This window comes from Actinoplanes sp. NPDC051861 (assembly GCF_040681145.1).
GTDB lineage: Bacteria > Actinomycetota > Actinomycetes > Mycobacteriales > Micromonosporaceae > Actinoplanes.
This window is the reverse complement of record NZ_JBFAYE010000007.1, coordinates 170,857-226,981: the sequence shown is the minus strand read 5'-3', so window position 1 is coordinate 226,981 and position 56,125 is coordinate 170,857. Positions and strand designations below refer to the sequence as shown.

Annotated in this window: 54 protein-coding genes and 1 riboswitch (2 of these 55 running past the window's edge); of the genes, 32 read left to right on the top strand and 22 right to left on the bottom strand. The window is 72.2% G+C overall.

Annotated features, from left to right (window positions below):
* The 4 genes in view from AB0M02_RS21575 to AB0M02_RS21560 are tightly spaced (at most 44 nt apart) and all read left to right on the top strand, a layout consistent with a single transcriptional unit that may run on beyond the window.
* Window positions 1–1,355 carry the 3' portion of a xylan 1,4-beta-xylosidase gene (locus tag AB0M02_RS21575; RefSeq protein WP_364229296.1) on the top strand. Its footprint begins 361 nt before the window's first position, so the window shows 1,355 of its 1,716 coding nt (coding positions 362–1,716); the start codon falls outside the window, past its left edge; its stop codon occupies window positions 1,353–1,355.
* A gap of 36 nt (window positions 1,356–1,391) precedes the next feature.
* On the top strand, window positions 1,392–3,806 hold the full coding sequence (locus AB0M02_RS21570) for a hypothetical protein (protein WP_364229294.1): 2,415 nt from the start codon (window positions 1,392–1,394) through the stop codon (window positions 3,804–3,806).
* Window positions 3,807–3,842: 36 nt separating this feature from the next.
* Window positions 3,843–6,443: a hypothetical protein gene (locus AB0M02_RS21565; RefSeq protein ID WP_364229292.1), complete on the top strand. Its 2,601-nt coding sequence runs from the start codon at window positions 3,843–3,845 to the stop codon at window positions 6,441–6,443.
* Window positions 6,444–6,487: 44 nt separating this feature from the next.
* Window positions 6,488–6,934 (top strand): suppressor of fused domain protein, encoded by a 447-nt coding sequence (locus AB0M02_RS21560; RefSeq protein WP_364229290.1) that lies wholly within the window; start codon window positions 6,488–6,490, stop codon window positions 6,932–6,934.
* Here the strand turns inward: AB0M02_RS21560 and AB0M02_RS21555 are convergent.
* Window positions 6,917–7,096 carry an amino acid permease C-terminal domain-containing protein gene (locus AB0M02_RS21555; protein ID WP_364229545.1) on the bottom strand — a complete coding sequence of 60 codons (180 nt, stop codon included), beginning with the start codon at window positions 7,094–7,096 and terminating at the stop codon, window positions 6,917–6,919. The genes AB0M02_RS21560 and AB0M02_RS21555 overlap by 18 nt on opposite strands.
* 138 nt (window positions 7,097–7,234) lie before the next feature.
* A riboswitch (cobalamin riboswitch) is annotated at window positions 7,235–7,299 on the top strand.
* A gap of 59 nt (window positions 7,300–7,358) precedes the next feature.
* Between AB0M02_RS21555 and AB0M02_RS21550 the strand changes: the two genes are divergently transcribed.
* The 3 genes from AB0M02_RS21550 to AB0M02_RS21540 are packed head-to-tail and all read left to right on the top strand — an operon-like array spanning window position 7,359 to window position 8,904.
* Entirely contained in the window at window positions 7,359–7,556 is a 198-nt protein-coding gene (locus tag AB0M02_RS21550) for a CbtB-domain containing protein (RefSeq protein ID WP_364229288.1), read from the top strand.
* Window positions 7,547–8,272 (top strand): CbtA family protein, encoded by a 726-nt coding sequence (locus AB0M02_RS21545; RefSeq protein ID WP_364229287.1) that lies wholly within the window; start codon window positions 7,547–7,549, stop codon window positions 8,270–8,272. The genes AB0M02_RS21550 and AB0M02_RS21545 overlap by 10 nt, the downstream gene beginning before the upstream one ends.
* Entirely contained in the window at window positions 8,269–8,904 is a 636-nt protein-coding gene (locus AB0M02_RS21540) for a histidine phosphatase family protein (RefSeq protein ID WP_364229285.1), read from the top strand. Before AB0M02_RS21545 ends, AB0M02_RS21540 begins: the two co-directional genes overlap by 4 nt.
* 73 nt (window positions 8,905–8,977) lie before the next feature.
* On the opposite strand, the gene AB0M02_RS21535 is transcribed toward AB0M02_RS21540, so the two are convergent.
* On the bottom strand, window positions 8,978–9,811 hold the full coding sequence (locus AB0M02_RS21535; RefSeq protein WP_364229283.1) for a nitroreductase/quinone reductase family protein: 834 nt from the start codon (window positions 9,809–9,811) through the stop codon (window positions 8,978–8,980).
* A 372-nt stretch (window positions 9,812–10,183) separates the two neighbouring features.
* Between AB0M02_RS21535 and AB0M02_RS21530 the strand changes: the two genes are divergently transcribed.
* The 3 genes from AB0M02_RS21530 (at window position 10,184) to AB0M02_RS21520 (ending at window position 14,663) form a co-directional block, all read left to right on the top strand.
* Entirely contained in the window at window positions 10,184–12,088 is a 1,905-nt protein-coding gene (locus tag AB0M02_RS21530) for a translation factor GTPase family protein (protein ID WP_364229281.1), read from the top strand.
* A 74-nt stretch (window positions 12,089–12,162) separates the two neighbouring features.
* Entirely contained in the window at window positions 12,163–13,056 is an 894-nt protein-coding gene (locus AB0M02_RS21525; RefSeq protein WP_364229279.1) for an ABC transporter ATP-binding protein, read from the top strand.
* The gene (locus AB0M02_RS21520) at window positions 13,053–14,663 is read left to right on the top strand and encodes a hypothetical protein (RefSeq protein ID WP_364229277.1); all 1,611 of its coding nucleotides are present in this window, start codon (window positions 13,053–13,055) and stop codon (window positions 14,661–14,663) included. The genes AB0M02_RS21525 and AB0M02_RS21520 overlap by 4 nt, the downstream gene beginning before the upstream one ends.
* On the opposite strand, the gene AB0M02_RS21515 is transcribed toward AB0M02_RS21520, so the two are convergent.
* The gene (locus tag AB0M02_RS21515) at window positions 14,636–15,559 is read right to left on the bottom strand and encodes a phosphatidylinositol mannoside acyltransferase (protein WP_364229275.1); all 924 of its coding nucleotides are present in this window, start codon (window positions 15,557–15,559) and stop codon (window positions 14,636–14,638) included. The genes AB0M02_RS21520 and AB0M02_RS21515 overlap by 28 nt on opposite strands.
* A gap of 447 nt (window positions 15,560–16,006) precedes the next feature.
* Here AB0M02_RS21515 and AB0M02_RS21510 point away from each other — a divergent pair, with 447 nt between their 5' ends.
* The 4 genes from AB0M02_RS21510 (at window position 16,007) to AB0M02_RS21495 (ending at window position 19,702) form a co-directional block, all read left to right on the top strand.
* On the top strand, window positions 16,007–16,369 hold the full coding sequence (locus tag AB0M02_RS21510) for a cadmium resistance transporter (RefSeq protein WP_364229273.1): 363 nt from the start codon (window positions 16,007–16,009) through the stop codon (window positions 16,367–16,369).
* Between the two features lie 310 nt (window positions 16,370–16,679).
* Window positions 16,680–17,747: a DUF4037 domain-containing protein gene (locus tag AB0M02_RS21505; RefSeq protein ID WP_364229271.1), complete on the top strand. Its 1,068-nt coding sequence runs from the start codon at window positions 16,680–16,682 to the stop codon at window positions 17,745–17,747.
* A 396-nt stretch (window positions 17,748–18,143) separates the two neighbouring features.
* Window positions 18,144–18,884 carry a methyltransferase domain-containing protein gene (locus AB0M02_RS21500; protein ID WP_364229269.1) on the top strand — a complete coding sequence of 247 codons (741 nt, stop codon included), beginning with the start codon at window positions 18,144–18,146 and terminating at the stop codon, window positions 18,882–18,884.
* A gap of 71 nt (window positions 18,885–18,955) precedes the next feature.
* Window positions 18,956–19,702, top strand: coding sequence for a class I SAM-dependent methyltransferase (locus AB0M02_RS21495; protein ID WP_364229268.1), 747 nt, complete (start codon window positions 18,956–18,958; stop codon window positions 19,700–19,702).
* Here the strand turns inward: AB0M02_RS21495 and AB0M02_RS21490 are convergent.
* Window positions 19,675–20,574 (bottom strand): EamA family transporter, encoded by a 900-nt coding sequence (locus AB0M02_RS21490; protein WP_364229266.1) that lies wholly within the window; start codon window positions 20,572–20,574, stop codon window positions 19,675–19,677. The two genes, AB0M02_RS21495 and AB0M02_RS21490, sit on opposite strands and share 28 nt — an antisense overlap.
* A 69-nt stretch (window positions 20,575–20,643) precedes the next feature.
* Between AB0M02_RS21490 and AB0M02_RS21485 the strand changes: the two genes are divergently transcribed.
* The 3 genes from AB0M02_RS21485 (at window position 20,644) to AB0M02_RS21475 (ending at window position 22,681) form a co-directional block, all read left to right on the top strand.
* Window positions 20,644–21,492, top strand: coding sequence for a LysR family transcriptional regulator (locus AB0M02_RS21485; RefSeq protein WP_364229265.1), 849 nt, complete (start codon window positions 20,644–20,646; stop codon window positions 21,490–21,492).
* Window positions 21,492–21,893 (top strand): MmcQ/YjbR family DNA-binding protein, encoded by a 402-nt coding sequence (locus AB0M02_RS21480; protein WP_364229263.1) that lies wholly within the window; start codon window positions 21,492–21,494, stop codon window positions 21,891–21,893. The genes AB0M02_RS21485 and AB0M02_RS21480 overlap by 1 nt, the downstream gene beginning before the upstream one ends.
* Before the next feature lie 242 nt (window positions 21,894–22,135).
* On the top strand, window positions 22,136–22,681 hold the full coding sequence (locus AB0M02_RS21475) for a DUF1062 domain-containing protein (protein WP_364229261.1): 546 nt from the start codon (window positions 22,136–22,138) through the stop codon (window positions 22,679–22,681).
* Window positions 22,682–22,688: 7 nt separating this feature from the next.
* On the opposite strand, the gene AB0M02_RS21470 is transcribed toward AB0M02_RS21475, so the two are convergent.
* From AB0M02_RS21470 to AB0M02_RS21455, 4 genes are read right to left on the bottom strand one after another with little or no spacing between them, the layout of a single operon-like run.
* The gene (locus AB0M02_RS21470) at window positions 22,689–23,348 is read right to left on the bottom strand and encodes a MarC family protein (RefSeq protein WP_364229259.1); all 660 of its coding nucleotides are present in this window, start codon (window positions 23,346–23,348) and stop codon (window positions 22,689–22,691) included.
* 1 nt (window position 23,349) lies between these two features.
* On the bottom strand, window positions 23,350–24,591 hold the full coding sequence (arcA, locus tag AB0M02_RS21465) for an arginine deiminase (protein ID WP_364229258.1): 1,242 nt from the start codon (window positions 24,589–24,591) through the stop codon (window positions 23,350–23,352).
* 11 nt (window positions 24,592–24,602) lie between these two features.
* On the bottom strand, window positions 24,603–26,003 hold the full coding sequence (locus tag AB0M02_RS21460) for a basic amino acid/polyamine antiporter (RefSeq protein ID WP_364229256.1): 1,401 nt from the start codon (window positions 26,001–26,003) through the stop codon (window positions 24,603–24,605).
* Window positions 26,000–27,076, bottom strand: a complete 1,077-nt coding sequence (locus tag AB0M02_RS21455) for a trypsin-like peptidase domain-containing protein (protein ID WP_364229254.1) — start codon at window positions 27,074–27,076, stop codon at window positions 26,000–26,002. The genes AB0M02_RS21460 and AB0M02_RS21455 overlap by 4 nt, the downstream gene beginning before the upstream one ends.
* Before the next feature lie 173 nt (window positions 27,077–27,249).
* Between AB0M02_RS21455 and AB0M02_RS21450 the strand changes: the two genes are divergently transcribed.
* On the top strand, window positions 27,250–30,261 hold the full coding sequence (locus AB0M02_RS21450) for a BTAD domain-containing putative transcriptional regulator (protein WP_364229252.1): 3,012 nt from the start codon (window positions 27,250–27,252) through the stop codon (window positions 30,259–30,261).
* Window positions 30,262–30,311: 50 nt separating this feature from the next.
* Window positions 30,312–30,830 (top strand): dipeptidase, encoded by a 519-nt coding sequence (locus tag AB0M02_RS21445; RefSeq protein ID WP_364229250.1) that lies wholly within the window; start codon window positions 30,312–30,314, stop codon window positions 30,828–30,830.
* Between the two features lie 28 nt (window positions 30,831–30,858).
* Here AB0M02_RS21445 and AB0M02_RS21440 read toward each other — a convergent pair whose 3' ends face one another.
* Together AB0M02_RS21440 and AB0M02_RS21435 are read right to left on the bottom strand one after the other, a co-directional pair.
* Entirely contained in the window at window positions 30,859–31,614 is a 756-nt protein-coding gene (locus AB0M02_RS21440) for a class I SAM-dependent methyltransferase (protein ID WP_364229248.1), read from the bottom strand.
* A 32-nt stretch (window positions 31,615–31,646) separates the two neighbouring features.
* Window positions 31,647–32,402: a DUF899 domain-containing protein gene (locus tag AB0M02_RS21435; protein ID WP_364229246.1), complete on the bottom strand. Its 756-nt coding sequence runs from the start codon at window positions 32,400–32,402 to the stop codon at window positions 31,647–31,649.
* A gap of 104 nt (window positions 32,403–32,506) precedes the next feature.
* Between AB0M02_RS21435 and AB0M02_RS21430 the strand changes: the two genes are divergently transcribed.
* Together AB0M02_RS21430 and AB0M02_RS21425 are read left to right on the top strand one after the other, a co-directional pair.
* Complete coding sequence (locus AB0M02_RS21430) at window positions 32,507–32,986, top strand: MarR family transcriptional regulator (RefSeq protein ID WP_364229245.1); 480 nt, start codon at window positions 32,507–32,509, stop codon at window positions 32,984–32,986.
* 40 nt (window positions 32,987–33,026) lie between these two features.
* Window positions 33,027–33,395, top strand: a complete 369-nt coding sequence (locus AB0M02_RS21425) for a hypothetical protein (protein ID WP_364229243.1) — start codon at window positions 33,027–33,029, stop codon at window positions 33,393–33,395.
* Window positions 33,396–33,466: 71 nt separating this feature from the next.
* Here AB0M02_RS21425 and AB0M02_RS21420 read toward each other — a convergent pair whose 3' ends face one another.
* Window positions 33,467–33,994, bottom strand: coding sequence for a TetR/AcrR family transcriptional regulator (locus tag AB0M02_RS21420; RefSeq protein WP_364229241.1), 528 nt, complete (start codon window positions 33,992–33,994; stop codon window positions 33,467–33,469).
* Between the two features lie 10 nt (window positions 33,995–34,004).
* On the opposite strand from AB0M02_RS21420, the gene AB0M02_RS21415 reads away from it, so the two are divergent.
* Window positions 34,005–35,333 (top strand): MFS transporter, encoded by a 1,329-nt coding sequence (locus AB0M02_RS21415; protein WP_364229239.1) that lies wholly within the window; start codon window positions 34,005–34,007, stop codon window positions 35,331–35,333.
* Window positions 35,334–35,413: 80 nt separating this feature from the next.
* On the opposite strand, the gene AB0M02_RS21410 is transcribed toward AB0M02_RS21415, so the two are convergent.
* From AB0M02_RS21410 to AB0M02_RS21380, 7 genes are all read right to left on the bottom strand, one after another.
* On the bottom strand, window positions 35,414–35,773 hold the full coding sequence (locus AB0M02_RS21410; protein ID WP_364229237.1) for a hypothetical protein: 360 nt from the start codon (window positions 35,771–35,773) through the stop codon (window positions 35,414–35,416).
* A gap of 82 nt (window positions 35,774–35,855) precedes the next feature.
* On the bottom strand, window positions 35,856–36,506 hold the full coding sequence (locus AB0M02_RS21405) for a response regulator transcription factor (protein WP_364229235.1): 651 nt from the start codon (window positions 36,504–36,506) through the stop codon (window positions 35,856–35,858).
* Window positions 36,503–37,573 carry a sensor histidine kinase gene (locus tag AB0M02_RS21400; RefSeq protein WP_364229233.1) on the bottom strand — a complete coding sequence of 357 codons (1,071 nt, stop codon included), beginning with the start codon at window positions 37,571–37,573 and terminating at the stop codon, window positions 36,503–36,505. The genes AB0M02_RS21405 and AB0M02_RS21400 overlap by 4 nt, the downstream gene beginning before the upstream one ends.
* 110 nt (window positions 37,574–37,683) lie before the next feature.
* Window positions 37,684–38,826 (bottom strand): HEAT repeat domain-containing protein, encoded by a 1,143-nt coding sequence (locus AB0M02_RS21395; RefSeq protein ID WP_364229231.1) that lies wholly within the window; start codon window positions 38,824–38,826, stop codon window positions 37,684–37,686.
* 78 nt (window positions 38,827–38,904) lie between these two features.
* Window positions 38,905–39,879: a pentapeptide repeat-containing protein gene (locus tag AB0M02_RS21390; RefSeq protein WP_364229229.1), complete on the bottom strand. Its 975-nt coding sequence runs from the start codon at window positions 39,877–39,879 to the stop codon at window positions 38,905–38,907.
* Window positions 39,880–39,918: 39 nt separating this feature from the next.
* Window positions 39,919–40,893, bottom strand: a complete 975-nt coding sequence (locus AB0M02_RS21385; protein ID WP_364229227.1) for a hypothetical protein — start codon at window positions 40,891–40,893, stop codon at window positions 39,919–39,921.
* Window positions 40,894–41,371: 478 nt separating this feature from the next.
* The gene (locus AB0M02_RS21380; RefSeq protein WP_364229225.1) at window positions 41,372–41,794 is read right to left on the bottom strand and encodes a hypothetical protein; all 423 of its coding nucleotides are present in this window, start codon (window positions 41,792–41,794) and stop codon (window positions 41,372–41,374) included.
* 291 nt (window positions 41,795–42,085) lie between these two features.
* On the opposite strand from AB0M02_RS21380, the gene AB0M02_RS21375 reads away from it, so the two are divergent.
* The 4 genes from AB0M02_RS21375 to AB0M02_RS21360 are packed head-to-tail and all read left to right on the top strand — an operon-like array spanning window position 42,086 to window position 43,023.
* Window positions 42,086–42,217, top strand: a complete 132-nt coding sequence (locus AB0M02_RS21375) for a hypothetical protein (RefSeq protein WP_364229223.1) — start codon at window positions 42,086–42,088, stop codon at window positions 42,215–42,217.
* Window positions 42,217–42,399 (top strand): hypothetical protein, encoded by a 183-nt coding sequence (locus tag AB0M02_RS21370; protein ID WP_364229221.1) that lies wholly within the window; start codon window positions 42,217–42,219, stop codon window positions 42,397–42,399. Before AB0M02_RS21375 ends, AB0M02_RS21370 begins: the two co-directional genes overlap by 1 nt.
* A 20-nt stretch (window positions 42,400–42,419) precedes the next feature.
* A complete protein-coding gene (locus AB0M02_RS21365; protein ID WP_364229219.1) occupies window positions 42,420–42,602 on the top strand; it encodes a hypothetical protein in 183 nt (60 codons plus the stop codon).
* Window positions 42,603–42,621: 19 nt separating this feature from the next.
* A complete protein-coding gene (locus AB0M02_RS21360) occupies window positions 42,622–43,023 on the top strand; it encodes a hypothetical protein (protein ID WP_364229218.1) in 402 nt (133 codons plus the stop codon).
* 3 nt (window positions 43,024–43,026) lie between these two features.
* Here the strand turns inward: AB0M02_RS21360 and AB0M02_RS21355 are convergent, their stop codons facing one another.
* Entirely contained in the window at window positions 43,027–43,854 is an 828-nt protein-coding gene (locus AB0M02_RS21355) for a L,D-transpeptidase (protein WP_364229216.1), read from the bottom strand.
* Window positions 43,855–43,916: 62 nt separating this feature from the next.
* On the bottom strand, window positions 43,917–44,213 hold the full coding sequence (locus AB0M02_RS21350) for a TM2 domain-containing protein (RefSeq protein WP_364229214.1): 297 nt from the start codon (window positions 44,211–44,213) through the stop codon (window positions 43,917–43,919).
* Between the two features lie 139 nt (window positions 44,214–44,352).
* Between AB0M02_RS21350 and AB0M02_RS21345 the strand changes: the two genes are divergently transcribed.
* Window positions 44,353–45,573, top strand: coding sequence for a phosphatase PAP2 family protein (locus AB0M02_RS21345; RefSeq protein WP_364229213.1), 1,221 nt, complete (start codon window positions 44,353–44,355; stop codon window positions 45,571–45,573).
* 41 nt (window positions 45,574–45,614) lie between these two features.
* On the opposite strand, the gene AB0M02_RS21340 is transcribed toward AB0M02_RS21345, so the two are convergent.
* On the bottom strand, window positions 45,615–47,972 hold the full coding sequence (locus AB0M02_RS21340; protein ID WP_364229211.1) for an RICIN domain-containing protein: 2,358 nt from the start codon (window positions 47,970–47,972) through the stop codon (window positions 45,615–45,617).
* A gap of 155 nt (window positions 47,973–48,127) precedes the next feature.
* Here AB0M02_RS21340 and AB0M02_RS21335 point away from each other — a divergent pair, with 155 nt between their 5' ends.
* The 5 genes from AB0M02_RS21335 to AB0M02_RS21315 all read left to right on the top strand — a co-directional run bounded on the left by AB0M02_RS21335 (window position 48,128) and on the right by AB0M02_RS21315 (window position 55,235).
* Window positions 48,128–49,711: a serine/threonine-protein kinase gene (locus AB0M02_RS21335; protein ID WP_364229210.1), complete on the top strand. Its 1,584-nt coding sequence runs from the start codon at window positions 48,128–48,130 to the stop codon at window positions 49,709–49,711.
* Between the two features lie 108 nt (window positions 49,712–49,819).
* A complete protein-coding gene (locus tag AB0M02_RS21330; RefSeq protein WP_364229208.1) occupies window positions 49,820–50,164 on the top strand; it encodes a hypothetical protein in 345 nt (114 codons plus the stop codon).
* Between the two features lie 92 nt (window positions 50,165–50,256).
* A complete protein-coding gene (locus AB0M02_RS21325; protein WP_364229206.1) occupies window positions 50,257–53,049 on the top strand; it encodes a BTAD domain-containing putative transcriptional regulator in 2,793 nt (930 codons plus the stop codon).
* A gap of 49 nt (window positions 53,050–53,098) precedes the next feature.
* The gene (locus AB0M02_RS21320; protein WP_364229204.1) at window positions 53,099–53,404 is read left to right on the top strand and encodes a hypothetical protein; all 306 of its coding nucleotides are present in this window, start codon (window positions 53,099–53,101) and stop codon (window positions 53,402–53,404) included.
* A gap of 1 nt (window position 53,405) precedes the next feature.
* Entirely contained in the window at window positions 53,406–55,235 is a 1,830-nt protein-coding gene (locus tag AB0M02_RS21315) for a RiPP maturation radical SAM C-methyltransferase (RefSeq protein WP_364229202.1), read from the top strand.
* Between the two features lie 4 nt (window positions 55,236–55,239).
* Here the strand turns inward: AB0M02_RS21315 and AB0M02_RS21310 are convergent, their stop codons facing one another.
* On the bottom strand, window positions 55,240–56,125 hold the 3' portion of the coding sequence (locus AB0M02_RS21310; RefSeq protein WP_364229200.1) for an LCP family protein. It continues 242 nt past the right edge of the window; the window shows 886 of its 1,128 coding nt (coding positions 243–1,128); the start codon falls outside the window, past its right edge; it ends in the stop codon at window positions 55,240–55,242.

Sequence of the window (56,125 nt, the reverse complement as noted above, 5' to 3'; positions counted from 1 at the left end):
GGACCCCGGACGCGGCCGTCACCGCCACCGTCGGCGGCGACGAACAGCCCCTGCACCGGGTGTGGCAGGCCATGGTCGGCTCCGAGCACCTGAGCCACCTGCTGTCCACCGACACCACCGGCGGCCGCCCGATCGGCGCCGAACTGTACGCCGCGCTGCGCCGCGCCCACGACGAACTCGGCGTGCGGCAGGTCCGCGCCCACCACATCCTCGGCAGCGACCTCGACGACATCGGCCGTATCTACGACCTGATCCTGCACCTGGGCATGCGCCCGGTCGTCGAACTCGGCTTCATGCCACCGGCGCTGGCCGCCGACCCGTCGCGCACCGTCTTCGCCTACGAGGCCTGCATCTCCCCGCCCAAGGACCTCGACGCCTGGTCCGCCATGATCCAGGACCTGGTCCGCGAGCTGATCCGCCGCTACGGCGCCGCCGAGGTCCGCACCTGGGCGTTCGAGGTGTGGAACGAACCCAACCTGTCGGTGTTCTTCTCCGGCACCCCCGCCGACTACTGGCGCCTCTACGAGGCCACCGCCACCGCGATCAAATCCGTCGACCCGGCCCTGCGCGTCGGCGGCCCCTCCACCGCCGCCGTCGGCTGGATCGACGACCAGCTCAAGGTGGACGCACCGGTCGACTTCCTGTCCACCCACGTCTACGGCACCCTGCCCCTGGACCTGCGCCCCCTGGCCGGCGGCCGCCCCCTGTGGTGGACCGAGTGGGGCGTCACCGCCACCCACGGCAGCCCGGTCAACGACACCGTGTTCGCCGCCGCGTTCCTGCTCAAGGGCATGCACTCGGCCGCCGGCCGCCTCGACGCCCTCGCCCCGTGGGTCGTCTCCGACCACTTCGAGGAACTCGGCCGCCCGGACCGGCTGTGGCACGGCGGGTTCGGCCTGCTCACCGTCGGCAACCTGGCCAAACCCAAGTTCTGGGCGCTGCACCTGGCCAACCGGCTCGGCGACGTACAGGTACCGGTCACCCTCACCGGCGACGGCGCGGGCAGCCTCGTCGAGGCGTGGGCGTCGCGGACCCCGTCCGGCTGGGCGATCCTGCTGTGGAACGCCACCCTCGACCACGGCAAGGCCGCGGGTGACCCGGCCCTGGCGCGCCGGGTCCGGCTGCGCGTCCCCCTGAAAACCCCCGGCACCGTACGCGTGTGGCGCGTCGACGACGACCACGGCAACCCGGCCCGCGACGCCCCCGCCGGCGACTGGCCCACCCCGGCCGAGTGGGAGGTCCTGCAGGCCCTCGACCACCTCGACGAGTCCCAGCCGCCGCACACCCTGGAACCGGGCGAGGAGCTGATCCTGGATCTGCCCAATCCGGGGATCGCGTTCGTGACCATCGGCTGATGGCCTCCTGAGTGGATCGTTCGGCAGACTGCCAGCATGCCGAGAACATGGCAGCGAGTCTGCTGGTCCCTGCTGGCCGCGGTCCCGCTGCTCGCCGCCGTGCTGTGGCCGGTCCCCGGCCACCACCCGCTCGAAGTGGCCGGCTGGGCCGCCGGGGTGGCCGCCCTGCTCGTCGCCGCCGCGGCCCTGGTGTTCGGCCCGCGCCCACCGGCCCGTCCCGCCGACCTGGAATCGTTCGCCGCCGAGGTGGACCGGCAGTGGCGCGCCGAGGTACACGCCCGCCGCCTGCCCCTGGGCGTCACCGACGAGCTGCACCTGAGCTGGACCGACGGCACCGTCAGCGGCGGCATCGACCACCTGGTCGCGCTGTGCGCCGCGATGCCCGTTCCGCGTCTGGCCGTCCTCGGCGCCGCCGGTTCCGGCAAGAGCTCCACCCTGGTCCTGCTCACCGTCGGGCTGCTGGCCCGCCGCGCCCCCGGCGATCCCGTCCCGGTCCTGTTCGCGGTCGCCGACTGGAATCCCGCCCGGGAGGACATGGACGCCTGGCTGGAGCGCCGCCTGCGCCAGTACACCACCCTCACCGGCGGCGACGCCGCCCGGCACCTGGTGCGCGATCGGAAGATCGTGCCGGTCGTCGACGGCCTCGACGAGGCACCACCCGATCTGCGCCGCCGGATCCTGCGCGAACTGGCCGAGGCTCCCGGGGACATGCCGTTCGTCGTGGCCTGCCGCACCGCCGAGTTCCACGCCGCCGGCGGCGGACCACGGCCGGACCGTCTCGTCGAAGCCGAGTTGCGGCCCCTGACGCCGGACGACGCGATCCGCTATCTGGGCGCCCGCTGCCAGTGGGACACCCCCACCGTGCGAGCGGACAGCCCCCTGGCCGCCGCCCTCACCTCACCCCTGCTGGTCCATCTGATCAGTACCCTCTGCCGGGCCGGCCGGCTCACCGTCACCGACCTGACCGCCTTCGCCACGTCCGCCGACCTGGAACAGCACCTTCTCGAGGCCTACCTCCCCACCGTGTTCACCGCTCACGCCGACCGGCTGCGCAAGGCCGGCGGCCGCACCGAACGGGCCGGGCCGCTGCCCCGCGCCTGGCCACCGAGGGCGGCCCACCGGTGGCTCACCGAACTCGCCGTCGACATGACCCGCACCGGCCGCACCGAGTACCGCTGGTGGGTGGGACGGCGGCGCTACCTGTACCCCACCATGTCCGACCGCGTCCTGCCGTCGGCCTCCCCGTTCCCCCGCAGGCCGGGACGGGTCCTGACCGGTGCGGTCCTCGCCGCCCCGCTGCTGTACCTCGCCTTCGTGCTCTGGGTCGCGCCCTCATGGTGGACGGACGCCGTCCCAGCCTTGCTCACCGACCTGACCGCCGCGGTGTCGGCGGGGTTGTTCGCCGTCCTGGCCGCCATGGTCCTCGCCGCGCGCGGCGGCATGACACCCCCGGCCGATCCGGACACGGCATCGACTCCCGTCGACCTCTACCGCCGCGACCGTGCGGTCGCACTCCGCCGCAGCACACTGATCGGATCCGCCTTCACGGCGTTCGTCCTCTACAGCGCAGGGGTCAAAGCGACGACGTACACCGGGCCCGGGCAGATGTCGCCGCTGCCATGGCTGGTGCTGGGTCTTGTCCTGTTCACCGCATCCACGCTGGCTCTGCTGCTCGCCTCGGACTGGGGCGTGCACATCGTGGCCGGCTGGTACGCCACGGCCAGAGGCCGCCGCCCGATCCGGCAGATGACCTTCCTCGCCGACGCTGCCGCCCTCGGTGTCCTGCGCGGAACCGGCACCGGTTACCAGTTCCGCCACGTCCGGCTGCAGCACTCACTGGCCGAGTCCCGGGCCGTCGCCGAAGGAACCAGTCCTCCCCAGCAGCTGGCCGCGATCCTCACCGCCGCCGGGGACGCCCCCGCGGCGGCCGCCGTGCTCACCGAGGGCAACACCGCGGCCGTGCGCACCCGCCTCGCCGGCGAACTGATCAGCAGCGGGCACGGCCGGCGGGCGGTCCGCGTGCTGCAGGAGGCCGCCGCCAACGGCGATCCGCTGGCGCTGACCCGCCTCGGCGTCGCTGTGCGCGCAACGATGTCGCCACCGGAGCGGTTTCTGTCGGCAATCGGTATCCTCCGCAACCGTGCCGTCGACGCGTTCCGTTCGGCGCTGCGCGGCGGGGAACCGCAAGCCTGGCCCGAATTCGTCGACACCGTCCGCACCATGCACTCGTCGACCATCGATCGGATACACCTGCTCACCGGTGCCTACACCGACGCCCGCGACGCGGGCCTCCCGCACCACCGCCGCGCACTCGCCGATGCCCTGGACAGCGTCGCGGCGACCGCACACCCGCTCATGCGCCGCCTTGTGCGCGACATCGTGGCCGACGCCCACCGCGCCGCCGAGGAATCCGAACCGTGCCACCAGGTGGGACCACCGTCCGAACGATGATGGCCTCCTGAGTGGATCGCCCGGCACACTACGGGGGTGCGCAGAACATGGCGGCGGGCCGGCCTGTCCCTGCTGGCAGCGGTGACCGTCGTCCCCCTGCTCACCGCTCTGCTGTGGCCGATCCCCGGCCACCACCGTCTCGAAGTGGCCGGCTGGGCGGCCGGTGTGGCCGCGCTGCTGGTCGCCGCCGCCACCCTGCTGGTCACCCTGCGCCCGCCGGCGCGCCCGTCCGATGCGGCCCGTGACCTGGAGTCCTTCGCCGCCGAGGTGGACCGGCAGTGGCGCGCTGAGGCCCACGCCCGCCGGCTGCCGCTGGGCGTCACCGACGAGCTGCACCTGACCTGGTCCGACGGCACCGTCTCCGGCACCGTCGAGCACCTCGTCGCCCTGGCGGCCGCGATGCCCGTGACGCGCCTGGCCGTCCTCGGCGCCGCCGGCTCGGGCAAGAGCTCCACCCTCGTCCTGCTCACCCTGGGCCTGCTCGCCCGCCGCAGACCCGGCGACCCGGTGCCGGTGCTGGTGCCGGTCGCCGACTGGGACCCTGGCCGCGGCAGTTTCGACGGCTGGCTGGTGCACCGCCTGAGCCAGTACGCCACCTTCACCACCGGCGACACCGCCTGGCACCTGGTCCGCGACCGGAAGATCGTGCCGGTCGTCGACGGCCTCGACGAGGCGCCCCCGCAACTGCGCCACCGCATGCTGCGCGACCTGGCCGAGGCCCCCGGCGACCTGCCGTTCGTCCTGGCCTGCCGCACAGGCGAGTTCCACGCCGCAGCGGGCGGCGGCCCGCGCCCCGACCGGGTCCTCGAAGTCGAGTTGCGGCCGCTGTCGGCGCCTGACGCGATCCGTTATCTGAGGGCCCGCTGCCGGTGGGACGCCACCACCGTGCGAGCGGACAGCCCGCTGGCCGCCGCGCTCACCTCGCCCCTGCTGGTCCACCTGATCGCCACCCTTTACCGGGCCGGCCACCTCACCGTCGCCGACCTGAACGCCCACACCACCGCGGCCGGCCTGGAACAGCACCTCCTGCAGGCCTACGTCCCCGCGGTGTTCACCGCCCACACCGAACGGGTCCGCGCCGCGGACGGCACCCCCGAGCAGGCCGAACCACTGGTCCGGGCCTGGTCGCCGCAAGCCGCACACCGGTGGCTCACCGAGCTCGCCACCGATATGACCCGCCGCGGCGAGACGGAATACCTGTGGTGGGATCGCCCCGAGTTGACGGTGCTCCCCCAGCGCCGCGTCCTCACCTGGCGTGTTCCGGAGCCTCGCTGGCTGCTGACCGTCGTGCTCGCCGTCGCGGTCCTGGCGATAGGTTTCCCCCTGCTCCTTCTGCGCGCCGCGCCGTGGATCGCCACCGAGGTCACCGGCTGGCCGGTCCTCGGGCTCGCCGCCCGCCGTTTCACCCGGATCTTCGTGGCACCGACCGACCCCGTGCTGATCCACATCCACGATCGAGTGTCCGGTTTCCTAAACGCTCTCGGCGGCCCCTACCTGGCCGTCGTACTGGCCGGTTCGCTCGTCGTCGCGAGCGCCGGGGTCGCCTGCTGCGTCGACTGGAAAGCATCGGCCGACCCGGGCGCGGCACTGCATCCGGACCTGCTCTACCGCGCCGATCGCGCGGTCACCGTACGGCGGGCGGCGCTGCTCGCGCTGGCGCTCGCCACGATCCTCCTTCCCCCGACGTGGGCCGCGGGGATCCTGCTCGAAGACCTGATCGCTTCCGGGCTCGTGCCGCCCATGCCACCACCGACGGTGGGACGGCCAGCCTCGACCATGCTGGTGATCTTCGTCTATGTGACGGCGCCGGTCGCGCTGGCACTGCTGGTCAGTGCGTGGGGCGTGCACGTGCTGACCGGAATCCCGGCAACGCTGCGGCGCCGCCGCCCGGCCCGGCTCATGTCGTTCCTCGCCGACGCCGCAGCCCTGGGCATCCTGCGGACCACCGGCGCCGGATACCAGTTCCGCCACGTCCGCCTGCAGCACTCGCTCGCCGAGAGCCGGGCCGTCGCCGAACAGCGCGCCCCGCACCAGCGGCTGGCCGCCCTGTTCGACGCGGACGGGCGGGCGACGGAGGCCGCTGCCGCCCTGGCCGAGGGCAACACCGACGCGATACGCACCCGGCTGGCCGACGAACTCGTCCGGCGCGGCAACGCCACCGAGGCGTACGAGGTGCTGCGCGAGTCGGCCACCTACGCCGACGCCGGCTCGCTGATGCGCAAGGGCATCGCCGCCCGCCGGGAACTGGCCACGGCCGAGACGGAACATGCCCGCAACTTCGCCCGCTGGCGGTCCACCATGGCGTTCCGCCAGGCGTTACGCGCCGGTGAGGCCGCGGCGTGGCCGGAGCTCGTCGAGGCGCTGCAGGACCGGGATCTCGAACCGCCCTTGCTGATCAGCGAGCTCCACGAACTGGCCCTCGACGCCCGGACCGGCGGCCTGCCCCGGCACCGGGCGCTGCTGGCCGCGACGCTGGACAGCCTCGCCGAATCCGGTACCGGATCGGATCGCGGCCGGGCGAAGATCCGGGCCGCCGCGCGACGGGCGTGGCGCGAGGCCGCCCGCCACGGCGAGACACCGCACGGCCAGGCACCGCACGGCCAGGCACCGCACGGCCAGGATCGTGTCACCAGGTGAGACCGGCACCCGACCAATGATCAACAAAGCTGCATAATGCCGCCGTGACCAGCACCGCACCAGGCCGCGACGCGATCGACGCCGCGCTCGCACGCCGCTACCCCGGCGTGCGGCCCCACCACCAGCCCATGGCCCCGGCCACCGCCGGCGGCCTGCACGGCTGCTCCGCGTACCGCACCACCACCCACTGGCACTTCGTCACCTACGGACTGTCCGAACTCGGCGGCAAATCCCCCGACGACGACCCGGACTTCTCCGGCTGGGGTTTCGAGCTGACCCTGCGGATCCCCGCCGAGGAACCGATGCCCACCTGGCCGATCGACGTGCTGCGCCGCGCCGCCCAGCACGTCAACAGCCGCGGCGTACTGCTCGAACCCGGCCACCGGGTCGACCTCGGCGACACCGGGACGCTCACCGTCGCCGCCGACCCGGACCTCGGGGTGATCGACACCCCGAACGGGCAGGTGCAGTTCCTACTGATTGAGCAGTGAGTGCCTGCGGCCGTAGAACCAGTACACGGCCCCGCCGATAAGGAACCACACCGCGAAGCGCAGCCACGTCACCGGCGCCAGGAACGTGATCAGCCACAGCGTGAACACGATCCCGACGACCGGCACGCCCGGGACCCTGAACGTGCGCGGCAGGTCCTGCATGCCGGTCACCGCCGCACCCCCGGAATATCACGTCCCGCCCGTGATCGCATCCACAACCGTCGATGCCAGTCGCGCCCCGGTTGTGCCAGGCCCACCCCGGCCACTAGGTTGAAGGCACGAAATCTGCGGCGTCGCGAGGGAAACCGGTGAGAATCCGGTGCGGTCGCGCCACTGTGAACCGGGCAACCGGTGAGTCAGAACGCTCACGCGTCGCAGGCCCCATCGATCGGGACGCGTCATCCCGTAGGAGGTTGATCCCACCGTGCCCAAGACCACGTCAGTCGTCTCGGTTCCGGCCGTCTCCCCCAAGCTCGCCGCGACCGCCGCCGCCGTCACAGGCGTCCTGCTGCTGCTCGCCTACCTCGTCGCCTTCGACCAGGGCGCCGTCTCCCAGAGCGGCACCCTCCTGCACGAGCTCATGCACGACGGCCGCCACCTGCTCGGTGTCCCGTGCCACTGAAACACCTGCTGCTGCGCGGCCTGCTGGCCGGGCTGATCGCGGGACTGCTCGCCGGCGGCTTCGCCCACCTCTTCGGCGAACCGCACATCGACGCCGCCATCGCCATCGAAGAGGCCGCCGGCCCGCACACCCACGGCGGCGAAGAACTCGTCAGCCGCGGCACCCAGTCCGGCATCGGCCTGTTCCTCGCCACCGGCCTCTACGGGCTCGCACTCGGCGGCATCTTCGCCGTCGCATACACCCTGCTGCGCCGCCGCCTGCACACCACCAGCGACGCCCGCGCCGCACTCACCCTCGCCGCCGGCACCCTGATCGGCCTGGTCATCGTGCCGTTCGTCAAATACCCGCCCAACCCACCCGCGGTCGGCGACCCCGCCACCATCGACCAGCGGACCATCGCCTACCTCGCCGCGGTCGCCCTCGGCCTGGTCGCCGTCTGGTCCGCCGCACTCGCCGCCCGCACCCAGAACACCGACTGGCGCCGCGCCACCGCCGCAACCCTCGGCTTCCTGGCCGTCGTCACCGTCGCCCACCTGCTGCTGCCCACCTTCGACGAGGTACCCGCCACGTTCCCGGCCACCCTGCTCTGGAACTTCCGGATCTCCTCACTGGGCACCCAGGTCGTGCTCTGGACCACCCTCGGCCTCACCTACGCCGCGCTCCTGACCCCCCGCCGCCGCCCGGCGGACGCCCCGGAGGTCAAGGTCACCGCGTGACCGGCCTGCGGCTGATCGCCGCCGGACACACCCCCGCCCTGCGCCGGGCCGTGTTCGGCGGCGACGACCCCCTCGACGAAGGCGGCACCCAGGCCGCCCGCGCCCTGAACCTGACCACCCGCGGGCCCGGTCCCACCGCCGCCGCCCGTGGCACCGCACTCAGCAGCGGCCCCGGTCCCGCACACGGCACCGCACTCAGCAGCGGCCCCGCTGTCGCCCGCGGGACCTGGCTCACCGCGCCCTCCCGAGCCGCCCGCGAGACCGCCGCCGCCCTCGGCGCCACCCCGGCCGTCGAACCGGCCCTCGCCGACCCCTCCTACGGCACGTGGACCGGCCGCGCCCTGGCCGACATCGACCCCGCCGACCTGCACCTGTGGCTCACCGACCCGCACGCCACCCCCCACGGCGGCGAATCCCTGGCCGGCGTCACCTCCCGGGTGTCCACCTGGCTGGCCCGGCACACAACTCACGACCTGACCGCCGTAGCCCACCCCACAGTGATCCGCGCCGCCGTAGCCGCAGCCCTCACCCTCCCCCCGGCCGCGATCTGGCAACTCGACGTAGCCCCACTGGCCGTCATCCGCCTGACCCACCGAGCCGGCCGCTGGCACGTGCACTTCCGGGCACCCTGAACCCAGCACGCTCCCGAGAGGTGTCTCGGCGGCAGCTCGCGTCCGGGAGCTGCCGCCCAGCGCTCCGACCCCGTCAGGCCCCGTCGAGAACCGGGATCAGCGCCGCCTCCTCGTGATCCAGATGCGACTCCACCTCAGCGGTCAACCGCGACACCTCAGCCGACAGCACATCCCGTGCCATCCCCGGATCAGCCAGAACCTCCCGCAGCCGCCCCACCAGGCCGGCGATCACCTCATGCTCGGCACGCAACTCGTCGATCACCGGCCCCAGCGACGGACGGTACTGCTCGAGGCCGGGAAACATGCCCTCGTCCTCGCGTACGTGATGACCGTGCAGACCCGCGCACAGACTCAGGCAGTTGACCCGCAACTGGGCGCCCAGCACCGGACCCGACCGGGCCACCTCCGCCCGGATCAGCGACAACTCCCGCCGGAACGCGTCGTGCACCAGCTTGAGCATCCCGCCCGGCGTCGCCGCATCGGTGCGCGGCGGCCCGGGGATCGCGGTCAGGGCCACCACCGGCAACGTACGCCCGGACTGCTTCTCGTAATCCGCCCACCCACTGTCGACCTCGACCGCCCGCGCGAACGCCTCATCGCGCTCGGCACCGGCGAGCACCGACGCCCTCGCGTCGTAGGTGAACGTGCCGTCCTCGACCGTGACGACCGGCTCGGCCAGCAGATTGTGGAACCAGGCCGGGTGCCGCGGCGAACCACCCGCGGAAGCGATCACCAGGATCCGCTCACCGCCGTCCGGCAGATAACCGAGCGGCACCGTGTGCTTCTGCCCGGACCGGGCGCCGGTCGTGGTCACCAGGACCAGGCGCCCACCCTCGAACATGCCTCCCACGACACCGTGGTTGGCACGGAACTCATCGATAACAGGACCATTGAAATCGTTCGGCATTCTCAACTTTCTGATAACGAGCCAACAAGAGACACGGCGATCAGAAAGGAGGACGGCGGTGCACGCGCGGCAGGCGACCGGGGCGGCCGCCGGGCGATCACGCGCCGGCCGGGTGCCCCACTCGGTAATGGCCAAAGGCCGACCCGGCAGTCACGCCCGAAACCATACCCCACGTTCGCGTGGTGGTCGGCGAAGCCGTCCTTTCGCTGTTGGTGCGGCTTGCCGCACTGGCCCTAAGCCATCCTAGGACGGAAAATTCGGTTGCCGGCGCCCGGAACCGGCTGATGAGCTGGGCCCTCGCACACAGAGAGGAAACCGAGATGCGAGCTGCGTACATGTCCCCGCCGGAAACCACTTCTAAGGACATGACGCTTGTCAATTCTCAATCTCGGCATCCTCGCGCACGTCGACGCCGGTAAGACCAGCCTCACCGAGCGGCTGCTGCACACCGCCGGTGTCATCGACCACCTCGGCAGCGTCGACGACGGCAGCACCCAGACCGACACCCTCGAACTGGAACGCCGCCGCGGCATCACCATCCGCTCCGCCGTCGCCTCGTTCCCGCTCGGCGACCGCACCGTCAACCTGATCGACACACCCGGCCACCCCGACTTCATCGCAGAGGTGGAACGCGTCCTCGACGTCCTCGACGGCGCCGTCCTGGTGATCTCCGCGGTGGAGGGCGTCCAGGCGCAGACCCGTGTCCTCGCCCGCACCCTGCACCGCCTGCGCATCCCCACCCTGATCCTCGTCAACAAGGTGGACCGCACCGGCGCCCGCTTCACCGGCGTCCTCGACGAGATCGCCACCCGGGTCAGCCCGTCGATCGTCCCGATGAGCCACGTCGGCAACCTCGGCACCCGCGACGCCACCGTCCACACCGAGATCGACCTGCTGCGCCTCGCCGACCACGACGACGACGTACTCGCCGCCCTCGTCGAAGAACGCCCTCCCCCGCCGCTGCGGGTCCACGACCGCGTGCACCCGGTCTACTTCGGCTCGGCCATCACCGGCGCCGGCATCGAGCACCTCATCGACGGCATCACCCACCTGCTCCCGCCCGCGTCCGGGCAGACGGCCGCGCCGGCCTCCGCCACAGTGTTCAAAATCGACCGGGGCGCCGCCGGGGAGAAACAGGCCTACCTGCGCGTGTTCGACGGCACGCTGCGCGTCCGCGACACGGTGGGCGACGATCGGATCACCGGCATGGAGACCTTCGCCGGCGGCGCCACCCAGACCCGCGACGCCATCACGGTGGGTGAGATAGCCAGGGTACGCGGGCTGACCTCCGCGCGAATCGGGCACGCTTTGGGCGTACGATCAAAAAAAGCGCACCCAGCGCACTTCGCCCCGCCCAGCCTGGAAACCGCCGTGCTCGCGGCCCGTCACACCGACCGCGGCGCCCTGCACGCCGCGCTGGCGGAACTCGCCGAGCAGGACCCCCTGATCAATCTCCGTCAGGACGACGAGGTCTACGTCTCGCTCTACGGCGAGGTGCAGAAGGAGGTCCTGCAGGCGACGCTGGCCGAACAGTACGGCCTGGCCGTCACCTTCCGCGAAACCACCACCCTGTACGCCGAACGCCTGACCGGCACCGGCGAGGCCGTGGCGTTCAACAAGATCGACCCGAACCCGTTCCTCGCGACCGTCGGCCTGCGCGTGGCACCCGGCGCGGGAATCACCTTCGGCCTCGGCGTCGAACTCGGCTCCATGCCCGCCGCGTTCTTCACCGCCGTCGAACAGTCCGTCCGCGAAACCCTCCAGCAGGGCGTTCACGGATGGCCGATCCCCGGCTGCGCCGTCACGATGACCCACTCCGGGTACTCGCCGCGCCAGTCACACTCGCACGCCGTCTTCGACAAGAGCATGTCGAGCACCGGGGCCGACTTCCGCGGCGTGACCCCGCTCGTGCTGATGGAAGCGCTCCGTCACGCCGGAACCGTGGTGATGGAACCGATCCACACGTTCCGCGCCGAGGTCCCCGACGCCGCCGTGATCGGCCTGCTGCCGGTGCTCGCCCGCCTGGGCGCCATCCCCCTGTCCACCACCCCATGGGGCCGCGACGCGGTGGAGATCGCCGGTGAGATCCCCGCGGCCCGGGTCCACGAGCTGCAGCGCCGCCTGCCCGGCCTGACCAGGGGCGAGGGAGTCCTGGAGAGCGCCTTCGCCAAGTACGCGGACGTCAGCGGCCGCCCACCCCGACGCCGGCGTTCCGGCCCCGACCCCACCGACCGCAAGGAATACCTGCTCCACGTCCTGCGCCGGGTGGGGCGGTAGGCGTACGGTGAGGGCAGGTGTGCCGGGAAGTCTGGTCGGCGGTCATGTCCGCACGACCACGAAGGACTCCCGTGATGAGCGATGTCGCGCTACGCGCCGCCGGCCTGACCAAACGATACGGGCGCCTGGTCGCCCTCGACGACCTCACCGTCGAGGTCACCGCGGGTGAGGTGTTCGGGTTTCTCGGCCCGAACGGTGCCGGTAAGTCCACCACCATCCGCCTGCTGCTCGGCCTGGCCCGCCCCACCGCCGGCCGGGCATGGGTGTTCGATGTCGACGCCGCAGACGTGGCGCGGGCACACCGGCTGCTGGCCTACGTGCCCGCGGACGTCGCGCTGTGGCCGCAGCTGACCGGCGCGGAGATCCTGCACCTGCAGGCGTGCACCGGCCCGGGCGTCGACGCGGCCTACCGTGACGAACTCGTCGAACGGTTCGCCCTCGACCCCTCGAAACCCGCCGGTACCTACTCGACCGGGAACCGGCAGAAGGTCGCGCTGATCGCCGCGTTCGCCACCCGCGCGCCACTGCTGGTGCTCGACGAGCCGACCAGCGGGCTCGACCCGCTGATGGAACGCGAGTTCCGCACCGCCGTGACCGCGGCCCGTGACCGTGGGCAGACCGTCTTCCTCAGTTCCCACCAGCTGGCTGAGGTGGAGGCGGTCTGTGACCGGGTCGCGATCCTGCGCGCGGGCCGGCTGATTCAGGTCGCGCCGATCGGCGAGCTGCGGGGCCTGCACCGGTCCGAGGTCACCCTCACCCATACCGGAACACCACCGGTCCTGACGGCGATCGCCGGCGTCGACGACGTGCAGCCGGACGGGCAGGGGCGGCTGCGGTTCACGTTCACCGGACCACCCGCGGCGGTACTCAAAGCGCTGGCCCGGGCAGAAGTCACCGGCCTGGCGGTGCGGGAGCCGAGCCTGGAGGAGATCTTCCTCGACTACTACGGCACCGGGAACACCCGGTGACCACCGGCGTCGCGTATCCGGGCAGGCCGGTGCGGGCGGTCACCCGGCTGGCCACGCGGCAGACCCGCCGCGGTGCCCTGATCGTCATCGGCCTGGCCGCGGGCATGTCGGCGCTGGTCGCGAGCACCTACGCCGAGGTGACGGCCGACCCCGCGGCCGCCGGCAGCCTGCAGGCCCTGGCCGGCAACCCGGCGATCCGCACCCTGTTCGGCGAGCCGGTCGCGCTGGACAACGCGGGCGGCTTCACCGTGTGGCGGGTCGGCACGTTCGTGGCCGTCCTGCTCGGCGTATGGGCGATCCTGGCCACCACCCGCATCACCCGCGGCGAGGAGGACACCGGCCGCTGGGACGTGCTGCTCGCCGGCCGCCTCACCTTGCGAACCGCCGTGGCCCGGCACGTCACGGTCGTCATGACCGCCGCGTTCGCCGCCGGAAGCGCAGTCAGCGCCGTGCTTCTGGCCGCCGGCACCCCACCGGCGGGAGCACTGATCCACGGAGTGGGCACCGGCCTGCTCGGGATGTACTTCGCCGCGGTCGCCGGGCTGGCCGCCCAGGTGTTTCCCACCCGGGCGCCGGCGACCGGGACCGCGCTGGCGGTACTCGGCGCCGGCCTGCTGATGCGGATGATCGGCGACGGCCTCACCGACCTGGCCTGGCTGCGGTGGCTGTCCCCGTTCGGGCTGCTCGCCCTCGCCGGCCCGTACCACCAGGACCGGATCCTGCCACTGCTCATCCTGCTCGCCGCGACACTGCTGGTGGCCGCCGCCACGCTGCCGGCAGCCGGCCGGCGTGACGTTCGCGGCGGCCTGGTGGCGGCAAACCCGGACCGGCGGCCCCGGCTACGGCTGCTCGGCAGCGTGGAGACGTTCGCCGTCCGGCGCCTGCTGCGGCCGCTGACCGGCTGGGCCCTCGGCATCGGCGCCTACTACCTGCTCATCGGCATGACCGCGGAGTCGATCACCGGCTTCCTCGCCGACAACCCGGCCCTGGCCGGCGAGGCCGCCAGGGCCGGGTTCGCCGACATCGGCGCGGTCGAAGGGTACGCCGCGACCCTGTTCGCCATCCTCGCACTACCCGTCGGCGCCTTCACCGCGGTCCGGATGGCGGATTTCGTCGCCGCCGAAACCGATCGCCGGTTGACGATGCTGGCGGCCCAGCCGATCGGCAGACTGCGCCCGCTGGGCGCTGAACTGCTGGTGACCGCGGCCGGCGCCGTTGTCCTCGTCACGGTCGCCGGGCTGACCACCTGGTGCGGGGTCGCCGCGATCGGCGGCGACCTCAGCCTGGCCGCCGCCGTACAGGGCGCCTGGAACCCGCTGCCCATCATTCTTCTGAGCCTCGCCGCGGCGGCCTTCGCCGTCGGCTGGGCGCCACGGGCCGTCGCGGTCGCCGGCGCGCTACCCGCGACCGGCGGCTTCCTGCTGCTCGTGATCGCCGAGAGCGCCGGCGCACCCGGCTGGGTACGCGACATCTCGCCCTTCGCGCACCTCGCGCCGGTTCCCCTGCAGAACGCCAACTGGCCCGCGACAGCTGCCATGACGGGACTCGCCGTCGTGCTGACCACCGCCGCAGCGCTCGGCTACCGCAGGCGTGACCTGCGAGGATGAGGTCCCGCGGCCTCGGAACCGCTGGAGCTGCGGCGAGCGGACGGGGCAGGCCGGGGCGGCGGCCACACCGGCTGCATGACGTGCCAGTCCTGCGGATGCCGGCGGATGGCGTCGGTGAACACGTCGGCCAGCGCCTGGGTGATGGCCGTGGCCTGCCCGCGCCCGCTCGCGACGATCTCCTCGTGCAGGTGGACCCGCAGGCCCCGGCCGCTGTACCAGAGACTCACCGGAATCAGGGCCGCCCCGGTGGACAGCGCCAGCCGCGCCGGTCCCGCCGGCATGGTGGTGTCCCGGCCGTGCAGCCGCACCGGCAAGCCGGCCCCGGTCACGTCCCGGTCGGCGAGCAGGCAGACCACCCCGCCCTCGGCCAGCCGCCGACGCAGCGCCGGCACAGTGCGCCGCGGCTCATCCACCGGCAACACCTCGATCCCGACGGCGGCCCGCGCGTCGACGAACCGCTGGTACAGCGCCTCCGGCCGCAACCGCTGGCCAACCGTGGTGACCGGGTGCCCCAACTCGGCGAGCGCCGCGCCGGCCAGGTCCCAGTTGCCACTGTGCGGCAGAGCGAGGATCACCCCGCGGCGGGAGCCCGCCGCTGGAAGCCGATCCAACCCTTCGAAGGTCACCGGCGGCCGCGCGCCGGACAGCCGGAAGAACTCCCGCCAATACCGCAGATAGGAACGCACCCCGAGCCGCGCCAGCCGCCGGACCAGCGCACTGTCCGGCGCGGCACCGGCGACCTGGCCGAGGTTGGCGCACAGCTGCCGCACACCGGCACCCCGCCGCCACCAGACAACCTCCGCCGCAAGGAAGAACAGCCCCCGCGCCACCCGATCCGGCAGGCGAGCAACCACCGCCCACCCGAGCCGGTACAGCACCCAGCCGCCCCCGCGCACGCGCTCTCCCCCGCCCGACTCGTCGAGATGGAGATCATGCCACTCCCTCTGAACTGAGCAGCCGAACGGCATCGGGTCTGAAGCGGCGCGACCGCGCCGAATCCGGTTGGCTGCCCGGGGCGCCGTCCGGTCAGGGGCCGGCCAGGCACACCCGGCCCCGAACCAGTCGCGACGACGCCTCACGTTCTTCAGCCCCGTCATCACCCGCAGCCAGGCCCGACGAACGTCAGCCCACCCCCAGCTCCAGCGTTGTTGCCAACCTGGAACCGCAGATAGGTCCAGTCGGCGAAGCCGTCGTTCGGTCTTGGAGTGCGGCTTGCCGCACTCCGCTTAAGGCATCCTAGGAAGATAGGATCCAACCATTGCTCAGCATCCGCGAGAAATGGGGCGTCGAGCTGGGCCGCAGCGAAGACGAGGAGGAGGAAGAGGAGGAGGAGGCGCTGGAGCTTGCTGCTGCCGCTGGCGCTGGGCTTCAAGGCCGCTGTCCAAGCCTGGCGGCACCGCGACGACGACGATGACGGCCCGGCCGCGGGCACCGGCAGCGGACCCGGTGTGCTCACCGTCGCCGCTGTCACGTTCGCCAACGGTGGCGACAACATCGGCGTCTACGTCCCGGTCCTCGTGACCGCGGGCACCGAGGGCATGGCCGTCTACGCCATCGTCTTCCTGCTGCTCGTCGCCGTCTGGGTCGCCGCCGGGCGGTTCCTCGCCACCCGCCCGGTCATCGCCGGCGCACTCAGCCGCTGGGGCCACATCCTGCTGCCGCTCGTCCTGATCGGTATCGGCCTGCTGATCCTCATCGAGGGCTGAGGACCGAGTCCGTCCACTCCACCACGACCTCGAACACCGGCGCGTGCCCCGCGCGCTGCTCCACGCCGAAGCCAGCATGCGCGGCGCCAGCCAGAAATACTTGGCCGCGCCCGTCCTCAGGCTCATGCCGCCAGTAGTTGAAGTGCCCCGGATCCTCGCACGCTGCCAGATGCCGCGCCGCGGTGTGGCGATTTTCGAGATCGCGGTACGGTCGTCGCGCTGGATCCGTCACACCCGCCGGTGATCCCGTTGGCCGTGCCGTGCCGCAGTTCCCCGGCGATCCGTCCCGGACGAATGAGGTCACTCGGCAATGTCACCGCCCGACCCTGTGCCGGAATTTCTGCCCGGTGTCGACCTGGCCCGGCTGTTCTACCTCGAGGCGGTCCGCCCGCTGCTCGGCGACCTGCCGCACATCGCCGCCCGGGTCGGCCCCGGCAGTGACGTCCTCGGTTACGACAGTCCGCGCTCCACCGACCACGACTGGGGTCCACGGCTCGACCTGTTCCTCCCCGGCGACAACAGTGCCCTCAACGACCGCCTCCGCCACGAACTGCCGAAACGCTTCCTCGGCTGGCCCACCCACTTCGAACCGCCCGGCGCCCGGGTCCGATCCATGGCGGACACCGACGGCCCTGTCGACCACTACGTGCTGATCTCGGAGCTGCCCGCCTGGACACGCTCGAAACTGGGCTTCGACCCCGCCGGGACGATCACCGTTGACGACTGGCTGTCCACCCCGTGGCAACGGTTCGCCGAGGTCACCGGCGGCGCCGTCTTCCACGACCCGCACGGCGAACTCACCGGCATCCGGGAGCGGCTGCGCTGGTACCCCGACGACCTCTGGCGCTACATGCTCGCCTGCCAGTGGACCCGGATCGGACAGGAGGAGGCGTTCGTCGGCCGCACCGCCGAGGCCGGCGACGACCTGGGCTCCCGGATCCTCACCGCGCGGCTCTGCCGCGATCTCGCCCGGTTGTTCCTGCTGCAGACGCGGAGCTTCCCCCCGTACGCTAAATGGCTCGGAACCTCGATCCGCACGGACCCGGCGGCCGGGCTCCTCACCTCGGCCCTGCGCGCCGCGACCCCCGAAGCGCGCGAGGCGGCGCTGTGTGCCGCCTATGAGGAAGCCGGGACCAGGCAGAACACACTCGGCCTGAGCGATACGGTGCCGGCTGTGCGGCGCACATTCTTCGAGCGCGGGTACGCGGTGATCGACGCCGGCCGCTACGCCGAGTCGCTGCGGGCGGCGCTGACCGAACCCGCGCTGGCGCAGAGGCCCCTGACCGGCTCGATCGACCAGATCTGCGACAACACGGACGTGCTGGAACAACCGGAGCGGTGCCGGCGGCTCTTCGGCCTGCCCCACCTGACCGAGTAGCGGCCACGTCTCGCGGACATGATCCCGCACACTGCTAGCTTCCTCCTTCCTCGTTGTGGACAGGGACGACAGCCTCGCGAGCGCTCTCCGCGAGTGGGGCAGTTGGCTGGGTCGGCTCGGCGCTCCGGTCGCCCCGTGGTTGCGGCCTGGACAGCCGTCCGAGGAGATCATCGCCGTGCTCGGCCCGGAGGTGCCCGCGGCAGTCCTGACGTGTTCCAGGCGGTCTCGGGGTGGCCTTGTTGGCGAGCAGGGCCTGATATTTCGGTTGCCGGGGCCTGCGGACGGTTTCTAGCGTTGCGGGAAAGCTGAGCCGAGAGTGGGTGCGTTTGATGCCGGTGCGTGGCGATTCCTCGACGACCTTCGCATTCGCAACGATCTCGGACAGGACACTCCGGCATGGACCTTCCCCGTCACTACGTCATCCGCGAGGGTGACCTTCGTATTCTGAACCCGTTCTCGCCCGCGAAGCTGGCCACCCTCGGCCGGGCGATCAAGCTGCGGGCCGGCGATCGCCTCGTCGACCTGTGCTGCGGCAAGGGCGAGCTGCTCCGCAGCTGGCACCTCGCGCACGGCATCCGGGGCATCGGCGTGGACATCAGCACCGCGTTCATAGCCGATGCGCGCGAGCACGCGGCCGGGCTTCCGGTGGAGTTCGTTCACGGCGACGCGGCCGGCTTCGTCGCGCCGGAACCGGTCGACGTGGCCGCCTGCATCGGCGCCACCTGGATCGGTGACGGTGTCGCCGGCACGATCGAGATCCTCCAGCGCAGCCTGCGCCCCGGCGGCATGGTGCTGATCGGCGAGCCGTACTGGCGGCTGGACCCGCCCGACCAGCAGACCGTCGAGGGGTGCAAGGCGACGGCCCGCGACGACTTCCGGTCGCTGCCGGAGCTGGTCGCCCACTTCAGTGACGACCTCGGCTGGGACCTGGTCGAGATGGTGCTGGCCAGTCAGGACTCCTGGGATCGGTACGCGGCCGCGCACTGGCTGAACATCCGGACCTGGCTGGACGCCAACCCGGACGACGAGCTGGCCCCGCGGATGCGCGCCGAACTCGACATCGACCCGGTGCGGCACGTGCGTTACCGGCGCGAATACGTCGGCTGGGGCGTCTTCGCCCTGCGTGAACGCGAATAACTCGAGGGCGGCCGCACGTGCGGCCGTGCGACAGTGCCGAACGTGGACTTTCTTTTCGGTGCGGGTGCTCGATGAGCGGGGCGTTCTACGAGCACGCGCGGCTCTACGACCTGATGTTCCCGGGCGGCGGGCCTGCGGTCGAGTTCTACTCGGCCGCAGCCCGCCGGCGGGGCGGGAGCGTTCTGGAACTCGGGTGCGGCACCGGGCACAAGCTGATCCCGATCGCGGCCGGCGGGCAGCCGTGCGCCGGCCTGGACCTCTCGCCGGACATGCTGGCCGAGGCCCGGCGCAAGGCGGCCGAGCGCGGCGCGACGGTGGAGTGGGCCCAGGGCGACATGCGGGCCTTCGATCTGGGCCGCACGTTCGACTTCGTGTTCGTCGCGGCCAACTCCCTGCTGCACCTGCACGAGGCCGAGGATCTGGTGAGCTGCTTCCGGTCGGTGCGGAGACATCTGGCGCCGGGGGCACGGTTCGCCTTCGACGTGTTCAACCCGAGCGTGCGGCTGCTCGCCTCAGCCGACGGCGTACGGCGCACCCGCGAGTCGTTCCTGGACCCCGATCGTGGCCACGTCAGCGTCGACGTCGCCGAGGTCTACGACGCGCCCGCGCAGGTCACCCGCGGGACGTGGTACCTCTCGACCGCCACCGAACCGGACTTCGTCGTCGCGCCGCTCGAGATCCGGAGCATCTTCCCGCAGGAGCTGCCGTTGCTCCTGCGGGGCGGCGGGCTGCGGCTCCTCGAGCGGTTCGGCGACTGGCCCGGCGGGCCGTTCGCCGCGGACTCGCCGATTCAGCTCTGCGTCTGCGAGGCCGGCTGACGGCGCTGTGCCGACACCACCGCGAGGGCGTTGACGGCGACCACGATCGCGATGCCCGCCCACTCGTGGGCCCGCAGCACCTCGCCGAGCAGGACCAGGCCGGCCAGGGCGGCGAAGACCGGGTGGACGCTCATCACCACGCCGAAGAAGCGGGGCGGCACGCTGCGCAGGGCGATCAGGTCGGCCGCGTACGGGATCACCGAGCTGAGCAGGCCGGCGCCGGCGGCGTACAGCAGGGTCGTCCCGGTCAGCCGGCCCTGCGCGACGATCACGGCCAGGACCGGCAGGTAGAGCAGCGCGGAGACGGTCGTCGCGGCCGCGAGGCCCTGCAGGCCGGGGACGCGGGCGCCGACCAGGCGGTTGAGCAGGATGTACGAGGCCCAGCTCGCCGCCGCCACGAGGCCGGCGCCGATCCCGTACCAGTCGCTGGCGGCGTCCGGGAGCACCAGCACGTACACGCCGGCGGCGGCTCCCAGCGCGCACAGCAGGTCGAGACGGGTGCGCGAGCCGGCGAGGGCCACGGCCAGCGGGCCGAGGAACTCCAGGGTCACGGCGAGACCCAGCCCGATCCGGTCCACCGCGGTGTAGATACCGAGGTTCATGGTGGCGAACGAACACCCGAGCAGCAGCACCGGCCACCACTGCGGCCACGTGAAACGCCGCAGGTCGGGGCGGGTCGCGGGCAGCAGGACGGCCAGGGCGACGAACTGGCGTACGGCGACGACACCGGCCGGGCCGATCGCCGGGAACGCGTGCGCGCCGACCGCCGCACCCACCTGATTGCTGGCCGCGGCACCGGTCATCGTCGCCAGCCCGCCCAGCACGGAGGCACGGGCGCCGGCCGCCGGTCGTTGCTCTGCCACCACACTCACGGCGCCAGTCTCGGCCCCGGTGCGGCGCGGGGAGAAATGCGCCGGGCGGCACATCTATACGCTGGGCGTATGAGTGTCGAGCTACGCCACCTGCGCGCGCTGGTCGCGGTGGTCGACGCCGGGACGTTCACGGACGCGGCAGCCGCGCTGGACGTGTCCCAGGCGGCGGTCTCCCGGGCGGTCGCGGGGCTGGAGAGCGCGCTCGGCGTACGTCTGCTGGAACGCAACACCCGGCACGTCGCACTCACCTCGACCGGCACCCAGGTCCTCGTCGCGGCCCGCCGCGCGCTCGACGAGATCGCCCATCTGCACCGCATCGCGGAGCAGTCGCGAAGCGAACTGCGCGTCGGGTACGCGTGGGCCGCCCTCGGCAAGCACACCCGGCGCCTGCAACGGGCGTGGACCGGCCCGCCGCTGGTGTTCGTCCAGTCGAACACGGTCACCGCCGGGCTCGGCGAGGGCACCGCCGACGTCGCGGTCGTCCGGCGGGCGCTGACCGATCCGCGTTTCGGCACGGCCCTGATCGGCACCGAGGGCCGGTGCGCGGCCGTCTCCACCGACAGCGCGCTCGCCCGGCGGCGCACCCTGCGCTTCAGCGACCTGGCCCGGTACACGGTCGCGATCGACGACCGGACCGGCACCACCACGCTCGAGCTGTGGGAGCCGGGCCCGGCACCGGTCGCGGTGCGCGCCACCCACGGCGTCGACGAGTGGCTCACCCTGATCGCCGCCGGTCAGGCCGTGGGCGTCACCTCGGAGGCCACCGCCAACCAGAACCCGCGTCCCGGCGTGGCGTACCGGATGCTGCGCCAGGCACCCCGCATCGAGGTGTGGCTGGCGTGGTGGCGCGACGCACCGCCGGACGGCCTCGACGACCTGATCCGGCTCAGCCGGGCCGCTTACGACAGGACACTGTGATGACCCATCCGATCATGTTCGACGACGCCGACCCGGTGCTGCGCCGGGTCCGCGAGCTGGCCCTGTCCTTCCCGGACGCCGCCGAGAAGATCTCGCACGGCATCCCGGCGTTCTACACGACGAAGGTGTTCGCCTACTACGGCGGCTCGATCAAGGTGGACGGCGCGTACCAGCGCCACGACCAGTCCCTGCTGGTCCTGCTCGACCCGGACGAGCGGCGGGCGCTGCTGTCCGAGGAGCGCTGCTATCTGCCGGCGTATCTGGGCCCGTACGGATGGCTGGGCGTCGACCTCGGCCCGGCCTCGGACTGGGCGGAGGTCGAGGAGCTGCTGGACGCCAGCTACCGGCTGACCGCGGGCAGGCGCAGAGTGGCCGCCCTCGATGCGCGGGGCCGCGGATAACCGGTGGAAACGCCCGGCGGCGCGCTGTTAGCGTCGCCCGGCTGGGATCTTCCGACGCCGAACCAGGACAGGCCGTTGTACATCAGCTGAGACATTTCACCGCTCTGACGTCCCGCATCAGACCAGGCGAGTGAGCCGCGCCGTCGTGACACACGGCCGCCACTCGCCGCTGAGTCGTGCGCGGACAACGCCCGCGGAGCACCGTCTTCGCACGAAATGTCGCAGTAGAACGGCACCTATCGGTGTTAACCCACGAAACCCGGTGGCTGGTGTACCCGGCCGCCCTCCCCCTCATCCGCCGCCGCTGCCTGCGCTGCCCGTCAGCGCTGTACCGGCCGAACGGCAAGTTCCGTATCAACGCCAACCACAAGCTCCTCGACGTCTGGCTGCTGGCCCTGTGCACCGGCTGCGGGGAGACCATCAAGCTGACGGTCCTGGAGCGGGCCAACGTCCGCACCATCAACCCGGCGACCCTGACCCGCTTCCACGACAACGACGCCACCCTGGCGGCCACGCTGCTCCCCGACCCGGGACTGCTGCGCCGCAACAACGTCGCCCTGAACTGGGACGGCGCCTGGGCCCTGCGCAAGGAAACCGTCGCCGGGGCGGACACCACCGGGGTCCACTTCACCGAGCGCATCCCGCTGAGGCCGACCACGCTGCTCGCGGCCGGCCTGGAGGTGTCGCGCTCGGAGGTGAACAGGCTCGTCGCCGGTGGATTCCTGCAGTCGTCGCACCGCCTGACGGGCAGGTCCTCCACCGACTTCACGTTCACCCTGAGGCGATAAACAGGCGCTAGGACTCCCAGGCGGCGCGGACCAGGTCGGTGAAGCCGTTGGCCAGCAGGACCACGGCGATGCTGGTCAGCAGGATGCCGGCGACGCGGTCGAGGATGGCCGCGGCGGCCGGTGAGATGCGGCGTTCGACGTGGCCGGACAGATAGAGGGTGACGCCGGTGACGATCGCGTAGGCGATGGCCGCCACGGACAGCCACGCCCGGCCGCTGACGCTGCCCGCGTCGGCGGACGCGGCCACGCCGAACGCGAACGTCGTCCCGCCCACGGTGAGCGGAAACGTGATCGGTGTGAAGAGCACTGATCCCGGATCGGAAGCAGGAGGAGAAGGGTCCGGCGACGGGTCCGGCGAAGGTGCCGGAGCCGGAGCCGGGTCCGTCGTCCCCCGCATCAGCGGGACCGAGGCCAGGATCAGCGCGATACCGCCGGTGGCCGTCAGCGCGGCCGTGCTGATGCCCAGCAGCTCCAGGAGGGGCTCGCCCACCCAGATCGCCAGGAGCACGAACACGGCCACGTTGACCACCAGCCCCAGAGCCAGCCGCAGCTGCTGGGGATGGGTGAAGGGGCGCACGATCGGCAGGTACGACGACAGCGCCGCCACCGGGCTGTAGAGGGCGAACAGCGCCAGGAACAGCACCAGAGCCTCGTACGGGAACGACACCTCAGAAGTCCACGGCGTCACGGGCCAGCGGGCAGGTCATGCAGTGACCGCCGCCCCGGCCGCGGCCCAGTTCCGCGCCGACGATCGTGATGACCTCGATGCCGGCACGCCGCAGCAGGGTGTTGGTGGTGGTGTTGCGGTCGTAGGTGAACACGACACCGGGCTCGACGGCGACCGCGTTGTTGCCGCTGTCCCACTGCTGGCGCTCGGACGCGTACACGTCCCCGCCCGTCTCGATGACCCGCAGTTCCTTCAGGCCCAGCGACGACGCCACCACGTCGGTGAAGCTGCGGCCGTCCTCGTCGACCACCTCGACGCCCGGGTCCCGGTCGCTGGGCAGCAGGGTGAACGTGTGCACCCCGTCCATGATGTTCGGGTACAGCGTGACCACGTCGCGGTCGGCGAACGTGAACACCGTGTCGAGGTGCATCGCGGCCCGCAGCTTCGGCATGCCCGCCACCACGACCCGCTCGGCGGCGCCCGCCTTGAACAGGGCCGCCGCCACCTGCGTGATCGCCTGGCGGGAGGTGCGCTCGCTCATCCCGACCAGCACGACGCCGTTGCCGACCGGCATGACGTCGCCGCCCTCGAACGTGGCCATCCCCCAGTCCAGTTCCGGGTCGCCCCACCACACCGTCGAGCCGGCGAAGTCGGGGTGGTACCGGTAGATCGCCTTCATCAGCAGCGTCTCGTCGTGCCGGGCCGGCCAGTACAGCGGGTTCAGCGTCACGCCGCCGTAGAGCCAGCACGTGGTGTCCCGCGTGTACAGCGTGTTCGGCAGCGGCGGCATCAGGTACTCGCGGACGCCGGTCTGCTCCCGGGCCAGCGCGACGTACCCGGACCGGAAGTCGTCCGGCAGGTCGCTGGTCGCCAGCCCGCCGATCAGGAACTCGGCGAGTTTGCGCGGCGGCAGCGAGTCGAGATAGGCCCGCGTGTCGGCGAGCAGCCCGAGCCCCACCTCGTTGGCGATGATCTTGCGGTCCAGCAGCCACTCCCGGGCGGACGCGATGGCCACCGTCTCGGCCAGCAGGTCGTGCAGCTCGACCACCTCGACACCGCGCCCGCGCAGCTTGTTCACGAAGTCCAGGTGGTCGCGCTGCGCGTTCTCCACCCACATGACGTCGTCGAAGAGCAGGTCGTCGGCGTTGGTCGGGGTGAGCCGCCGGTGCGCCAGCCCCGGCGCGCAGACCAGGACCTTGCGCAACCGGCCGACCTCGGAGTAGACGCCGTGCGTGGTAACCATGAGAGACCCTTTCAGATGGAGATCCAGCCGGCCGCGAGCGCGACCACACCGATGACGGCACCGGCCACCGAGACGGCGAGGATGATCAGTTCCCGGCCGGAGAACAGCCGCCGGCCCTGCTCCCGGCGCGCCTTGACGAACAGCAGCGTGGCCGGGGCGTAGATGATGAACGAGACGAGCAGGAACTTCGGGCCGGCCGCCACCAGCAGGAACAGCGTGTAGAGCAGGGCGAGCCCGCCGACCGTGAGATCCCGCGCCCGGCCGCGCGCGATCTTGACCGCGTACCCGGCGGCGAGCGCGAACGGGATCAGGCTCAGCGCGCTGGTCAGGTCGAGGGCGAAGTTGAAGGCGTCTTCGGAGAAGTACGTGACGATCAGGACCAGCTGGGTGAGCAGCGTGGTCAGCAGCAGCGCCGCGAACGGCACGTCGCCGTGCGTGGTACGGCCCAGGAACCGCGGCATGTCGTCGTCCTTGGCCGCCACGTACAGCACCTCGGCCGCCATCAGCGTCCACGCCAGGTAAGCGCCGAGCACCGACACGATCAGCCCCACGCTGATCAGGCCCGCGCCCCAGCCACCGACCGCCGCCTCGAGGACGCCGCCCATCGACGGCTGCCGCAGTTCGGCGATCTCGGACGCCGGCATGATCCCGTACGACACGATGGTCACCGACGCGAACACCGCGAACACGGCCAGGAACCCCAGAACCGTGGCCCGGCCGACGTCCTCGCGCCGCCGCGCGTGCCGGGAGTACACGCTGGCGCCCTCGACGCCGAGGAACACGAAAACGGTCACCAGCATGGTGCCCTTGACCTGCTCGAACAGCGACCCGTACCCGGTGCCCCCGGTCAGGTTGCCGGCGAACACCGCGGGATCCAGGGCGAAGAGCGCGAGCAGGACGAACACCAAAATCGGTACGACCTTGGCTATCGTGACGACCCGGTTGAGCACCGCCGCGTCCTTGACGCCGCGCTGGATGAGGTAGAAGAACACCCACAGGCCGGCCGTGGACAGCACGATGGACAGCACCGTGTCGCCGTCGCCGAGGGCCGGCCACACCGCACCGACCGTCGACATGATCAGCACCCAGTAGGTGACGTTGCCGACGCAGGCGCTGGCCCAGTAGCCGAACGCGGAGAAGAACCCGAGGTACTCCCCGAAGCCTGCCTTGGCGTAGGCGTACACCCCGGCGTCGAGGTCGGGCTTGCGCACGGCCAGGGTCTGGAAGACGAACGCCAGCATCAGCATGCCGGCACCGGCGATGCTCCACGCGATCAGCGCGCCGGTGATCCCGGTCTCCTGGGCGAAGCGCCGGGGCAGGGAGAACACCCCGGCGCCGACCATCGACCCGACGACCATCGTGGTCATCGTGGCGAAGGAGAGCTTCTCGGTACGGCTCTCGGTCGTCGTCACGGCTCACTCACCTTCGCGGTGACGCGCTGGGCCGCGCCGGCCCGGCTGAAACCGACCTCGACCGTGTCGCCGGGACTGTGTTCCTGCACGGCGGCCAGCATCTGGTCGGTGCTGTTGACGCCCGTCCCGGCGACCGAGGTGATGACGTCACCGGCGCGCACGCCGGCGCCCGCCGCACCGAAGCCGGGGAGCACCTGCTCGACCAGGGCGCCGCGGGGCAGGCCGGTGGAGCGGGCCATCTCGTCGGTCACGGTCACGCTCAGCACGCCGAGGATGGGATGGCGGGCCTTGCCGTTCTCGATCAGCTGCGCGGCGATCGCACCGGCGAAGTCGCTGGGGATCGCGAAGTTGAGCCCGATGCTGCCGCCGGCGGCGGCCTCCGAGGTCTGCGCACCGGCCGAGTTGACCCCGACCTGCCGCCCGGCGCAGTCGACGAGCGGGCCGCCGCTGTTGCCCGGGTTGACCGCCGCGTCCACCTGCACCGCGTTGACCAGTAGCGCCGCGTCGTCGCCCTGGCCCACGTCCACGTACCGGCTCAGCGCGCTGACCACACCCGCCGTGATCGTGCCGTTGAGACCGAGCGGCGAACCGGCGGCGACCACCGGCTGGCCGACGACCAGGGCCGACGAGTCACCCACGGTGATCGGGGTCAGCCGCGCGGCGCTCGGGTCGACCTTGATGACGGCCAGATCGGTGGCCGGGTCCCGGCCCACCACGGTCGCCGGCACGGCGGCCGGGCCCCGCGCGAAGTCCACCGTGACGGTGCCGCCGACGGCCGGCGCGAGGACGTGGTCGTTGGTCAGGATGTGGCCGTCGCGGTCCCACACCGACCCGGACCCGAGCCCACCGGCGTCACCGAGCTGCACGTTGACGGTGACCAGCGACGGGAACACCCGCGCCGCGACCGACGCCACGTCGCACGAGCTGCCGGCCGGCGCCTGGGCCGCGGCCGCCGGTTCGCCGGTGTCGCCCGAGTCGCCGGCCACTGCCGCGCCGATCGCACCGCCCGCGGCACCGGCGACCAGCGCCACCCCGAGGGCCCCGGCGACGATCCGCCCCGTGGAGACGGCCATCAGCCGACGCCGATGATGTTCAGATCGGGCATCCTGTGCCTCCAGATCGGACTGTCACGTCTTTCGGACGCTAAGAGCTCGCACCTGGCACGCCTTCACCCACAGCGGATGATTGGCCAGCATGGATGATCGCCACTAAGGTGCCTGTCACGGGCGATCAGGAGGATGACCGGATGGAGTTCCGGCTGCTCGGGCCGGTCGAGGTGAGCACCGCCGACGGGCCGCTCCCGCTCGGCGGCACCAAGATCCGCACACTGCTGGCCGCCCTGCTGCTGCCACCGGGCCGGGTCGTCTCCACCGACCGCCTGATCGACGTGATCTGGGGCGACGACCCCCCGCCGACCGCGCGCGCTCTGGTGCAGACGTATGTCTCGGCCCTGCGCCGCACCCTTCCCGAGGGTGTCATCGAGACCAGCCCGCCCGGCTACCGGATCGCGATCGCGCCGGGCACCCTCGACCGCGAGCAATGGGACGGGCTGGTCGAGCGGGGCCGCGCGGCGTCCGCGGCGGGACGCCACGCCGAGGCGGTGGACGCGCTGCGTGCGGCGACATCTCTCTGGCGGGGTCCGGCTCTCGAGGGGGTACGCAGTGACGCGCTCGCCGCCGAGGCGACCCGCCTCGACGAGCAGCGCCTGGCCGTGACCGAGGAGCGCATCGCCGCCGACCTCGCCTCCGGCCACAGCGACCGGGTCACCGGCGAACTCGCCGCCCTGGTCGCGGTGCACCCCACCCGCGAGCCGCTGCGCGCGCTGCTGATGACCGCCCTGCACCGCTCCGGGCGCACCGCCGACGCGCTCGCCGTCTACCGGCAGGGCCGGGCCGCGCTGATCGACGAACTCGGCATCGAACCGGGACCGGACCTGTCCCGCCTGCACGCGGCCATCCTGCGCGGCGACCCCGGCCCGGCCGTGCCCGCCGCCCGCGAGCAGGTCCCGGTGCCCGCCCAGCTGCCACCGGACCCGGGCGACTTCACCGGCCGGCTCACCGAGACCGCCAGGATCACCACCCTGCTCGAACACGGCGCGACGATCGCCGTCATCGCGGGACCGGGCGGTGCCGGCAAGTCCGCACTCGCCGTCCACGTGGCACACCGGCTCGTTTCCGCGTACCCCCAAGGGGTTCTGCATGGTGATCTGAGAGGGATGTCCACCGCGCCGGCGTCGCCCACCGAGATCTTGGGCCGCTTCCTGCGTGCCTTCGACGTGGACCCGGGCGCGGTGCCGGACAGCGTCGAGGAGCGCACGGACCTGTTCCGCAGCCTGCTCGCCGGGCGGCGCGTGCTGATCGTCCTCGACGACGCGGCCGACGAACGGCAGGTCCGGCCGCTGCTGCCCGGCACCGCGGGATGCGCCGTGCTGATCACCTCCCGCAACCGGCTGCCCGCGCTGGCCGGCGCCCGCCTGATCGAACTGGGCATGCTCAGCCCCGGCGAGGCCACCACCCTGCTCGCCCGCGTCGTCGGCGACGAGCGGATCGCCGGCGCTCCGGACGCCGCGGCCGCCATCGTCGCCTCCTGCGGGCGGCTGCCGCTCGCGGTCCGCATCGCCGGCGCCCGCCTCGCCTCGCGCCGGCACTGGTCGGCCCAGCTGCTCGCCCGCCGGCTCGGCGACGAACGCCGCCGCCTCGACGAACTGTGGGTCGGCGACCAGCAGGTCCGCGCCACCATCGAGCTCAGCCTGCACGGCCTGGAACCGCGCGCGCAGACCGTCCTGCGCCGGCTCGGGCGCCTCGGGCCCTCGGACTTCCCGCTCTGGGTGGTGGCCGCCCTGCTCGACACCACCCGCGACGACGCCGAGACCGTCATCGAACAGCTCGTCGACGCGCACCTGGTCGACTACACCTACGTCGACCACGCCGGGCAGATCCGCTACCGGCTGCACGACCTCGTCCGCATCTACGCCCGCGAGCAGGCCGAGTCGCACGAGGACCCGGCCGACTCGGCCGCGGCCACCGCGCGGGTCGCCGAGGGCTGGCTGGCGCTGCTCGACCGGCTGCGCGGGCACATCGCCGACCGCACCACCTCCGGATGCATCCCGCTGTGGCTGCCCGGCCGCGACCACCCGGTGGATCCCGAGGTGGTGGCCGAGGCGACCGCCGACCCGCGCCGCTGGCTCGACGCCGAGCAGATGTCACTGGTGCAGACCGTCGAACGAGCCGCCGAACTGGACCTGCACGACACTGCGGTGCGCCTCGCGTCGCTGCTGTGCGCGTCCTCGTACCCCCTCAACCGCGTCACCGACCTCTGGGAGCGGGCCCACGGCGCGGCCCTCGCCGCCGCCCGGCGGGCCGGCAACCGCCCGGGCCAGGCCGTGCTGATCGCGGCGCTCGGGCAGCTGCGCTACGAACAGGACCGCTACCCGTCGGCCCGCCGCCACCTCTCCGAAGCCCTGACGATCTTCCGGGATCTCGGCGACCCGCGCGGCGAGGCGGCCGCCCTGACCGCGCTCGGGCTGGCCTGCCGGGAACAGGGCTACCTGCCCGAGGCACGGCACTTCCTGGAACAGGCCACGATCGCGTGCGACGCGCTGCACGACGACAGCGCCATCGCGCACTGCTCACGCATCGCCGGATCGGTCTACCTCGAACAGGGTGCGATCGACGAGGCCGGCGAGTCGCTGCGGCGGGCTCTGGACGCCTACCGCCGGGCCGGCAGCCGGCGCGGCACCGCGCTCACCCTGCGCTCGATCGGCCTGCTGCACCGCGCCGCCGGCCGGCTCACCGACGCCGAACGGGTGCTCGGCGAGGCCACCGCGATGTTCCGCGAACTCGGCGACACCAAGGTCGAGGGCTACAGCCTGCGGGCGCTCGCCAAGACCCGGGTCCGGATGGGCCGCCTCGCAGAGGCCCTCGAGCTCCTCGAACCGCTGCTGGCCGCCGACCGCAACGGCCGGGACCGGTGGGCCGAGGCGATGACCCTGCGCACCCTCGGCGAGTTGCACCTGAGCGCCCGGCGCCTGGACCTGGCCGACGAGCACCTGCACGGCGCGCTGGAGATCTTCACGGCGCTGGAGATGCCGCTGTTCGCGGCGCGGACCCAGCGCGACATCGCCGAGTTGTGGCAGGCGCGCGGCCGCGGCGCCGAGGCCGAGGCGGCACGGCGGCAGGCACTGGCGACATTCGCGGCGTACGGGGCACGCGAGTACGCCGAGATCACCGAATCCAGCCCGGCTACAGAATTGCTATAGAGCAAATATCTACGCTCGGCGTCCTTCCCGGTCGCGAAGGAGGTCGAGCGATGGCAGTGCCCCTGTCCGATCCACGGTTCACCGCCGTCCCGATCCTGGACTGCGGTGAACCCCTCGTCGACCTCGGGGAGGCGGCCCCGCTGCTGGTCGCCGCCGCGGCGGCCGGAACGCCCAACGTCTACCTGCGTACCGGTGTGGTGGACCGCCTCGTCATCGCGCAGAGCCTGCTCCCCCGCGAGCTGCGCCTGCTGATCCTCTCCGGGCACCTGCCCGCGGCCGGCCAGGCGACCGACCCGGCGGCGCTGGCCTGCTGGAACGCGCGCCCCGCCACCCTGCCGCCGCACCTGACCGGCGGAGCGGTCGACCTGACCCTGATCGGGCCGGGCACCCATGGGCCGATCGAGTCCCTCGACGGCGACCGGCACCGGCTGCTGTCGGCGGCGCTGCGCGGGAGCGGGCTCGTGGAGCATCCGACGTCACGGTGGCACTGGTCCTACGGAGACCAGTACTGGGCGTACATGACCAGCGCGGCGACCGCCCGTTACGGAGACGCTCAGGCCGTCGTCTGAGTCCGCCAGGTTCTCAGCACGCACGTCATCAGGCCGTCGTCTGAATCCGCCGGGTCCTCAGCACGCACGTCAGCATCGGAAGGGTGAACTCGCCCGCCGCCGTCTCCGGGCGGCTCGCGAGGTAGGCACGGATCCGGCCGAGCGCGGCCTCCCGCTCACCGTCCGGCATGACCAGCATCCCCGCCCGGGTCCCGAGCGTCGCCACCAGCGAACCGGCGGTCCGTACCTGCCCGTGCGCGAACCCGGCCTGCTCCGCCGAGCCGAACCCCGCCGGGAACATCGCCGCCGTCTCCGCACGCCAGCTCGCCGGGGTGTCCCGCGGGCCGATCGCCGCGCTTCCGCTGACCTCGGCCAGCCCGGCGACCCACTCGACGCCGTCGTCCACGGTGTTCCACAGGCCGGCCAGCACACCGCCCGGCGCCAGAACCCGGGCGATCTCCGGCCCGGCGACGTCCATGTCGAACCAGTGCATCGCGTTGCCGGCCAGCACGGCGTCGACGGAGCCGTCCGGCAGCGGAATATGCTCGGCGCTGCCGGACAGGGCCCGTACGCCCGGCAGCGCCGAACGCAGCTCGCTCAACATCGCCGGGTCCGGCTCCACCGCGGTGACCGCCGCACCGGCCGCGACCAGCGTGGCGGTGAGCTTGCCGGTCCCGGCACCCAGGTCGAGCACCCGCGGGCCCGGCGCGGTCTCCAGTGCCCAGCGGACAGCGGCGGGGGCATAGTCGGGGCGATGTTCCGCGTAGGCGGCCGCGGCCGCACCGAAGGACGACGCATGATCCATGTGCCGGAACCTATCGGCGCGACGCAACCCCGCTAGCTGAAGTCCGGGATCGGCTCGCGGCCGGCCGTCGAGCGGCCCTTCGGCTCCTCCCACTCCTCCTGGCGGCCCAGCGCCGTCATGTCCAGGATCCCGTAGGCGCCGCCCACCTGCTCGGTGCCCCGCGCGAACGTCGAGTACGTGTGGAACACCTGGTCACCGTCGCGCAGGAAACAGCTCATGCCGGGCTGCTCCATCGGCTGCGAGCCGGTGTCCAGGATCCACTCCAGACCGGCGGCCCGCAGCTCGTCCGGTCCCCGGTAGTTGAACTGCACCGGCGTCACCGACTCGTCCATCGTCACGTGGAAGTCGTAGTTGAACCGTGAGCCGTACGACGAGTACACCGGAATCGTCCAGCCACGCTTCGCCCGGTACGCCTCCAGCTTCGCCAGGGGCGCGCGGGCGATCACCGCGTACACCGTGCCGCGCGCCCGCAGGTGCCGCAGCAGGCCGTCGGAGAGCTCGTCGACGGCGGCCGTGCAGCTGCCGCAGCCGTCCTCCCACTCGGGGTTGAACATGAAGTGCTGCACCACCAGCTGGGGCTGCCCGTCGAAGAGGCCGAGCAGGCTCACCTCACCGTCCGGCCCCTCGAACCGGTAGTCCTCCTCCACACGCACCATCGGCAGCATCCGGCGCCGCGCGTTCAGGGCGTCCCTGGCACGGACCGCCTCCTTCTCGCTGGTCAGCAGCTCCTTCCGGGCTGCCGTCCACTGCTCGCGGCTAACGATCTCAGGCAGATTGATATCGGTCATGCCGGTGTTGACTCGCCGACTCCCCGAAACTCATCGCACACCCTCTAAGGCGTCCTAGGAAGATATGGTTGTAGCATCGAACTAATTGGTTGTAGGGTCGAACCATGTTGGACGGTGACCTTGACCAGGCCCTTGTTCTGCAGGGGCGGATCACGGCGTTCGTGCGGGCGTTCGGATTGCATCAGCCGGACCACACGCCGTGCGGCACACCGGTGCCGGTCTCCGAGGCGCACGCGGTGGGCGAGTTGGATCGCGATGGCCCGTTGACGCAGACCGCGCTGGGTGAGCGGTTGCGGCTGGAGAAGAGCACGGTCAGCCGCCTCGTCTCGCAGCTGACCGCCCGGGGCTGGGTTCGCCGGGTCAGCCGTGGTGGCGACGGGCGGGTGGCCTGGCTGGAGCTGACGCCGGACGGCCGCCGCGCGGCCGGCAAGCTGGCGGTTGCTCGCGCTGCCCGGTTCGCCGACCTGCTGCGCAACATTCCCGCCGGTCAGCGATCCGCGGTCATCGAGGCGCTGACAACCCTGGTCGATGCCGCCAGTGGGCAGCCGGCTACCGCAGACGCGAGTGGGGTGGGGCGTGCCTGAGGCCGGCGAGGTGGCGAGGCTGCGTCGCGAGGTGACCCCGGTGACCACCACGCCCCGTCGCGCCGGCCGGTGGAGCGCCGGCGCGTTGTTCGGTGCGGCGATGGGCCTGGCCCCCCATCTGCTGCACCACATCGGCCTGTTCGCGGGCACGGCGCTGGTGTCCGGGCTCGGTGGCACCGTGCTGTTCGCCGTGCTGGGGCTGGCCGCGATGGCGCCGATGCTGCTGAAGCTGCACCGCCGGTTCGGCACCTGGTGGGCACCCGGCATCGCGGTGCTGCTGTTCACGGCCATGTTCGCCGGCTCGGCCCTGGTGCTCGGCCCCGCACTCCGCGGCACCGGCAAGGACACACCGCGGCCCGGACCGTCCCACTCCGTTCCGGCCGGGGACCACACCCGTCATCACGGCTGACTTCGCCGGCCAGTCGCACGGCGAACGTTCACGCACGCCGTGTGCACCAGGACGGCGGCCGGCGCGGTCGGCTACCGCGCCAGCGGTGGGGCGAGAACCGACTTCACCGTGGCGGTGACGACATCGGGTGCGCCGGCGGGATCGAGGCGGCCGAGGCGGGTCTCCTTCGCAGCGCCGTTGAGCAGGTAGTGCACCGCGTTGACCAGCCACGTCATCGGCAGGTCGGACCGGAACACGCCCTGTTGCTGACCGCGGCGGATGAGGTCCTCCACCCGGTCGGCCGCGCCCGTGTGCAGCTCCCGCAGACGCCCGGCGGGCAGGACCGCCTGGGCCGCGGTCAGCAGCGCGGCGGACTCGGCGACCAGTGACCAGCTGGAGCCCAGCAGCCGATTCATCGCCTGCCGGGCGTCGCCGTCCAGGTCGATGCCGGTGAGCGTCCGCTCGCCGGCCTGCAAGGCGTCGACCAGGGCGGCTTCCACCAGCCCGGGCCGGGTTCGGAAGTGCCCGTAAACGGTCATGCGGCCCACGCCGGCGGCTCTGGCGATGTCGTCGACGGTGGCCTCCGGATCGCGGCTGAGGCAGTCGCGGGCGGCGGACACGATGCGCCCGATGCTGCGCTCGGCGTCGGCACGCCGTCGGGGACGGGGTTCGCCGCATCCGCTGCGCTGGCGCATCCTTGCGTTCCTCGGTGTCGCCCAGCTGATGCTCATCCTGGACGTCACCGTGGTCGCGATCGCGCTGCCGCACATGGAGACCGACCTCGGCCTGAGCCGCGCCGCGGTGACCTGGACGGTGAGCGCCTACACCCTCACCTTCGGCGGGCTGATGCTGCTCGGCGGACGCGTAGCCGACCTGGCCGGCTCCCCCGACATGGTGGTGAGCGGCCGTGTCGCCCAGGGTGTCGGCGCAGCACTGCTGTCGCCGGCAGCGCTGTCGCTGGTGGTCACGCTGTTCGACGGCGACGAGCGCAACAGGGCCCTCGGGGTGTGGGCCGCGCTCGGCGGCGGTGGCGCGGCTCTGGGTGTTCTGCTCGGCGGTCTGATCACCGCCGGGCCCGGCTGGCCGTGGGTGTTCTTCATCAACGTCCCGATCGGACTGATGATCGTCGCCGCGCTCGCCGTCATGCTGCCCGCTACCGCCGGGATGCGACCGCGCCCGCGGCTGGACCTGCTGGGCGCACTGCTGGTCACCGGCTCGTCGGCTGCCCTGATCTACGCCCTGATCCAGGCCGGTGATCACGGCTGGCTCACCACAGCCACCGGCGCGCTGGTGCTGCTCGCGCTGGCCGGCTACACGATCTTCGCGGCCTGGCAGAAGCGGGTAGGCTCGCCGCTGATGGACGTCACGCTGCTGGCCCGGCGCCCGGTCACGACCGGCGCGTTCCTGATCCTGATGGCGACGGCGCTGATGGTCGCCGTGTTCTTCCTCGGCACGTTCTACTTCCAGCACACCCGCGGCTACGGCGCCCTGCACACCGGGCTGCTGTTCCTGCCGGTCGCGGTGGCCACGATGGCGGGCGCCAACCTGACCGGCCGGATCATCACCCGGGTCGGTGCCCGCCCGCTCGCCATCGCCGCCCTGGTGGTCGCGGCGTCCGGCCTGGCACTCCCGGTGCTGACGATGCGGCCGCTCGCGGTCGCCGTCGGCATCGCGGTCGCCGGCGCCGGGACCGGCGCCCTGTTCGTCATCGCCTCGGCCACCGCGCTGGGCCAGGTCGCCTGGCACGAGGCCGGAATCGCCTCGGGAATCGTGAGCACCTTTCACGCGTTCGGCGCCTCGATCGGTGCCGCGGTCGTCTCCAGCGTCGCCGCGGCCAGCCTGGCGGGCGCCGGCCTCGACGGCTTCCACGACGGCTTCCTCGTCGCGGCTCTCGCCGCGGCCGGTGCCGCCGTCATCGCCGGCCTGCTGACCCCGGCCACCCCGCGCGCGGCCGGCTGATCACCACCCCGCCCGGCGGCCGGGAACCTCCCGGCGGCCGGGGACGGCCCCACGGCCGCAGTGCGATCCCCCGCACCGATCTAATGGGCGTTGCGGCGCAGCAGCATCGGCACCAGCATCGCCGGGAACATCAGGACGTGGCCGGCGGTCATGAGGGCCTCGCCCGAGATCCAGCCCAGCCAGTACGGCACCAGCAGCACCACGAACGGCACGTACATCGCCGCGCACATCTCGGCTATGTGGGTCCACGAGTGCTTGCGGATCCGCATCCACGCCGCCATGCCGATCGCCATGTTCGTGGCCATCACCATCGCGTGCGCGTCCGCGTGGTCCGCCAGGTTCGGCAGGGCCATCGACCACAGCGGGCCGAGCGCGAACATCCCGACGAACATCGCCACCACCATCTCCAGGTAGTGGCCCCAAAAACGAAGTTTCGACATGCGTACGATCCTCGGGCCGGGCGACCCGGAAACCAGGTGCCGGAGGTCATGGTCGCCGGTCATGATCGCAGCATGACCCGGCTCAGAGCAGGCCCAGCCCGCGCGCCCGCAGTGCCGCCTGCGTCCGGTCGCGCACCCCGAGCTTGCCGAGCACATTGGTCACGTGATTCTTGACCGTGCCCTCGGCCAGGAACAGCGCCGCCGCGATCTCCCGGTTGCTGCTGCCGGACGCGAGCAGCCGCAGCACCTCCAGCTCCCGGTCGGACAGCGGCACCACCAGCGGCTGCGGCCGGTCCGCCGGCTCCGCGGGCATCGCCGCGAACCGGGCGACCACCTTGGCGGCCACCGACGGCTGCAGCACCGATTCTCCGCGTACCGCCGCTGCAACCGCCTCGATCAGCCGCTCCGACGACACGTCCTTCAGCAGGTAGCCGACGGCGCCGGCCCGCAGCGCCGCGAACACCTCCTCGTCGTCGTCGAAGGTGGTCAGCGCGATGACCCGTGTCTCCGGGAACTCGGCGCTGATCCGCCGGGTGGCACCGATCCCGTCGAGCACCGGCATTCGCAGGTCCATCAGCACGACGTCCGGGCGCAGGCGGGCGACCTGGTCCAGGGCCTCGGCGCCGTCGCCGGCCTCCCCCACGACGTCGACCTCGCCGGACGCACTCAACAGCACGGCGAGTGCCTCCCGGAACAGCGCCTGGTCATCGACGAGGAGCACGCGGGCGGTCATCCCGGAACCTCCATCCGCAACAGCGCGCCACCGTCCGGCGACGAGTCGAAGGTAAGCGCTCCGCCGAGCTGTGCGGCGCGCTCCCGGAGGCCGAGCAGTCCGAAACCGCCCGAGTCGCCGGTCACGGCGCCGGGACCGTCGTCGCGTACCTCGATCCACACGGTGTCCGACTTCGAATAGTCGAGGACGAGCGACGCCCGGGATGCGCGCGCGTGCTTGCGGACGTTGGTGAGGCCCTCCTGGGCGGTGCGGAACAGGGCCTCCTCGGTTTCTGGGGGGAGTGCTCTGCGCGTACCCCTGATGTCCAGATCGGTGACCACCCCCGCAGCCTCAGCCAGCTCACGCAGCGTGTCCGTCAGGGGTTCGGCCGTGCGTGGCTCACGCAGCGTGCCCACCGACCGGCGCACCTCGCGCAGCGCCTCCTCCGCCTGTTCCTGCGCTTTCGCCAGCATCTCGTCCGCGCGGCCCGGCACCGCACGCGCCGCCTTGATCTGCATCTGCATCACGGTGAGTGCGTGCCCGAGCCCGTCGTGGATGTCCCGCGCCACCCGGTTGCGTTCCCGCAGCGCGGCCAGCGCCTCGATCTGCGCCGCGTACTCCCGCAGGCGCTCGTGCGCGGCGGCCAGCTCGGCGCGCGCCTCCTGCTCCCGCATCAGCAACTTGGTGACGACGGCCGCGAACAGCACGGCCGCGAAGAGGCCGAGGCCCTCGCGCACGCCCTCCGCCAGTTCCATCCCGGTGTGGAAGAAAGGGATCACCGCGACCATGCCCACGACGACGGCGATCGGGAGCAGCAAAGTGGTCTGGATGACGAGAACGACCAGGAGGAGGGTGGCGCCGACGGACGCGCCGGAGAGGACGAAGACCGCGAATCCTAGGATCAGCAGCAACCCTATATAAGGATATTTCAGACTTTCTCGACGCTCGACCCACGCGTAGCCGAGCGTCGCCACAAAGAGGAAGAGTGCACCGGGCAGCAGCGCGACGGCCGGCCGGCTGTCCCCCGCGACGTCCACCAGCAGCGCCAGGAAGGCCACCACGGTCAGCGCGGCCATCGCTTTCCTCACGGTCACCCCCTTTTTACGGTACGGTCGTCGCGCTCTGTGGCGATCCAGACCCGCGACCACGTGCCGCTCAGGGCCGCCCGGCGACCGCCGGGGCACCTGCACGGCCGCGGTCAACCCAGGCGGTTTCGCTCCATCGCCGCCACTCGTCGCACCATCATGTCCGGATCGGACCCGTAACCGTCCAGGATCCGCTCCGCCTCCTCCGGCGCCAGCCGCCGCACCCACGTCGCCACCCGCCGCCGCACGGTCGAGTCCGGATCGCCGGCCAGCCGCAGCACGAGCGGGCGGCGCTCAGCATCCGCTGTCACCAGCCCGACCACCAGCGCCGCGCGCACCTCCGGGATCTCGTCCCGGCTGAGGCGCTCCAGCAGGTCCGGCACGCGCGGGTCCGCCACCGCGGCGACGGCCTGCGCCGCCGGTATCCGCAGCTCCGGATCCTCATCCCCGGCCAGCGCGATCAACGCGTCCGCCGCCTCGGCACCGCTGACCGACCCGAGCGCCTCCACGGCCCGCTCGCGAACGTCCGCATCCCGGTCGCCGATCAGCTTCCGCAGCGTGGGCACCCCCTCCGGGCGCCCGAGCCGGCCGAGCGCATAGGCGACCATCGTGCGTATCCGCGCCGACGAATCCCCCGCCAGCGCCGCCACCGGCGCCACCGCCTCAACCCGGCCGGAGTAGCCGAGCTCGCTGACAGCCGCGACACGCACCTGCTCGCGGAAGTCCCCGAGCGCCCGCACCACCAGATCGAACAGCGCGGCCGGCGCACCACCCACCGCCACCGCCACGATCTCCGGATCCGGATCGCTCAGCGCGGCCTCGAACAGATCCCGGTCCCGCTCGTCGCCCACATGCCCCAGCGCCCACAACGCCGTCCGGCGCAGAGCCGGCGTCCCGCTCCCCGCGAACTCCCGCGCCACCGCCCGAGCCTCCACCGGATGCGCGGAGATCACCTGAACGATCTCGCTCGCCAGACTGTCCTGATCGTCCCCAAGATCATGAGCCGCCACCTTGAGCAGCACCGGCAGCGCGCCCGGCCCCTGAATCCCGGCCAGGATCCCGGCCATCAGATCCCGCCCGTAGAAGTTCTTCTCCCCCACGAACCGCCGCAACGCCTCCAGCACCCGCGGCACCAGCGCCACATCCCCACTGCCGGCCAGCCCCGCGATGTCCAGTGGGCCGTCGTCATCCGGTCCGTCGTCGGCACCGTCAGCGTGCCGGATCACCGCTTCCAGCGCCGCACCCCGATCGATCATCGAGCCAAGATGCCACACCACCACATCCCGCGGCTGCCCCACTCCCGGCCCTGCCCCACTCCCGGCCCTGCTTCGCCTTCAGCGCCGGCAGGCCGCCGTGCCTGCCGAGTTCGTCGTGGACCAGCCGGTCGCCGTCGCGGTCGCGGCCCGGTCGGCGGTCGCTCCGTCGACCGCGGCGCCGCTGAACACCGCGCGGTCCAGGAGTGCGCCGGTCAGGTCGGCGGCAGCGAGGCAGGCGCCGGTCAGGTCGGCGTCGCGCAGGTCGGCACCGGCGAGGGCGGCGCCGCGAAGGTTCGCGCCCTGGAGATAGGCGCCGCTGAGGACCGCACCGGCCAGGTCGCCGCCGGCGAGCGAGGCGCCCTCGAGGTGGGCCCGGGCGAAGGACGCGCCGCGCGCACTCAGGCCGGGCATCGGCACGTTGCGCAGATCCTGGCCGTCGAGCCGGGCGCCGGTCACCTCCGCGCCGGCCGCCGGCCCGGCCCGGAGCTGTTCCGCGAGCGCGGGACCGGTCGCGGCCGGCCCCGCGCTCGCGGAACCTGTCACGGCTGGCGAACCGGAGGCGGTGGGCTTGCCCGGCTCCGGCGAACTCTGGATCGCGCCGGCAGAACGCCCGAGGAACACCAGCGTCAGAGCGGCCACGGCAGCAAGCGCGACACCGACCCGGATCTCGTTCGACAACTCCATGCCGCCGGTGAAGAACGTCAAACCGGCCACCGCGAGAATGCCGACCACCAGCACACCGAAGGCCGACCAGCGCGCGCTGACAAAGACCATGGCCACGAGGATCACCAGCGGCCAGACCCACAGCATCGCGTCGCGCACCCGCGGCCGGTCCGCCGAGCCCTCCGAGCCCTCCGCCCGAGGCGGCTCCGGTGCCACCGTTTGGAAAACCTCGTCCGCCGGCATCGGCGGCATCTCATCAACCTCATCCGCGAGGTCGTCGACGGCCGGCGCAGCCGCAGGAGCAGCCGCAGGGTCCGGGCCGGCGGCCGGGCCGGGGCTCGGGCCGGCGGCCGGGTTCTCGCCGGGCGCGCCGGATCCAGGAATCTGCATGCGTGAATCGTGCCAGGCGGACGGGCGCCGGCGGACCGGCTACGGGGCGGGATCCGCCCCACCCGGCTGCTCCGGTTCCTCCATCAGCTCCGCCCGGTGCTCATATCGCACCGACCGCTTGTCACTAAGTTTGAACAGCTCGACCAGTGCCCGGTTCCGAACCCGCTCCTCATCCGTCGTCTGCGGCCGGATCAGATGCAACCTGTCATAAAGGCGGAACCGGTTCATCTCGGTCAGGACCGCGAGCGCCGTCCCGTACTCCGAGGCCAGACTGACCGCGCCCCGATAGGCCAGATACCCGGCCGCATAGGGCGCACAGGCGAACAGGAGCCACGGACCACTCCGGACGAACAGCGCCACCGTCAGTACCGACGCGATCAAGGACAGGAAGGTGGTCCGGATCGCGAGTTCGAGTTGGACGCGCTGGTTCTCCAGGTACGCGATCTCCGGCTGCCGCGCGACCATGGCGAGGCGGGGAACGGCGACGAGCGGGTCGAGACCGTACGGCCGGGTGATCGCGTCCTCCCAGCGCCGCAGCGCGTTGCCCAGCCGGGTCGGCAGCAGCCGGTGACGGTCGGGGTAGCCGCGTCCCACGCGCTGGCTCTCCGCCTCCTCGATCAGCCACCGGAACGAGGATTCGTCCCGGTCGAGTGTCTGGCGGGCCCGGCCGGCGCGCACCTCGAGGGTGATCCGCCGCCGGTCGTGGTGCGCCGTCCGGATCGCGGCGAGGCGGACAGCCAGCGTGGACGTGCCCCAGTAGCCCTCGAAGAGCTGGATCAGGGGCAGCTGCAGCGGGTTGAGCGCGAGCGCGACCACCAGCGCGGCCACACCGAGGACCACGAGCTCCTGCGGTTTGAAGTCGGCGATCCGGCTCCAGTCCACCGGGCCGAACCAGTCGGTGACCCGGACGAGCAGATAGACGTACGTGACGAACACCGTCGCGGGCAGCGCACTGACAACGGTGAAGTACCGGCCGATCCGCCCGGCGCCGGCGCCCACCACGTCCACGCTCAAACGTCCGCCTCCGTACGCCGGCACGCCTCGCAGCGCCAGGTCTTCGCCTGATCAGGAAGGGTCATGTTCCCGAACCCTCCGCAGGTGGCGCAAGACCGCGGGCCGATCCGGAACACGTGGCCGGCGGGGCTGCCGCATCGAAACATGTCGTCGCCGTGGGCGGCGCCCACCCAGTGGCACCGCGGGCAGAGCGCGGCGTCGTAGGCGTGGCCGTCCGCGCATCGCCAGCGCCGGCCCCGGGTCAGGCGTGCCGCGCCGCGAACGCAGTCCGGCATGGAGCACACGCCTCGGAGAAACCATTCGTGGAACGGGCACCTGCCGCTGGCCCGGTCCTTCTGGAGCAGCGCCGGGCGGGCGCAGCCCCGGTGGGGGCAACGACCCGGCACGGTGGGCTCCACCGCGGATCCGGCCGGAGTGAAACCGGGCACGTGCAGCAGCGACAATCGGTGAAGCGTCACCCAGACAAGCAGTGGCAGCCTCATTGTCGCGGCCCCGACTCCGCGCGCAGGCACGCCTCGCAGATCCACGCGTTACGCTGGACGTCGAACGCCATGTTGCCGAACCCGGCGCAGAACCAGCAGCCGCTGACCCGGACCGGGAAGGCGTGCGACCCCGCGCAGTGGTACGTCCAGCCGTCACCGGTCAGGCCGATGCCCCGGCAGCACGGGCAGAGCACGCCGTAGAAGGCGGTTCCCCGCGGGCACTGCCAGACCGCGCCCGACACGGTGCGCATCGCGAAGAACGAGCAGCCGGGTTCCGGGCAGCGTGACTGGAGGAACCAGCCGTGCACGGGGCAGCGACCGCTCAAGCCGTCGGGCTGGTAGTACGCCTGCAGGGTGCAGCCCTGGTGTGGGCAGGCGCCCGCGATCGTCGGTTCGCTGCCGGAGCCCAGATCGAACACGACCGGCACTCTCCTCGTCACGGTGGGTGCCACTCTAGGGACCCGTTCGGGTCGCCGGTAACCACCGTTCGGAGGGTGACGCTTCCGGTCGTCGGGGTGGACTGGCCAGGAGGTAGTGCCGGATCTCGGCCACAGGGCGCCCGCGCGACGGGAAGGCGACACCGCGACACCGCTCTCGTCGGCGTCAATCGAAGGTGTCTCCCGGATCCGCGCCGAACCACTCACCGTGATCGGCTGTTCACTCCGATAGACGCGAAAACGGAGGGACCACCGAAACTCGAGGAGACCGTGATGACCAAGCAGCCGCCGGACTGGCGCCCCACCCGTGAACAGATCGACCAGATCAAGCGCGCTCTCGCCGCCGAGGCGTACCCACCCGGCGGCCGCGAGGGCCTCGGCTCCGTCGTCCGCAGGGCCGCCTGATGGCCGCCACGTTCGCCGACGAGCTCGTCGTGACCCACCACGACGACCGGCAGACCCGCTACTCCACGGTCACCTACTGCCTGTGGCCGGGCGGCGTCACCGTCTACCGGGACCGCGTTCAGATCGCCCGGCACGAGGATGTGCTGGACACCCGCGCGCTGCGGCTGGCGGCAGTGGCTTGAGTTTGGGTTACCCTGGGGCGATGGAGCAGGACACCAGCGCACCGCGGAGCATGACCGACGTGCTCGCCGACCTCGGCGTGCCGGTCACCGCCGAGGGCAAGGCCCGCGCCCGCAAGCGCCTGCACGACGCCGACGCCGCTCGTGACCACTCCGAGCGCGCCGCCTTCCTCGCCAGCATCCGCCGGCGGCCCACCGCCGCGTGACTGAAAAGCATCACGCCGCGTGACCGACGAGCATCGCGCTGTCCGCCTCGTGCTGGACGCCTCGGCCGTCGCCGGCTGGGTCCGCGGATCAATAGCGGTCGGTGAGCTGATCGCCGAGATCGACGACGAACACGGCGCCGTCCTCCTGCCGCTCTCCTGCCTGATCGAGGCCGCGCACAGCACCGGCATGCTCGCCCAGGCACACCTCGAGATCCTCATCGGCCATCAGGCCGTCCTTCTCGTCCCCGACGACGCCGCCGACTGGCTGGCCCTGACCACCCTGCGCGGCATCGTCGGCACCCCCGACCGCGCCTCCGCGGCGCTGCTCGCCCTGGACGCCGGCGTCGACGTCCTCACCCGCGACGCCACCTGGTACGACGGGGTGGCCGGCGGGCGGATCGGCCTCACGTTCCGGGACTGAACCTCAGGTGCCCGGGCGCCGCCCGAACGTGTGCACCCGGGTCCCGGTCTCCAGCAGTTTCCAGAGCTTCTCGGCGTCACCCTGGAGCAGGTTGACGCAGCCGTGCGAGCCGCGGGCCTTGTCGTGCAGGTACGACGTGGTCCGGTGGAAGCCGTTGCCGCCCTCGAAGCGCTGCCAGTACGGCAGCCAGACCTTGTAGGGGTTCGACCACTCCCGTTTGGCGCGCTGGCTGATCGCGAAGACGCCGACCGGGGTGGTGTGGCCCCGGAAGCCGGTGCGGACCACGGTCGGCCCGAAGACGACCTTGCCGTCGCGTACCACCCAGGCGGTCTGCGTGGTGAGATCCACGCAGGCGGTCAGGCCGTCGGCACGGCATTTGTCCAGGCGGGCGCCGACCAGCCGGTGGGCGACGTCTGCGGTGGTCGCGTCGGCCTGGCCACGGGCGGGCAGGATGCCGAAGCGCTTCTGGAACGCGCGGAACTCGGCACACTCGGCGGGCGAGGCGGTGCCGTCCACGGTGACACCGGTGACGCCCAGGGTGGTGAGGTCCTGCTCGATCGCACGCTGCCGGCGGCCGCCGGCACACCTCGTCGCGGTCTCCCCCGAGGCGTTCCAGTCCGGGACGGGCCGTGAGCGGGGAACAGTGGTCGTGGCGGTCTTGCGGGGACCGGAGGCCACCACGGCGAACGGCTTGCCCGCCGCGCGCTGGGACACCGCGGGAGCCGGCGCGGAGGTGACCATCCCGGAGACGTCGACCGCCCCGACCGCCACAGCCATCCCCGCTACAGCGACGGCACCCGCCACCCATCCGACCGCATTCGACAGGAACACATCCGAAGGATCGGACGGCCCGGGACCGGAAAGCGCGGCGGCCCGGGTGCAATCGCGGAGCGTCAGAGCCCTTCGAGGATCCCGTACCGGGCCATGATCTCGGAGCGGCGGTGCCGGTTGACCGCGCGCACCCGCCGCGCCACGAGGAAGCCGTCGGCCAGGAACCACAGGCCGAGGCCGCCGAGGGTGAACAGCATGGCCACCGAGCGGGCGGTGTCGCCGAGGTAGAACCGGTGCCCGCCGAACAGCCCCGACACGCACCACAGCGTCCAGGCCACCCGCGGGTCCTTGCGCACCGACTCGAACTCGGACTCGGCGCGCAGTACTCGGTACTTCTCCCACTCCGGCAGCGCGGTCACCGGCGCAACGATAGCCGCAGAACCCCGACACACATACACACTTGACGATGCGCTGCCACTAGCCTGGCCGGGACCGGCACACCATCAGACCACGGGGGATCCCATGGCACGTGTCCGAAATATCGGTATTGTCCTGGCAATGACGGTCGCGCTGACGCCCACGGCAGCGCACGCAGCGGACAGGACCACCACACCCAACGCGGTCATCCAGTGGAACATCCACGCGCAGACCGCCATCTTCGAAACCGCCCGCCAGTCCCCCACCGCGGGGACACGCAGCTTCGCGATGGTCCACGGTGCCGTCTACGACGCGGTCAACGCGATCGCCGGCGCACCCTACGACCCGTATCTCACCGCACCGCCCACCCGGCGCGGCGACTCGGTGCCCGCAGCCGTGGCAACCGCGGCTCACCGCGTACTCCTGAAGCTCTTCCCGGCGCAGGAAACGACGCTGCGTGCGCAGTATGACGCAGCCCTCGCCGCCATCCCGGACGGAAGCGCGGAGCGCGGCGGAATCGCCGTCGGCGAAGCCGCGGCCGCAGCCATGATCGCGGCGCGCGAGGGCGACGGCGCGTTCTCCGACGCCACCTGGCCCGTCGGCGACCAACCCGGCCAGTGGCGGCCGACACCGCCGCAATTCCTGCAGGTCGGCGCGTGGTTCGCCACGTTGCGGCCGTTCGTCGTCGAGAACCCGCACGCCTGGACGGTGCCCGCGCCGCCGAAGCTGACCAGCCGGGCCTGGGCCCGCGATCTGAACGAGGTCAAGGCGGTCGGCGAGGCCGGCAGCACGGTCCGCACGGCCGACCAGACCGAGGCGGCGACCTGGTGGGACGACCCGCGGATGGTCGAGTGGGAGATCAAACGCGGGCTCGCCACCTCGCAGCGGCTGAGCACGCTGCAGACCGCGCGCCTGTTCGCGATGGCCGAGATCGCCGCCGCCGACGCGCTGATCTCCTGTTACGGCGAGAAGAAGCGATGGGCGTTCTGGCGCCCGGTCACCGCGATCCCCCTCGCCGACACCGACGGCAATCCGGCGACGAGTGCGGATCCGGACTGGCTGCCGCTGCGCACCACGGCGCCCTCGGCCGAGTATCCGTCCGGGCACGCCTGCTTCACATCGTCGCTGATGACCACGTTCCGGACGTTCTTCGGCCGCGACCGCGTGCCGTTCAGCGCCTACAGCCCCGATTCCGGCACGACGCGGCACTACACCAGCTTCGCCGCCGCGACCGCCGAACTCGAGGAGGCCCGGATCTGGGCCGGCGTGCACTATCGCTTCGCCACCACGCACGGCACGAAACTCGGCACGGCGGTCACCAAGCAGGTTCTGCGCGAGTCCTTCCAGCCGCGACGGCACTGAGCCGTATGGGCCCGGACTTCGGTCCGGGCCCATACGAGTGCTCAGCGAACGTAGATGTTCGGCTGTGCCGGGGTGCTCATACCGTTACCCAGGAAGAAGCCCGGGTGCGGCGGCTGGTTGTACGCCGTGTTCTGCCACGCGACCGCGACCCGGTACTGCGAGTCGTGCATGAGCGTGTGGATCCGGCGGTCGGTGACCGTCGGAGTGCTGTAGATACGCAGCGCCGACGAGTCCGACAGCCGCCACACGATCTCCTCGCGCCAGTCGCCGAGCAGGTCACCCGAGACCGCCGGGGTCTGCTTGGTGCTGTTGTTCGACGCGACGCCGGAGCCGGTCAGCAGGCGGGTGTCGCCGCCGGTGCCGTACTTGTCGACCCGGGTGGCGTCCACGAGCTCGCGCACCGGGTCGGCGTCCCACCAGGCGAGGAAGTTCGTCGACGACGGCTTGCGGCCGACGTTCTGCCCGCTGTTGTTGGACAGGCCGTCCACCGACGACGACCAGGCCTCGGCACCGGCGCTGCCCGCGTAGACGTCACCGGCCACCGCCCGGCCGTTGTCACAGCCACAGGACGCGTGCGACCAGATCACCGCGCCGGTCCTCGCGTCCAGCATGGCGTCGGTCGGCTGCGACGTGCTCTCCGACGGCCGGTAGACCTCCAGGCCGGCGCGGGACGGGATCAGGTCTCCGACGTGCAGCGCGTCGCCGTGCCCGAGGCCGCTGCGCCACATCAGCTTCCCGTCGTCGTTGATCGCCGCGGCGCCGTACATGATCTCGTCCTTGCCGTCCTGATCGGCGTCCGCGATCGACAGCTGGTGGTTGCCCTGCCCGTAGGCACCGGTGTTGCTGGTGCCGGAGTCGTAGGTCCAGCGGCTGGTCAGCGTGCCGTTGCGGAAGTCCCAGGCGGCGATGACGGCCCGGGTGTAGTAGCCGCGGGCCATGATCAGGCTGGGCCGCTGGCCGTCGAGGTAGGCGGTGCCGGCCAGGAAGCGGTCGACCCGGTTGCCGTACGAGTCACCCCAGGACGACACGGTGCCCCGCGCGGGCGTGTAGTTGACCGTCGACAGCGCGGCGCCGGTCTGCCCGTTGAACATGGTCAGGTACTCGGGGCCGGACAGCACGTACCCGGACGAGTTGCGGTAGTCGGCGGTCGACGATCCGATCACCACGCCGGTGCCCGACCTCGTACCGTCGGCGGTCTTCATGGCGACCTCGGCCCGGCCGTCACCGTCGTAGTCGTACACCTGGAACTGGGTGTAATGCGCGCCGGCCCGGATGTTGCGGCCGAGGTCGATGCGCCACAGCCGAGTGCCCTGCAGGGTGTACGCGTCCACGAACACGTTCCCGGTGTATCCCGACTGCGAGTTGTCCTTGGCGTTCGACGGGTCCCACTTGAGCACGATCTCGTAGTCGCCGTCGCCGTCCATGTCACCGACCGACGCGTCGTTCGCCGAGTACGTGTACGCGACCCCGTCCGGAGTCGTGCCCCCGGCCGGAACCGACAGCCGCACGTCGAAGTAGCCGTTCGCGAACGTCAGCGACGCCGGCGAGTCCGCCTGCTCGGTGCCGTTGACGACCGCCCGCACCGTGTAGGAGGCGGTGGCCGCCGCGCCCGCGTCCACGTAGTTCGTCGAGTTCGTGGTCGGCGAGGCGGTCAGCTTCGTGCCGGAGCGGTACACGTTGAACCCGGTCGACTGCGCCTCGGTCCCGAGCAGCCGCCACGACACCAGGTTGTTGCTGCCCGAGCGGACGCTGATGAGCCCTCGGTCCAGATCCTCCATCTGCCGGCCGGAACCGGACGGCGGGGTGGACGTGGTGGCCGACGCCGTCGGTGACGCGGTCGGCCCGGAGACGTAGTTGAACGACCACTGCATCCGCGCGACGTCCGAGCAGGTCTCCTGCACGATCGGGTTGTTGCCCGCCGTGGAGCCGTCCCTGTTGCTGACGCACAGCCCGGTCGCCACGCTTTTGACCAGGAACTTCCCGGCCGCGGCGCTGGACGCGGCGAACGTCCAGAGCTGGTTGGTCTTCAGGCCGTCGCCACAGCCGTACTGCTGCAGCTGGGTCCCGGACGTGGTCGACGCGCTCGGCACGTCGATGCACCGGCCGCTGTTGCCGTTGGCCAGGTTGAACTGCCCGTTCGGCCGCGCCACCGCCTTCCACTGCTGATTGGCGGCGCTCGCGTTGCAGGCCGTCTGGATGAGCAGCGCCGAGTTGTCGGCGGAGGCACCGGTCACGTCGACGCACTTGCCGCTGGCACCGGACGCCAGCGTGTAGACGCCGTCGGCAACGGGTGTCACGGCGGCCGCCGCCGGAATCATCGAGACCGCCACCAGGCCGGTGGGCACGGCGACCGCGAGCACACCGGCCACGATCAGCCCTCGGCGCCGCCGCCGTGGCATTTCCTTGACCATGACGTTCCTTTCGCTGGGGATGCGGGGGAAAGGGTTCGTCTCGTAGATGCCGAACATCGCGGCCGACAACAAAAAAGAGTGACCGGGGTGAGTAGACTCCGGGACCGCGGCGCCCGGGGGCGGGGCGAAGGGGGACAAACGAGATGAGCATGCCGCTGCGTGCGGGTGACCAGACCCGGCTTGGCCGGTACGAGCTCGTCGGGCGGCTCGGCGAGGGCGGGATGGGGACCGTCTTCCTCGGGCGCGACCAGGACGGGCGGCAGGTCGCGATCAAAATGGTGCGGCCGGAGTTCGCCGACGACGCGGAGTTCCGCGGGCGGTTCCGCAGCGAGGTCAACCGGGCCAAACAGGTGCCACCGTTCTCCACCGCCGAGGTGCTGGACGCGGATCCCGACCACGAGCCGCCCTACCTGGTCGTCGAGTACGTGGACGGGCCCAGCCTGGCGGCCGAGGTGCGCGACCGGGGGCCGCTGAGCGGTGCGGCACTGCACAGCGTGGCTGTCGGCATCGCGACAGCGCTGACCGCCATCCACGGCGCCGGCGTCATCCACCGGGACCTGAAGCCGGGCAACGTGCTGTTCGCCCGCGGCGGGATCAAGGTGATCGACTTCGGGATCGCGCGGGCGTTCGAGGCGACCAGCCAGCACACCCGCACCGATCAGATGGTCGGGACGGTCTCGTACATGGCTCCGGAACGCTTCGACGCGGCGGACGGGCGGCCGGTCACCGCGGCGGCGGACATCTTCGCGTGGGGCGCCGTGGTGACGTACGCGGCCACCGGCCGGACACCGTTCGCGGCGGACGGCGCGGCGGCCACCGCGATGCGCATCCTCACCCAGGCGCCGGACCTGACCGGGGTGCCGGAGTCACTGCGCGACGCGGTGCAACTCGCCCTCGCCAAGGACCCGGTGGAACGGCCCACCGCCCGCGACCTGCTCGACATGCTGATCGCCGGAGCCTCGGCCCGCCCGGTCAGCCCGGCCGCGACCACCGTCGCGGCACCCCGGCCGATCTCCCCGGCGCAGGCGCCGGTGCCCGGCCCGGACCCGGTCCGCCCGGCACGGCGCCGCCGCTGGCCGGTCGTCGCCGCCGCGGTGGCGGTCGCCGTCGTCGCCGGTGCCGCCGGGGCGGCGGCACGCTACCTGCCCCTGGACACCAGCCAGGCGGCGGACGGCGACAGCAGCCCGCCGGTCTCGCCGTCACCCACCGAGTACCGGCCGCCGCCCTCCGAGCCGGTGACCCCCGACGAGCGCCTCGAAGCGATCATGGGAGGCAACCGCCGTACCCTGATCCACATCGCCGAGGCGGACCGCGACCTCGCCATGGACGTGCACTTCACCGAGGCCGGGGCGGGCGACGGCACCGGGCCAAAATCGGAGTTCGCCCTGATCCGCGTGGGCGTCGACTACCTGATCCGCACCCTGCGCGACCCGGCCCGCGAGGACAACACCTGCCTGGGCGTCAAAATCATCCCGGACGAGTCGGCACGACTGGTGGCGACGACGTGCGACGCCACCAAGGCCACCCTGTTCTCCCTGGACCGCACCAAGGACGGCGTCGACGACCGGGGCCGCCCGACGTTCCACATCTACAACGACGCGTACGGCTTCGTCCAGTTCGACCCCACCGACCGCATCCTCTTCGTCGAGGAGGTCGGCGACGCAGCACCGCTGTCCACGTTCAGCTTCGTCGACCGCGGCTGGCTACCGTCCCCGTCCCCGTCCTGAGCGGCGCAACGTTCGCGCAACACCGGCGCTACCGGGTCGGCGGACCTTCGATGCAGACAGAGCGCGGCGGATGTACCGCCGGAGCCGAGGATTCATCGGAGGAAAGTCATGGCCAGTCTGGTGCAGTTCATGGACCTCATCTGCCACCGCACCGAGGACAACGGTGCCGACGAGATCTACCTGGTTTTCAACGGGGGCCGGGTCTGGGGCGGCGAGGACGGTGAGGAGATCGCTCAGGGGCAGACCCGCAACCTGCGTGGCCTCGTCCTGCCGGTCAACGGGCTGTCGCATCTGGCGCTGTTCGACGAGGACTGGCCGGACTCGGACGACGCGCTGGGAGTGCACGAGGTCAACGAGTCGCAGGCCGGGACGGGCATTCGGACCGCGGTCTTCAACTGGGACGACGCGCACTACACGCTGACCTACCGGGTGGAGCGGAACCCGTTCGGATGAGGGCGGCCGCGCATCCCGCCGGGGCCACGGCCGCGGCGGGACGGCGCGCTTTCCCGACAGCCCGGCCGCGGGCTTCGGCGTACGGTGAGCCGATGCGGCTGGTGGTTCGCCTGCTGGGCCCCCTGGAGCTGGAGTTCGCCGGCCGGCCGGTGCTCATCGGCGCGGCCAAGGAGCGCGTGATCGTCACCATGCTGGCGGTCAGCCCGGGCCGGGTGGTGCCCACCGCCGGCCTCGTCGCCGCGCTCTGGGGCGAGGACCCGCCCGAGTCGGCCGCGCTCACCGTACGCGTCCTGGTCTCCCGCCTCCGCAAGGCCCTGGCCACCGCCGGTTGCGGCGACGTGATCCGCACCCGGCCGCCGGGATACCTGCTCGTCGCGGACGGCGTCGAGGTCGACATCGACCGGTTCCGCGCGCTCGCGACCAGCGGGCGGGCGCGCCTCGCCGCCGGGGCACCCGCCGACGCCGCCGCCGCGCTCAGCGCCGCGCTGGCACTGTGGCGCGGCGAACGGCTCTCCGACTCGGACGGTGAACGGCTCGCCGGTGAGGCCGTGCGGCTGGCCGGGGAGCGGATGTCCGCCACCGAGACCTGGATCGACGCGGAACTGGCGTGCGGGCGGCACGCCGAGCTGATCGCCGAGCTGGACCGGCTGTGCCGGGAGAGCCCGTTGCGCGAGCAGCTGTGGGGACGGCGGATGACGGCGCTGTACCGGTGCGGCCGGCAGGCGGACGCGCTGGCGGCGTACCAGGAGCTTCGGGCCGCGCTCGCCGACGAGCTGGGGCTGGACCCGTGCGCGGAGCTGCGCCGGCTGGAGTCGGCGATCCTCACCCAGGACCCGGCGATGGCCGCGCCGCCCGTGCACCGCCGCGACCACCCGACGCCCCGGCAGCTGCCCGCGCCGCCCCGCCCGTTCAGCGGCCGGGCCGCGGAGATCGCGCGGCTCGACGCGTTCCTCGACGCCGCGGACGACGGCCCGCCGGTGTGCGTGGTCTCGGGTACGGCCGGTGTCGGCAAGACGGCCCTGCTGCTGCACTGGGCGCACCGGGTCGCCGGACGCTTCGACGGTGGTCAGCTGCACATCGACCTGCACGGGTACGGGCCGGCCGGGTCACCGGTACGGCCCGACGCGGCGATCCGGGCGTTCCTGGGCGCCCTCGGTGTACCGCCGGACGCGGTCCCGGCAGACGTCGAAGGACAGCTCGGCCTGTACCGGAGCCTGTCGGCGGGCCGCCGGCTGCTCGTGGTGATCGACAACGCCCGCGACGCCGAGCAGGTGCGCCCCCTGCTGCCCGGCACCCCCGGCTGCCTGACCGTGATCAGCAGCCGGGACCAGCTCTCCGGCCTGGTGGCCGGCGGCGCCGAGTCGCTGACGCTGGAGCTGCCCACCACCGACGAGGCACACGAGATGCTGGCGCACCGGGTCGGACGGGCACGGGCCGCGGCCGACCCGGACGGCATGCACGAGATCATCGAGCTGTGCGCGAAGCTTCCGCTCGCCCTGGCCGTGGTGGGCGCGCGAGCGGCCACGCACCCCACGTTCGACCTGTCCGTGCTGGCCGGCGAGCTCGGCCGGGCCCGCAGCCGGCTGGACGAGCTGTCCGGAGAGGACGCCGCGACCGACGCCCGTGTCGCGTTCTCCTGGTCGTACGGCCGGCTGACCCCGCCCGCCGCCCGGTTGTTCCGGCTGCTCGGCCTGCATCCCGGCCCGGACATCGGCCGCCCCGCCGCGGCGAGCCTGGCCGGCATCCCGGCGCCCGAGGCCCGGTCCCTGCTGCGCGAACTCGCGCACGCCCACCTGGTGTGGCAGCGCACCCCCGGCCGGTACACGTTCCACGACTTGCTCCGCGCGTACGCCCGCGAGCTGACCGGGACGCACGAGACGCGAACCGAGCGGGCCGCCGCGCGCCGCCGGCTGCTCAGCCACTACATCGACCGGGTCACGCACGCCGGGGAGCTGTTCAACCCGTACCAGGAGCCCGTGGCGCAGGGGCCCACCCGATCGCGGCCGGACACCACCGACCTGCCGCACGACCGCGCGCAGGCGCTCGGCTGGCTCACCACCGAGTTCCCGGTCCTGCTCGCCGTGGTACGCCAGACAACCGGGTTCGACCCGCACGTCTGGCGGATCGCCGCGGGCCTCACGCACTTCTTCGGCGGGCAGGGCCACTTCCACGACGCCGTCGACGTGCTGGGCGCGGCCGTCGCGGCGGCCCGCCGGATGGGCGACCCGGTGCGGCAGGCCTTCGCACACCGGTTCCTGGGGTGCGCGTACGTCCGGCTCGGCCGCTACCCCGACGCGGAGGTCCACCTGCAGCAGGCGCTCCGTCTCTATCAGGACACCGCGGACCCGGCCGGGCAGGGGCACGTCCACCGCCACCACGCCTGGATGCTGGACCGGCAGGGCCGCCACGCGGAGGCGCTGCCGCACGCCGTGCAGGCGCTGGCGAGATACGTCGAGGCCGGGCACCGCGCCGGGCAGGCACGGGCGCTGAACGCGATCGGCTGGTTCCACGCCGTGCTCGGCGACCACCACACCGCGCTCGACCACTGCCGCCGGGCACTCGACCTGCAGTGCGAGATCGGCGACCGCTTCGGACAGGCCGAGACATCGGACAGCCTCGGGTACGTGAACGAGCGGCTCGGCCGCCACGCCGACGCGGTCGCCTGCTACCGCGACGCCGTGCGCCTGTACCGGGAGTTCGAGGACAGCTACAGCGAGGCGGAGGTCCTCGCCGCGCTCGGTGACGCCCACCGGGCAGCGGACGAGGTCGAGCCCGCCCGCGACGCCTGGCGGCGCTGCCTGCGGATCCTGGACCGGCTCGGGCACCCGGACGCCGACAAGGTCCGCGCCAAGCTGGCACTCGACCCGGTTCCGGCACTGCGATGAGCCCTTGTCCCGGCCGCCACGGGCTTGCAAGCTGAACCAGGGACACGCGATGGGAGAGTCCACTATGGCCGAACTGCGGATCAGCGACGACGACATCCTGGGGCTGGCGCAGGCCCTGGACGGGCTGCAACTGCCCGACACGCAACGCGCCCTGCTGTCGGCCATCGTGGCGCTCGGCGCCGCGGCCATCGACGAGGCGAGCCCGTCGCTCGTCGTCGACGTGGACCCGGTGCCCTCGTTCTCCGAGCAGTTCGCCGGCGCCTTCACACCCGGGCAGATCCCGGCCGCCGACGCGCCGCCGAGCGGCGTCCGGGCCGACCGCGTCACCAGGCTGATGCGGATCGGCCGGCACTGACATGCCGGGGACCGCCGCCGGCTGTCCCGTCGTGCTCGTCTCGATGCCGTTCATGGCCGCGGACCGGCCCTCGATCCAGCTCGGCCTGCTCAAGGCGGTCCTGGAGGCGCACGGCTTCCCCGCGCACACCCTGCACGCCAACCTCGACCTCGCCGCCCTGCTGGGCGCCGAACGATACAGCCTGCTGGCCGAGCACCGCGGCCCGATGGTCGGTGAGTGGCTGTTCTCGGTCGAGGCGTTCGGCGACGACGCGCCCGACCCCGCCGGACGGCTGCCGGACGAGTTCGCCGATGATCTCGGATACCTGGGCGGGACCGCTCTGCTCGACCTGCGCCGGCGGGTCGTACCGGCGTTCCTCGACGGCCTGCTGGACGCGTTCCCGTGGCACGTGATGCGGGTGGTCGGGTTCAGCTCGACGTTCCAGCAGAACGCCGCCTCCTTCGCCCTGGCACGCCGGTTGAAGCGGCGCTACCCGCACCTGTTCCTGGTGTTCGGCGGGGCCAACTTCGACGGCGAGATGGGACCCGAGCTGGTCCGCACGGTTGGCGCGATGGACGCCGCAGTCGTCGGCGAGGGCGACCGGTCGCTCCCGGCGCTGCTCACCGCGATCGCGAGCGGCAAGAGTCTCGCGGACGTGCCGGGGCTGGCGTACCGCGACGGCGACCGGGTCGTGGTGACCCCGCCGGCGGCACCGGCCGCGATGGACGAGCTGCCGCCACCGGACTACAGCGAGTACTTCGCCCGCGCCGAGCGGCTCGGCCTGCAGCGCCCCACGGCGCACCGCACGGTGTGGATCCCGTTCGAGTCGGCCCGCGGCTGCTGGTGGGGCCAGCGGCACCACTGCACGTTCTGCGGCCTGAACGGCGCGAGCATGCGGTTCCGCGCGAAGTCGCCGCAGCGGCTGCTGGACGAGCTGGCCCATCAGACCCGGCGCTACGGCAGCTTCCGCTTCGAGGCCGTCGACAACATCCTGGACATGCGCTACCTGCGGGACGTGTTCCCCAGGCTGATCGAGGACGCCGCCGGCTACCAGATCTTCTACGAGACCGCCGCGATGCTGACGCGGGCCCAGCTCAGGCTCCTCTCCCGGGCCGGGGTGACCAGCCTGCAGCCGGGACTGGAGTCGCTGAGCTCGCACGTCCTGCGCCTGATGCGCAAGGGCACGACCGCGGCGCGCAACATCAACCTGCTGCGCTGGGCGCGCTACTACGGCATCGACGTGGCCTGGAACGTGCTGTGGGGCTTTCCCGGCGAGACGCCGGAGGACTACGCGGAGCAGGCGGCACTCGTACCGCGCCTGCGCCATCTCCAGCCGCCGGGCAGCGCCGGCCGGATCTGGCTGGAGCGCTTCAGCCCGCTGTACGCCGAGGCCGCAGCCCCGGCACCGGAACCCAGCTACCGGTACGTGTATCCGCATGCCGTCGACCTCGACCGGGTCGCCTACTTCTTCACGTGGCAGCCGCAGCCCGGTGACCTGCCGGACACCGCCTACGACGGGATCCGCACGGCCGTCGCCGACTGGTCCGCGGCGTGGGAAACCGGGCCGCCGCCCACGCTGACGTACTGGTCGTCGCCCGGATACCTGCAGGTGTACGACGGCACGCGGCCCGGCCACGAGGGCACCTACACGTTCCGGGACACTCTCGCCGAGATCTACCTCGCCTGCGTGGACCGCCCGGTCACGGTGGCCGCCGTGCGCAACCGGCTGCGCACCGACACGCCCGCCGCCGCGATACGCGAAGCCGTCGAGGAGTTCACCCGGCGCGGGCTCATGGTCCTCGACGGCGACCGGGCGCTCGCCCTGGCGCTGCCGGCCGTCGGCGGCCGGTGAGAGCTCAGCCCTCGTTGTTCACGAAGGTGGGGTGGTCCAGCAGGAACTCGGCCACCCGGTTCTCCCGGACCGCGACGAAGAACTCGTCGACCTCGGGGTAGAACTTCTCGCCGAGGTAGTCGCCGTTGGGCTGATAGCCACCGCCGGGCAGGTTGATGGTGGTCATGTCGTCGGTGTTGATGCTACGCAGCTCGAGAGCCCAGTCGACGATGCTGTGCTGTCCACCGGCGAAGGTGAGCGAGTCACCCGCCGCGCCCGCGACCTTCAGCAGCTTGCCGGGGTCGGTGACGACGTCCTTGCTCATCGCCTGTTTCGCCATGGCCTTGATGAACTGCTGCTGGTGCCGCTGGCGGTCGTAGTCGGTCCGCGGCAGGCCGTAGCGCTGGCGCACGTAGTCCAGCGCCTCCCACGCCTCCAGGTGGACCGGCTTGTTGCTCTTCTTGTACTGCTTCTGCGGTCCCGTGTACGGCCGGGAGCAGCGGTGATGGCCCTGGCAGGACGGCTTGCGCGCTCGCGGCTTGCCGTTCGGCTGCAGATGCTCGGAGGCCACGTCCTGGTCGATGATCATGTCGACGCCGTCCATCGCCTCGACGATCTTCTTGAAGCCGCCGAAGTTGATGATCGCACCGGCGTCGAACTTCTTGATGCCGGTGGCGCCGCTGACCGTTTTCGACAGCAGCTGGAAGCCCTGCTTCACGTCGTACTTCCCGTTGCCGATCTGGCTGCCCAGCGCCATCGCGGCGTTGATCTTCGCCTGGTGCGCGTTGACGCCGGCCTTCGGGAACGACGGGATGTCGACGTAGAGGTCGCGGGGCATGGAGAACAGGTAGGCCCGGCTGCGGTCCTCGGGGATGTGCGCCACGATGATCGAGTCGGAGAGCGGGGCGGTG

What these genes read in the sequence shown, in the direction of transcription:
- AB0M02_RS21485 (WP_364229265.1), top strand. Translation starts at nt 20,644, where the DNA reads ATGAGTGTCGAGCTACGCCACCTGCGCGCGCTGGTCGCGGTGGTCGAC.
- AB0M02_RS21370 (WP_364229221.1), top strand. Translation starts at nt 42,217, where the DNA reads ATGGCCGCCACGTTCGCCGACGAGCTCGTCGTGACCCACCACGACGAC.
- AB0M02_RS21500 (WP_364229269.1), top strand. Translation starts at nt 18,144, where the DNA reads ATGGACCTTCCCCGTCACTACGTCATCCGCGAGGGTGACCTTCGTATT.
- AB0M02_RS21525 (WP_364229279.1), top strand. Translation starts at nt 12,163, where the DNA reads ATGAGCGATGTCGCGCTACGCGCCGCCGGCCTGACCAAACGATACGGG.
- AB0M02_RS21325 (WP_364229206.1), top strand. Translation starts at nt 50,257, where the DNA reads ATGCGGCTGGTGGTTCGCCTGCTGGGCCCCCTGGAGCTGGAGTTCGCC.
- AB0M02_RS21535 (WP_364229283.1), bottom strand. Translation starts at nt 9,811, where the DNA reads ATGCCGAACGATTTCAATGGTCCTGTTATCGATGAGTTCCGTGCCAAC.
- AB0M02_RS21345 (WP_364229213.1), top strand. Translation starts at nt 44,353, where the DNA reads ATGACGGTCGCGCTGACGCCCACGGCAGCGCACGCAGCGGACAGGACC.
- AB0M02_RS21395 (WP_364229231.1), bottom strand. Translation starts at nt 38,826, where the DNA reads ATGATCGATCGGGGTGCGGCGCTGGAAGCGGTGATCCGGCACGCTGAC.
- AB0M02_RS21390 (WP_364229229.1), bottom strand. Translation starts at nt 39,879, where the DNA reads ATGCAGATTCCTGGATCCGGCGCGCCCGGCGAGAACCCGGCCGCCGGC.
- AB0M02_RS21375 (WP_364229223.1), top strand. Translation starts at nt 42,086, where the DNA reads ATGACCAAGCAGCCGCCGGACTGGCGCCCCACCCGTGAACAGATCGAC.
- AB0M02_RS21480 (WP_364229263.1), top strand. Translation starts at nt 21,492, where the DNA reads ATGACCCATCCGATCATGTTCGACGACGCCGACCCGGTGCTGCGCCGG.
- AB0M02_RS21330 (WP_364229208.1), top strand. Translation starts at nt 49,820, where the DNA reads ATGGCCAGTCTGGTGCAGTTCATGGACCTCATCTGCCACCGCACCGAG.
- AB0M02_RS21365 (WP_364229219.1), top strand. Translation starts at nt 42,420, where the DNA reads ATGGAGCAGGACACCAGCGCACCGCGGAGCATGACCGACGTGCTCGCC.
- AB0M02_RS21555 (WP_364229545.1), bottom strand. Translation starts at nt 7,096, where the DNA reads ATGCAGGACCTGCCGCGCACGTTCAGGGTCCCGGGCGTGCCGGTCGTC.
- AB0M02_RS21340 (WP_364229211.1), bottom strand. Translation starts at nt 47,972, where the DNA reads ATGCCACGGCGGCGGCGCCGAGGGCTGATCGTGGCCGGTGTGCTCGCG.
- AB0M02_RS21435 (WP_364229246.1), bottom strand. Translation starts at nt 32,402, where the DNA reads ATGACCGATATCAATCTGCCTGAGATCGTTAGCCGCGAGCAGTGGACG.
- AB0M02_RS21430 (WP_364229245.1), top strand. Translation starts at nt 32,507, where the DNA reads ATGTTGGACGGTGACCTTGACCAGGCCCTTGTTCTGCAGGGGCGGATC.
- AB0M02_RS21455 (WP_364229254.1), bottom strand. Translation starts at nt 27,076, where the DNA reads ATGGCCGTCTCCACGGGGCGGATCGTCGCCGGGGCCCTCGGGGTGGCG.
- arcA (WP_364229258.1), bottom strand. Translation starts at nt 24,591, where the DNA reads ATGGTTACCACGCACGGCGTCTACTCCGAGGTCGGCCGGTTGCGCAAG.
- AB0M02_RS21335 (WP_364229210.1), top strand. Translation starts at nt 48,128, where the DNA reads ATGAGCATGCCGCTGCGTGCGGGTGACCAGACCCGGCTTGGCCGGTAC.
- AB0M02_RS21495 (WP_364229268.1), top strand. Translation starts at nt 18,956, where the DNA reads ATGAGCGGGGCGTTCTACGAGCACGCGCGGCTCTACGACCTGATGTTC.
- AB0M02_RS21320 (WP_364229204.1), top strand. Translation starts at nt 53,099, where the DNA reads ATGGGAGAGTCCACTATGGCCGAACTGCGGATCAGCGACGACGACATC.
- AB0M02_RS21410 (WP_364229237.1), bottom strand. Translation starts at nt 35,773, where the DNA reads ATGTCGAAACTTCGTTTTTGGGGCCACTACCTGGAGATGGTGGTGGCG.
- AB0M02_RS21440 (WP_364229248.1), bottom strand. Translation starts at nt 31,614, where the DNA reads ATGGATCATGCGTCGTCCTTCGGTGCGGCCGCGGCCGCCTACGCGGAA.
- AB0M02_RS21445 (WP_364229250.1), top strand. Translation starts at nt 30,312, where the DNA reads ATGGCAGTGCCCCTGTCCGATCCACGGTTCACCGCCGTCCCGATCCTG.
- AB0M02_RS21505 (WP_364229271.1), top strand. Translation starts at nt 16,680, where the DNA reads ATGTCACCGCCCGACCCTGTGCCGGAATTTCTGCCCGGTGTCGACCTG.
- AB0M02_RS21570 (WP_364229294.1), top strand. Translation starts at nt 1,392, where the DNA reads ATGCCGAGAACATGGCAGCGAGTCTGCTGGTCCCTGCTGGCCGCGGTC.
- AB0M02_RS21415 (WP_364229239.1), top strand. Translation starts at nt 34,005, where the DNA reads ATGCTGCGCTCGGCGTCGGCACGCCGTCGGGGACGGGGTTCGCCGCAT.
- AB0M02_RS21315 (WP_364229202.1), top strand. Translation starts at nt 53,406, where the DNA reads ATGCCGGGGACCGCCGCCGGCTGTCCCGTCGTGCTCGTCTCGATGCCG.
- AB0M02_RS21405 (WP_364229235.1), bottom strand. Translation starts at nt 36,506, where the DNA reads ATGACCGCCCGCGTGCTCCTCGTCGATGACCAGGCGCTGTTCCGGGAG.
- AB0M02_RS21450 (WP_364229252.1), top strand. Translation starts at nt 27,250, where the DNA reads ATGGAGTTCCGGCTGCTCGGGCCGGTCGAGGTGAGCACCGCCGACGGG.